Raw genomic sequence first — 57,671 nt, 5'->3', positions numbered from 1 at the left:
CTCTTCCCTTTATGCAGGGAAGGGAGTTCGCCCATAGTTAACCATATGTCTTACAGCCTGCCCCCGTGAATCGGGCAAAAAAAAGACGCCCTGTGACACGGGCGCCTTTCCTACTCCCTCTTATCCATGTTCTTACCATAAAAGATCTCATCCATTTCCTTCTTCAGTTTGCTTGTGATTTCATTCGCCTCTCCTTCACCGAGGCGGTCTTCCGTGTAACCGAACAGATAGTTGTTCAGATCAAATTCCTTCAACTTACATTTTGTATGGAAGATGTTCTGCGGATAGACATTCACGTCAATCATATCGTATTCTTCTTTGATCGCCTCAGGTATATAATTTTGGATGGATTGAATATCATGATCGATAAAAAGCTTGCGCCCATTGATATCCCGGGTGAATCCCCTCACTCGGTAGTCCATCGTCATGATATCCGTATCAAAGGAGTGAATGAGGTAATTCAATGCCTTTAAGGGAGATATTTCTCCGCAGGTGGACACATCAATGTCCGCACGGAAGGTACTGATTCCTTCATGTGGATGATATTCAGGATATGTGTGGACAGTAATATGGCTCTTGTCCAAATGCATGGCGGCGCTTGCCGGGAGAGGACCGGGAGATTCATCAAAATGTTCAGTGGGGACCTCGACGATCGGTCCTTCAGATACAAGGATGGTGACGCTTGCCCCCTGTGGGACATAATCCTGCTTGGACACATTCAACACATGCGCCCCGATGATATCCGATACATGTGTCAGGATGCCCGTCAGACGTTCTGCATTGTATTGTTCATCAATATATTCGATATACGCTTCCCGCTCTTCCCGCGTCTTCGTATAGCATACGTCGTACATATTAAAACTTAATGATTTTGTCAGATTATTGAATTCATGGAGCTGAATGCGCTCTTGATGAGATAAATTCATGAAACACTTCCCCCTCATTACACGTATGTGTGTATCTTACCCGAACACCCCCGAGGTAAAACAAACTGGTAATAGCTTTTTCTTTTTACTTTGTACTGCATTTGGTTAAAATGGATGTAAGAATGGAGTTGTATATCGTGAAAAAACTACTACTGCTTATCGTACTTATAGCAGCTGCATATATCACCAAACCACTATGGATTGAACAGGTTGAGGCATCCAGTCTCGGCTCCATCATGGACAAATTCCAGGAGTTCAAGGAACGGGATGACGTCCAGGGTGCGATAGACGGACTTGATCAGGGGATGCAATCCCTTCTTTCAAAGCTGGATGACTTTAAAGGGGGCAAGGAGCAGGAACCTGAAGCACAACAGGCAGAGAAGCCGGCGCTGACGACCCCGAGCAGTGAAACCTTCTCTGTTCACAATATCGAACTTGGCGCTGACAAGAAAGAGGTGGAAGAACAAGCGGGTGATCCCCAAAGGCATTCCATGAATGAATATGGTGTAGAGTGGTTCGCCTATCATGACCACTACCAGAATTTCTTCCTGGCGTCTTATGATGACAATGGAAAAGTCAATGGTCTTTACACGAATCAGGATCTGATCTCTTCAACGACCGGCATCAAAATAGGCGCCTCCAAAGAGGATGTGCGGAATGAAATGGGCAAACCACTCGAACATATCAGAAAGGGGATGACCTTGTTTCAGCTCCAGACCGACGGGGAGCATGATGTTTTCGAAGTCGACGATTCCTATGTGACGATCTTTTATGATAAGCATGAGAACAACACGGTCACAGCCATCCAGGTGATCGATTCAGGGTTGGAGAACGAGAAAAAGGATTATTACACCGAAGCCTCCGCTTCCATGAAAGAAGGATTTGAATACCAGCTTTTCGACCTCACGAATGCCATCCGGGTCCGGATGGGGGAATCCGTCCTGACTTGGGATGATCATGTGAGGGAAACCGCAAGGAAACATAGTGATGACATGGCCGAAAACAACTACTTCAGCCACACAAATCTTGAAGGGGAATCGCCGTTCGACCGGATGGCCGATGATCAGGTCGCCTTCAGGACGGCAGGGGAAAATCTTGCCTATGGACAGCTCAGCTCGATCTTTGCCCATGAGGGGCTCATGAACTCGATGGGCCATCGTGAAAACATCCTTCAGTCCCATTATGAGTTCCTCGGTGTAGGGGTTTCGTTCAACGAAAAGGCCCAGCCCTATTATACAGAGAACTTCTATAGTGAATAAACCTCATCTAGACAGCAAAAAATCCATCCTATCTGAAGGATGGATTTTTTGATTTGTCACCTACGACCGGCTCATGAAAACTCGCTCTCGATTGCAGGGTGGGAACTCTAACTTACTGCCCGGCGGTTCAATTACTTATCACCGGGTATGTCGCATCCATTTTCATCACATGTCATCCCTTGGTTCGTATTCAGGGACGTCAAAGGAGAACGGGATTCTTCTTGCCATACTTTTTGCAGGGCATCACGGAAGACCTCAGGTGGTTGAGCGCCGGAAATGGCATATTTTCTGTTAATCACAAAGAATGGTACCCCCTGTACTCCGATCTCCCTGGCTTCCGCTTCGTCCATTCGGACTTCCTGCGCATAGGCTTCGCCCTTAAGGACTTCGGCGGCCTCGTTCCTGTCCAATCCGACTGACTCACCAAGGTCGAGAAGGGTCGCTTCATCTCCGACATGCTTGGAATCGGTAAAGTGCGCTTTTAACAGCAGCTCCGTCAATTCGCTCTCTTTTCCTTTGGACTGTGCGAATTTAGTAAGACGATGAGCATCGAATGTATTCGTCGGCACACTTGTATCAAAACGGAAATCAAGGCCAACGGCAGCCGCCTGTTGGGTGAGGCTTACGGAATTATTCCTTGCCTGTTCTTCGGTGATCCCGTATTTGGACGCGATCAGCTGATGGATGTTCTTATCCGTATCCTTAGGGAAGTTGGGATCAAGTTCAAAGCTCTTGAACTCGACTTCCACCTCATCTGCATGATCAAACTGCTCAAGTGCCTGCTCCAGGCGCCGTTTTCCTATATAACAAAATGGACAAACATAATCAGACCATACTTCTATTTTCATCCCTTGCACCTCTTTACTGTTTATTCTAGAGGCATCGTACCATATTTTGAGTCATAATACCCATCATCAGCTCAGCCTTCTCCTTTTTCGTTTCGACCTGTTGCCATGGCAGCGGTCACAGATGGAAAACCCGAACTCAGGCGGCAGCTTTTTCCCGCAGCTCCTGCACGTGCGGCTGTAGGATTGAACTTCGTCTGAAAGGGTATCATGCACGCCATCTGCTATCTCTTCCCTGACCCGCTCCCAATAGGCAGCTTCTGTCTGGCGGCCTAGCCGATAGAGAAAGAGAAGATGTAAGCCCACGGATTTATACGATAGTTCCTGTTGTTCCAAATTTCGTGTCCTGATGACCGGTTCCGGGAGCTCCTCACCATCGATGATGGCATGCATGCATTGGAGCCACTGTGTAGTCAGGCGATCCTCCTTTTTGCTGAAAGGAAGGTGAAGAAAGCCGTAAAGGTCGTCCAGGGAAAGCCTGGCTTCGATGTCTGATCCCTCGATCCGTTCATACAGCTCTTTTTCCTCAATCAACGAAGCCTTCTCGGTTCCTTCAGGAGACTCGAATCGATCCCAAAGCTCGAAGAAGGTCCCCAAGTGATTACTGTAGCGCTGGAACCGTTCAAAGACCGAAGAGGTGGGTGCAACGGCAAAACGATTGAGGGGGCGGTCTTCCTGATGCAGGAGTTTTTCCATCGCTTTGACGTGCCTGCTGAATGAAACCTTACCTACTTCATAAAGCCCCTTCCGTCCAGCACGACCGGCAATCTGTTTAACTTCCTGTGAAGAAAGCCGCCTTCTCCTTGTCCCATCGAATTTCTCCGTTTCAAGGAATACGATCCTCCGGATGGGAAGATTGAGACCCATTCCGATGGCATCCGTGGAAACGATGAGGTTCGTCTTCCCTTCTATGAATTGCATCATCTGCTTTTTCCGGGTTTCAGGCGGCATGCTTCCATAGATCATACTCACCTTATGCCCGCCCGACTGAAGCCTCGAGGCTGTCTCCAGAACCTTTTTCCTTGAAAAACAGACGATCGCATCTCCATTCTTGGCGCTCCGAAGCTTGAATTCCTTTGCTTCCACCTGCAGGGGAATCTCGCGTTTATAGTGATGGACCGTAACATCTTCCTCACTGAGCAAACGGAATAAAAGCTCTTCCACATTGCTGCTGCCAATGATATGGACTTCCTTCGCCCTGGATTTGGTAATGGCCCGATACCATGCGTAGCCCCTGTCCTGATCGGAAATCATCTGGGCTTCATCGATCACAACCACGTCATATTGATCCTTCTCATGGAACATTTCCACGGTACTGGCACTATGAAGTGCACCAACAGTCACTTTCTCTTCTTCACCGGTTTTCAGATTACATGGGATTCCCTCACGATTTAGTTTATCGTAAACCTCCAGGGCAAGAAGGCGCAAAGGTGCAAGATACATGCCACTTCGGGCTTTTTTCATGCTTTCCAGTGCGGTATGGGTTTTGCCTGTATTCGTTTCACCGAGATGCAGGATATAGCGGATATTGCTCTTACCAGGGGCACTGTACTCCCGTCCAAAAATGGACTCCAGCATAGCCTCCTCTTCCCGCTGTTTCCTCTCCTGTTCTTCCCGTTCTTCCCGTTCGCGCTTTTCTCTCTCTTCCATATCTGCTGCCAAGCTGGTCAGCTGGACTTCGGGATCCCACGGTTCTTCCGCAATCTCAAGGAGGCGTTCTACCTTTTCTTCACCGAGCCAATTAAACCAGGTGTTCATCATCGACAAGAATAGCGGGTGATTCATCCTGCTCAGCCTTTCCATATTCAAGGGCTGACCGAAGGCTTCCAGATAGCGTTCGAGGTGGTCTTCCGGTAGGGCTTCAAGCAGGGAATTCATGATCAGCTGATCGGCATGATAGGAACTGAATCGCTCGTAAGGGGCCAGATACGTTTCATACTCCCAGGCATCCCGGTCCCAATTCTCACTTTTTTTATTCAGGGATCCCGTGAATTCTCCCATGAAATCATCCAGTAAAGGATAGTGTAAAGAATGGAATGCACCCTCTTCTCTTAGCTGGTCTTCCTCAAGGATGAATTTTTTCTTACTCCCGATGTCGGCTGCAACTTTCTGGGCCATGAGATAGCGAAGCTCTGCGTACCATGTAAGCTCCTTTTTCCCAACCTGGTCTTCCACCCACTGAAGGATGTCCCTTCTGATTTCCTTTTGGAGCGTGGAACGCTTTATACGAGCATGATCTTCCTTCTGTTGATCTTTGACTGCATCGAAACGGTCCTTCCACTCCTGACCGGCCTTGACTGTCTCTTTTAACCAAGCTTCTCCATCGAATGGGTCTATCTCCCTTATCTCGTTCCGGAAAAGCTGATTGACCCATTTTTTCTCCATTCCGTTCAGTTCGATTCCCCGGCTGCGGAGAAAGGCCTTTTTATGGCTGAGCATGAGGTCATTGGTTACCCTATTCAACCACGTATTGATCCACACCTGATGAAAGAAAGACCTTCTATCTGTTACATAGTCATCGAACGTCGGGCAGCTTTTTCTCTCCTGCATGTAGCGCATGATATCTTCATCTATTTTTTGTTTCGTTTCATTTATGGCTTCTTCCCTTACGTCCTGAAGCTTTTGCATGCTGTATTCCCCAATCATATTATTCTAAGAATCTTTAGTTTATCATAGTTGGATGCAGCACAAAAAGCCCGCAATCCAGCGGGCTTAGTTTTGTTCCAACCTGATTTTGATGGCATGTGACAACGACACGATCATTTCTTCCATGATTCCTTCGAATATCCTGTCCGGAACCCACTTTCGAGAGCCTTTCGGATTCATGGACAGCCATCCGTTCATGATGGTCCCCTCCGCGTCTGCTTTTGCCGTGAATTCACCACATCCTACGAAAGATCCTTTGGCATCTTCCAGAGCGAAGCTGATTTTCTCCGGCGGGATCCATTCCTTCACCCTGACCTCCGCCGTGACCGTTTTTTTTATGATGCCATAAGGGATCTTCATCTTCCATTCTACGTGATCGCGAGCAAAACGCCTGTGACCTATATACCCTGAGACGAGGGGAGCCCACTCTTCCAACTCGGATATGAAATCCCATACGGCTTCGATGGGCGCATGAACATTTAGGGAACAGCTACTTTTGACCAAAACGCTACCTCCTTGCAGTGTCTAATCAAAGACGATCGAGCAGTGGAATGAGACCGGCCAAACGATCAATCTCAAAAGTCGGAGTAACCAATTCAGGCTTCTTTTGATGATGATTGATCCAAACGGTCCTAATCCCGCATTGATTGGCACCTTTTATATCTGTATTCAGATTATCGCCTACCATGATGGCTTCTTCCTTTGCTATCCCGACTTTCTCGAGTGCAATCTCAAACATCTCGGGCTCCGGCTTTCCTTTCCCGACTGCCCCTGAAACGATGATTTCCTTGAAGTATGGGACCAATTCAGGCGTCAGTTCAAGCTTGGTATGCTGCAGATGGGGTGATCCGTTTGTCAAAAGGATCAGTTCATACGAATCTTTCACCTTCTCGAGTACATCGAATGTTTCATCGTATACAAAAGGATGCTTCTTGCGTTCTTCCCTAAAGCGTTCGGCAAGTTCTTCTCCTAGACCCTCCACCCTCACACCTTCTCGTTCTAGTCCGTTTTTCCAGGCTTCTTCACGATAGCCCGGGGCAATCCGGCTAAGCTTGGTGAAATTTTCGTCATGATCGTCGAAAAAATCCCCCCAAAGACCTTCGAATGGGTTGATCCCGATCATTTGTGTGAATTCATATGTATCATACGAGGCATAAAGCTCTCTAGCAGAAGCCCTCACAGAAGATTCCAGCTCATCAGCATCCACTTTCACCTGAGTTGCTGCATACCGGCATGTGGCACCAAATGCTTCGGAAATGCTTTTAGCATCCCATAATAACGTGTCATCCAAATCGAAAAAAATTGCTTTTAACAAAACGCATCCCTTCTCTCCACTTTGTTTTATACTCTTAAGATTACAAGGAGACGCCACATTCGTCTATAATAATCACGAGCATGCGTTTTTTTAAAGTGAAAAAGGGAACATAGTAAGTATACATATCCGTAAGAAGGAGGAATCGACATGTGGATTGTTTATATCAGCATCGCCATCGTGGTGATTGCCATCATCATGCTCGGCGTATCCATTGTCCGAACGTTAAAAACGACTAAACCGGTCATCAATCGTATGAATGAACAGGTGGAAAGCATCCAGGGAAGAATGAATAAATTGACAGACGAATCGTCCCAGCTTCAGGCCACCCAACAGGAAATCCAGAAGGATATCGAGTTCAAGAAGGATAGCATCACGATGACAGTTGAAGAAGCAAAGGATCTTCCACGCTCCATCAAATCGTTGTTTAAAAATATGAAGGCTTGAATCCCTCCTTTTGTGAGGGATTTCGTTTTGATTTATTTTGTTTACATAATATTATTATGATGTATTTGAACGATCGGTTTGCCTCTGGTATAGTTGAGGTGCCCCTCCTGGACATTCGCTTGTTGCGGGACACTTAACCATGTACGGACAGGAGGGGCACCTTTACTTGAGTAACCCCTTGGGAATCCACCCCACCCTGCCCTCTTTTTTCACCAAATCAAATCCTGTACATCCTCCATCCACCAACTGCACCCTTTCACCGCTTGTTACAGGAAGCAAGGTGCATGACACATCGTCCTTCACGTTATGACCATCATCCTCTATGTATTCATTTTTAACCCAGAACATTCTTTCCGTCTTTTTATGCATGCATCGGCTGAAATCCTCTGCCACTTCCAACCGTTCGATCTCATAATCCGGGAACGTGATGCCGGCCGCCTCTTGATTGTGCGGCATATAATCGCCTTTAACCTCGAAATCAGGAAGATGATCGACATACATGAAGGAGTATGCTCCTGATTCGATGATCAGTGCATTCAATTGTCCGGACGATTTCACGGCACAACCGCCATCGATGGAGATCATTTTCTTGTCGTGGTTGATTAATGGTGCATGGGAGAAGCCATTTTCAATGTAATTGACCACAGGCCAATGTCCAACGATGACCTGTTTACCTGCACAGTGATACCCTTCCATGAACGCCCTCTTCGTCAATGCCTCCATCCGGCTCGTTTCCTGCCACTCTTCCCCTGGGTCAATCCCTGCATGTACAAATAGATACCGTTCGCTTTCGATGGCGGTGGGAAGTCCTGAAAGCCACTCGATCTGCTTACTGAAGCTATTCACCAGGACATTCTTCATTTCTTCTATCCCCGTACCCTCTGAAAACGTCATGTCTTCTTTTATCATCCACTCATGAAAGAGGGATTTTTCTCGACGATTCAAGTACCCTATCAAATCTGGATTCAATTCCATCAAATCGTCCACCAATGTATCACAATTCCCCTCTAACACGTGTACGTTCGGGCTCTTAACTGAAAGTTCCATGATGTAATCCACCACGCCGCTGCTGTCGGGTCCCTTTTCGCATAGATCTCCGATGAACAACAACCGATCGTCTCGATGAACATGTACTTTTTGCACTAATTCCTTTAAAAGATCGAGTTCCCCGTGGATATCACCAATGACGATCACTCTGGACTTATCAGGGATACTGATTTTCTTAATTTTTTCCATACGGGACATCCTCCATAGCATTATTGGTAGCGTTCCGACCGTATATGGCCATTATCGACTTTTCTATGTATGTCTGAAGAACGGAGATGATGGATTGCTTTTAAAAGTCCAATACGCACATACATAAAAAGCCAGCCTCCTGAGAGACTGGCTTCCATGTGTGTGTTAAGAGCCACAGTTGCCGTAACGGATTATAAGAAAGTTTTAAACCACCACTCCTCAAAGTGGGTGTTTGCAGAAGGTTTCCTGCCGTCCTCTATCGTGGAGGCATGGCATTCCGACTTCGATATAAAACTCCCTATTACAGCTTAAAGGTTAAAACTTCGTTATGGTTACGTACAACGCAGCCTGTAGATAGTATAATACAACAACGCCGGATTTATTTCAACCCTTGTGCCTGATTACGCGTCGAAGACTTCTACTTTCTCCATTACGTCACCATTTCTCATCGCTTTTGCGATTTCGAGTCCAGACGTTACTTTACCGAATACAGTGTGAACACCGTTCAGATGCGGCTGAGGCTCATGGACGATGAAGAATTGGCTTCCGCCTGTGTCTTTTCCAGCATGAGCCATGGAAAGAGATCCGGCCTCATGCTTATGAGGGTTGCCTTCTGTTTCACATTTGATGGTATATCCAGGACCACCGGTACCTGTACCGTTCGGGCAGCCTCCTTGACTTACGAAGCCGGGAATCACACGGTGGAAAGTCAAACCGTCATAAAATCCTTCTTTTGCAAGCTTTTCGAAGTTCTCCACTGTTCCTGGTGCTTCATTCGGGAAAAGATCGAATTCGATTTTTTCACCCGTTTGGAATAGTATGTATCCTTTTTTCGCCATTATTAACAGCTCCTTTTTTCAAGTGATCAAGCTATATCATACCATTCCCGGGAAGGCATGTCACTCCAAGTGTCGGTGAGATTCCAAGAAACGTTCAAATAGCGGTCATGAATCTCCGTAGTCGGTGAATATCCTAGTAAAAGGACAACTCTGGTTGAGGGAGAGATGCGTGATGATGGAAGAATTATTAAGGGGGATTTCAATTGATCCCCAGCTCACGATATTGGTGCCTGCCCTATGGGTTCTCGGGTTTGCATTAAAAAAGACCCCGCATGTGGAGGACTGGTTGATCATCTGGATCCTCCTCTTATGCGGGGTGCTCGCCAGCGGCTGGAAGCTTGGTTTTGACTTCAACGGCATTGCCAACGGATTCATTGCAACTGGTGCTGCCATCACGACACATCAGTCATTCAAACAAACTTTTTTCTCCAGGGTCTCGGATCGCGGAAGGAGAGAAAAGAAGTGATTATCAGAGTTCATCGCGCTCTATTTTTTTTGAAGGACCCCGATGAACTCCCTCATATAGTCGGGAAGATCCGGTGGTCGTCTACTTGAGATGATGTGCCCATCAACGACAACGGGCTCATCGAACCACTTAGCACCAGCATTCTCCATATCATCCTTGATTCCCGGAGTACTGGTGACGTTTACACCGTCCAAGATCTTAGCGGAGATGAGAACCCAGCCAGCGTGACAGATCTGTCCGATCGGTTTCTTTGCTTTGTCCATTTCTTTAATCAGCGAAAGAATGGAGTCGTATCTTCTCAGCTTATCAGGAGACCAGCCTCCCGGGACAAGGATGGCGTCGTACTCATCAGCATCCGCTTCATGGAAACTGTGGTCGGATGTGATGGGAACTCCGTACTTACCCTTATACGTTTTGTTTTTTTCCTCTCCGGCAATATGGACGACTGCCCCTTCTTCCCTCAAACGAAGGACAGGATACCATAATTCCAGATCTTCAAAATCGTCGCTTACGAGCTGCAGCACGCGCTTACCTGTCAAACTCATCGTAACACCTCACTAAAAATAGTTTCATGTTCATTGTCGATCATTCCGTTCATTGTTGCAACTTCAGCGCTCAAGGACTTTGATCAAGGCCTGTGTCCCGCTCTCACCCTCACCAAGAGCGTCCAGTTCCTCATATAGGCTTAGAGCGAGCTCCAGACCGGGCGTCCGCATGCCCATTTCTGAGGCAGAATCGAGGGCAATCTTTAAATCCTTTATGAAATGCTTTACATAGAAGCCTGGGGCAAAGTCTCCCTTGATCATCCGGGGAACGAGGTTGCTGAGAGACCAACTTCCCGCTGCTCCGCTCGTGATGCTCCGCAGGACCTTATCCGGGTCAAGTCCAGATTTTTTCGCGTACATCAAGGCTTCGCTGACTCCGATCATGTTCGAGGCGATGGTGATCTGGTTGCACATTTTCGTGTGCTGACCCGCACCTGCACTCCCTTGTAGAACCACGTTCGATCCTACGATCTCCAGGATGGGCCGGACGGCTTCAAACGTGTCCTCCTCTCCCCCCACCATGATGGACAAGCTCCCATTTTTGGCACCGATATCACCACCGGACACGGGTGCGTCCAAACTATGTATACCACGTGTTTTCGCTTCCATGAAAATGGTCTCAGCAAGCTTTGGTGAAGAGGTGGTGAAATCAATGGCAATGGTTCCTTCCTTCATGTTTTCAAGGATGGCTCCTTTCCCGAGATAAAGCTCCTCCACATCGGAGGGATACCCTACCATCGTCATCACAATGTCGGCTTCCTTGGCGACCACTGCTGGGTTTTCCACCCAAACTGCACCTTCCTCGAGGAGATCGTCTGCCTTGGAATGCGTTCTTGTATAGATCAGCACCTCATAGCCTGCATTCAGAAGATGGCGTGCCATGCTTTTTCCCATAACGCCTGTCCCGATGAACCCGATCTTTTGATTTTTCATCTCCATCCTTCTATCTCTCCCTTCACTGTTCCTGCTAATATTTTCTTTCAAAACCATGCTTTTGTCCATGGCTGACGTTTAACTTTATGAGTCAGGGGAAAAGATACCCCAAACAAGATAAAATCAAGGAGGAGATCGATGATGAAAATCAATAAAACATTTCTTGTAGGAGCAACCGTGACGGCCGGGTCCATCGGATGGCTGCTTTCATCTAAGGAAAAACGGAATCAACTTCATAATCTCAGACACGGGATCGTCACGAAAATCAAAAAGAAGAGCCGCGACATCGTCGACAAGGGCGGGGTCCCTCACCCTCAGAATGTCGAAGACAACAAGATGGTGAGTGAGGGCGCGATGACGTCCGTACAGTATTTTAACGAAACTAAACAACATTGATGCATCCCCGGGGCATACCCCGGGGATTTTTTCATCTTTCCGTCCGATACACATAAAAGTTTCACCAATTTGTCTTATAATGGGTAAGAAGGAATGTGCAATAAGGAGAGATGGTTGATGAAACGATGGAAGATCCTTATCGTGGACGATGAGGCACCTATGAGAAAATTGATTAAACTTTATTTACATAAAGAACACTATGATTGCTTTGAAGCAGAAAATGGAATCGAGGCGCTATCGCTTTTGAAGGAGAATCCCATCGATATGATGATCGTCGACATCATGATGCCTTTTATGGATGGATATGAGCTCCTTTCAGAGGTACGTAAGACGAGCGAGGTCCCTTTTATCTTCCTTTCTGCCAAAGGGGACGATATGGATAAAGTAAAGGGACTGAAACTCGGCGGAGACGACTATATGGTAAAGCCCTTCCATGCAGAAGAACTTCTGGCAAGAGTTGAAGGGATCCTCAGGCGGTCCTATGGTCTGAAGGTGAACAATCATGCCATGTCGGAAACCTATGGTCCCGTCTCCTTCAATCTGGCATCCAGAACCGTCACCGTGGAAGAACTATCCCCCCGTCTCACCCTCAAGGAATATGAGCTCTTCTTATACCTCGCCCGCAATGAAGGCCGGGTGTACAAACGGGATCAGCTTCTAGACAAAATCTGGGGAAGCGATTATGAGGGAAGCGACAGGACCGTGGACACCCATATCAAGACACTGAGATTAAAGCTGAAGGACCATGGAATGCTGATCAAAACCGTTTGGGGACTGGGTTATAAATTCGAGGCAAGACCTTGAAAAAGCGATCCTGGACACTGAATAAGAAGGTTTCCATGCTTCTTCTTCTTAGTCTTCTTTTCACCATTTTGTTTTCCTTCCTTTTCATGCATTTCCTTTATAAGGATCTGTATATCGGGACGATGAAGGAATCGATCCTCTATCAGGGAGAGCGGACGACGGCTCATTACCACTACGGTGAAGTAAGCGGGGATATCAAAGATAAGATCCTCTGGTACAACGTCATCTCCCCCTATAAGGTCGATGTGGTGGACAGCCTCCATGAATTGAAGGAGAACTTCCCATACAAGGTGGATGGTGAGCCGCTTCTATCCAAGGAAGATACCGCTCTTCTTGATAAAGGACAACATGTGTTGAAAGAAGGGTACGTAAAGGAATTTGACCGGAATATCGTCGGGGCCGTATTCCCCCTCATGAATGAAGAACGTCATATGGGCTATATCTACATCTACATCCCTTTGGCCGAGATGACTGAAGTGTTCCAAAAAGGGATCCCGATCCTTGTATTGGCAGGAACGATGTTCTATTTCCTCTTGTTCGTCATCATCCAGTCGACACTTGGGTCGCTCTTCAAACCAGTCAAAGAGATGAAGGCATTCTCGAACAGGGTAGCAAACGGGGATTTCTCCAAAAGGCTCGATGTGTCGAGGAATGATGAAATGAGCGAACTCGGGCGGACCTTCAATCACATGGTCGACTCCCTTGAAAATCAGGAAGAGCGGAAAAGACAGTTCTTATCAAATGTTGCCCACGAGCTACGGACCCCTCTCACCTATATCGGAGGGTACACGGCTGTTCTCATGGATAAAGTCCATACGGACCCGGACGATGCGGAGGAAAGCTTAAAACTGATCCAGAAAGAAAGCATCCGGATGCAGAAGCTGATCAATGAGCTTCTCGAACTCAATAAATTGGAGGATTCGTCCTCTCATTTGGAATTCGAACCGATTGTCCTCTCAGAGCTGCTATCCGATACACTTTCTCTCGTACAGCCCCATGCACTTGAGAAAGATCTTGTACTGGAGAAGTCCTTGGACGAAGAAACGATCATCAACGGAGATCCCGATCGGATCCGCCAGGTTGTCTATAATGTATTGGATAATGCCATCAAGTACTCAAAGCCTCAAGGGAAAATCATCCTGCGGTCGTCAAGGCAGGGAGATGAAGCCCTTATCTCCATACGGGATCACGGAATCGGCATCCCTTCTTCCTCGATTCCGAGGATCGGGGAGCGATTCTATCGTTCCGACCTGTCACGCACACGAAACTCCGGAGGCTATGGTCTCGGCCTCTCGATTGCCAAAGAGATCCTCCACCGTCACGGCGGCTCCATGCAAATAGAGAGTGAGGAAGGTGCGGGGACAACGGTGACGGTGAAGATTCCTTTATTGAAACTTTGATTTCACTATCTTGCGAATGAACGAACAGTTTGATCTTCTTGCGAAATAGATACACTGATAAAAATGCTTGGATTTGCAAATACACCCTTAATGTTTCTTTAAAAGCCAACAAGCTGCCGGTAGCCGGCAGCTTGTTTTTTCACGGTGCGGAAAAAAATAAGGCTGTTCTGTATGTGAGACGTTTTCAAAGCGAATGGTCGATTTGGGAATCGTTTTTCTTTAAACGTGTGTAAAGGGCACAGGACCGTTCCTTTTCGCTACAGGCGCTTTCCGCTTCAATCCACTCTGTGGTTTTAACCAAGGTGATATTCGATCTGACTATAGAGTCATTCATTTGAATTTTAGCCTGATCTGATAAACAGTATCGCTACCTCTACTTACCATCATAATGAAATGATCTTTCCCATTAACATTAGCTACCACGTCTTAAAAAGCACACAGTGCAGTGCAGCGGAGGCCGACCGACTCCCGCGGGAATAGTGGGCAGGTGAGACCCTGCAAGCGGCGCAGCTGAAGCGGCTCACCGTCCACCCCGCAGGAAAGCGGTCGGCCGCAGCGGAACGGAACGCCCCATCTTCCATCCATATCTAATAAAAAGGTGGATGGCCAGATAGCGTTCACTCATCCAGTTCCACACAGTGCAGTGCAGCAGAGGCCACCCGACTCCTATGGGAAAAGCGTGCAGGGTGAGAGCACGCTTGCCGAAGCGGCTCACCGCACGCCCCATCGAAAGCGGGTGGCTACAGGGTACACCTTCTCCTTTCCTGCATGGGGATCATGCAGGAAACCTCTATCAAGGACAAATGAAAAAAACATGGCCAAATCGAAAATCGATTTGGCCATGTTCTTCATTCTTCTACAGGTGAGAAAAGGCTCAGCTGAACCACCCTTTAATAGACTTGAAGAAGTTCCCGATGGCTTCAATCAGTCCGGTGAAGAAGTCGGATATCTTCTGCCCGAGTCCTTCATCCTGCACAATATCCTTGATCTTGGACTGGATGTCCTTTGTCAGATCCTCAAGCTGCTGCTGCACATTATCAAAATCGATATCAAGGGAACGCATCTTTTCAAACAGATCAATGAGAAGCTGGCGATCCTCAGGTGATAACTCGATTTTCAATGTTTTTAGCTTTTCCTCGACAATCTGCTCCACCTCTTCTTTTGTCGCAGGGTTCTGTTCCGCGATTTCTTTTTTGATTTCGGTCAGGAGCTGGCTGATTTCTTCTTTATCCACACCAGAATCCTTTGCGATTTCAGTTGCGACATTCAGTTCTTCGTTGGCTACTTCCATGCGGACGGTGTCGAGCTCTTCCCCGCTCTCATCGTAGGCCTTATAAATACCTACCAGGGCAGAATGACCACTTACTTTCACTGGAGATGCGACTTCCACGACAGCATTCTCTACCCCGGCGGTTAACAGGGCATTGGCATACATCGTATCCGTCACCTCGGTGATGTTGGATGGGGTTACAATTTCCACATTCAGGCCTTCACCTTTTTCAACTCGGGTGATCTTTGCAGAAGAAAACATACGGGCATTGCGGTTCTCCCCTTCGATGTACTTGACAAGATCGTCTCCATTGGCGACGAACTCTTCCACATCTGTGTCAGCATCGATTCCCAATTCGCGCTGAACCTCTTTCTTCTGATCGGCTGTCAGTGTTTCCCCGTACACAACGATCGGCACACCGAATTTCTCGTTTATACTATCTTTGTCTTTGGAATTATCGGAAGCAAATGCACTCGTCTGAACCGTTGTCATCATCAGGGCAGCTGTTACAAACATTATGAATCTCTTTTTCATACTCATTCTCCTCTTATCATTTCGCTCCGTCACTTCATGCTTCCCCCTTCTGCATGGGTGACTCTTACTATAAGACGTGTTCCCCCTCGATGAGGTTACAGGAACTTTCAACATTATAGCATATCTGCTCCGGGAGAATGGTGGCAATCAGATTAAATAAAACCCGGTTTGACGCTTCGCCATATATTCTGCCTTCCCTCCGATGACGGCAACGGGTTCCTCTAGGTAGATCGGCACCTCCTGCCCCCACTCTGGGATATAGTCCCTGCAGTTGAATTCCAGTGCGTACAGCGTCTGGTCGGTGACAGGGAGCTCTCCTTTGATTGGAACAGGTCCTTGGAGATCGTACAATCCAATCAATGCACCGACTTCGTGGCAGTGGACCCCGACTGGGTGGGTGTAGATCATCCCCTTCAGTTCCTCTTCAGCCATCCTTGCTGTGGATCTGAGGAAGACGTCATTACCTGATACCCCGGGTTTTAATTCATCCATGATGATGTCTTCCATTCTCAGGGCCTTTTTGAATGCAGTGATCAGTCCCTGCGGCGGCTTTTCTTCCCCTGGCGATAAAACATACGCCAGCTGCTGCGTATCGGTGGCAATACCGAGATACTCGATCCCGAAGTCGAGGTGGACGATATCCCCAGGCCTGATGATTTCACCTTCGATCCGGTCCATGGCAGCTCCCTTCCGCTGTAGATCCACCGTTGGGTAAAAGGATGTCTTCAATCCGAGATCCAGCACCTTCTGACGGATCCATTCCACTACATCATCAGTCGTTGTGATGCCAGGATGGATGACATTCCTCGAAAGGGCGGTTGCGGCGATTTCCCTCGCAGCTTCCGCTATGAAAGGATACGCAGTCAGTTCCTTCCGGGTCCGCAATGAAAACCATTCGACCAACAGAGGCTCAGCAGAGATGAATCGATCGGTGTAACGAGGGACCAGCTCTGTCAATTTGGAGTAGATGGAATGAGTAAGGCCATCACATGCTGCAAATACATTGGAAGTATTAAGCGCAATGGTTTTCGGGTCCTTCTCCTTGATCATCCTGACCAGGCACTCCCACTGATCTTCGGTTGCAGGATTCCACACCCGCTCATAAAAAGGCTCAAAATCAGGATTGGTATGAATGACTGAACGTTTCAGAATTCCGCCCTCCATGGTGAAGACCAGGATCGTCAACCTCCGGGAGCTATCGATGGCAGAGGGATATAGCGTAGCAAGGGACGGATCTTCATGGTACTCCCTCCCAATTGTGACCCACATCCCGACACCATGTTTTTTCATCAACATGGGAAGCAACGTATTCAAACGGTGGAAAAGCCATCTATTCATGATCTCTTCCCTCTTCTTCAGCGGGAGTATATGTGAAGCCATTTCTTTCATTTATATCGCCCCTTTAACGTGTGTTTAAGTCTACATCGCATAGGATTCTACACATTTCGCCAAATTCCTCCTTTATGACGTTCCAATCTCCCATATATCAAAGCGTCAATACTAATCTGCCTTCGGTGGCGGATCGAAATACCCAAAAAAAAATATAATTATAGGAATATTCAAAACGTTTGTTCTCTATTTATGATACCATTCTAGTACATCATCAGAACCTGCATCATTGCGGGAAAGAGGAGCTGATCATATGACCATCGGTTCTAAAATCCGCTTTCACCGACAGAAGCGTCAACTGACCCAGGAGGAACTATCTAAGGGGATTTTATCCGTTTCCTATCTTTCGAAAATCGAGAACAACTCCATTTCCCCTTCACAGGAAATCATCGAACTCCTTTGTGAACGACTGGGGATTTCCAATCTGATGGATGACCATCGCAGCGTCCTGAAAAAACTGGAGAAATGGAATCGCCTGCTCTTATGGAATTCATTGGAGGAAGCAGACGAAATGGAGACTTCCATCAAATTACGTTTGGATAAGGTAGACGAACTCACACCCCATCTCTACTATCAGATCCTTTGTTTCCGATCCGAGCTGATTCATCTCGACCTTAAAGCAGCGCGTGTCCGATTGAATGAAATTCATAAAAGCTATCCGGACATGACGGATCTATTGAAATTCTACTTCCATAAGTATCGGGGAAACTACTATTATCTAATGAATGAATACACTAAGGCGGAGAATGAGCTGAAAGAAGCCGAGACCTTTTATGTGACGGGAAACGTCGTGAACGAAGAAGAACGGGCAGATTTATATTACCTGTCAAGCCTTGTCAAGACCCGTTTGAATCATTTTCGGCTCGCTTTATATTATGGAGAAAAAGCGTTGAACATCTTTCAAAGCGTCTACTTCCAGAAACGATGTGCAGAGGTCCATCTGCTCCTCGGCATCTGCTACAGAAGGATCGGATCTTTGGATGAAGCCAATAAACATTATGAATGGGCGGGGTATATTTCTGAAACCATCCACTATACCCTGCTCCGCTCGAAGGTGGAACAAAATCTTGGCTATATGAAGTCCCTATCCGGTGAAAGCCATGAGGCCATCCGTCACTTTTTGAGGAGCATCGACCTGAAAGTAGCGGATACGGAAGGTCAGCTTTATTCCATCCTCTCCCTTGTTAAGGAATATCATAAATTGAATCATCGTCGGGAGATGACCGAATGGCTGGATCGTGGTCTGACCCTCTGCAGCCCGGAAAATCACCCTGCGAAATACTACGAGCTATGCTATTACCGGTATGCGTCGGAAGAGTTCAAGGACGGGTTCGAACCATTTATGAAGGACCAAGCCCTCCCATTTTTCTATCGTCACGATATGAAGATCTTATATGCGACGTATTCTACACTCCTTGGCCAATATTACCAAGGGATGAGAAAATACAAAAATGCCGCCTTTTATTTCAAAGAAGCCAATGACATCTATGAACAGATGGTATCTTTTTAGGAGGTGAGAATATGAAAAAAGTGACATCTACCATCATCGCGATCTGTCTGACATCCATGGCTTTGACTGCCGTGGTCATCAACCAGGTGAACGAAGAGGAATTCCCACCATTCAGTGTCAAACAATAAAAGAACATGAAGTCCGTACCGGTCGATGTCGGTGCGGATTTTCATTTTTGGTGAAATTTTCTGAAGAAAAAGATATAGTAAGAAGGAAACATACATAAGGGGGAATCAACGTGATTCAAGAATTTCAACAAAAGCTGGAAAACTATGCAGAGCTGCTCATCAAAGTGGGACTTAACCTGCAGAAAGGCCAACACCTGAGCATACAAGCACCGCTGTCCACCGCTTCTTTCGTGAAGATTGTCGCTCGGAAAGCCTACGAAGCAGGAGCCGCCATCGTCCTTCCCGAGTTTTATGATGAAGAATTCAAAAAAATCCGTATTGAACATTCCAACGAGGAATTTCTTGAAGTATATCCAGAATGGAAAGCAAAAGGGATGATCGAGTTTGCTGAACAAAACGGGGCACTACTCAACCTGATTGCACCGAACCCTTCGATCTTAAAAAACAGTGACCCGGCCAAGGTGGCAGCATTGAATAAAGCGGCGGCCATCGCCACAAAGGATTTCTCGGCTTACATAGGAGGAGGAAAAATCAACTGGCTCATCGCGGCCCATCCGTCCGATGAATGGGCAGAAAGTGTTTTCCCAGAGCTCGACAAAGAAAAGGCACTCGATGAATTGTGGAAGAATATCTTCTACACGACACGGGCCGATCAGGATGACACCGTCGGCCTTTGGAAGGATCATATCGCCTCTCTGAATACACATGCCGACCGCTTGAACAGTCAAGACCTCAGACTCCTCCATTACAAGGGACCCGGAACGGATCTGACAATCGAACTCCATCCTGAAACCCAGTGGCTCAGCGCAGAGTTCACAAGCGACACAGGAACCAAGTTTGTGCCGAACCTTCCGACTGAAGAAGTCTTTACCATTCCAGTGAAGGACGGCGTCAATGGCATCGTCTCGAGTACAAAGCCCTTGAACTACGGTGGAACGATCATCAAAGACTTCTCCCTTACGTTCAAGGATGGAAAAGTGGTGGACTTCTCAGCTGAAGAAGGGTATGAGACGCTGAAGAACCTCCTTGACCTGGATGAAGGGGCCAGACACCTCGGAGAAGTCGCCTTGGTTCCACATGACTCCCCGATTTCGAATACGAATGTGGTTTTCAATAATACTCTCTTTGATGAAAATGCTTCCTGTCATCTTGCACTCGGCAGGGCCCTTCAGGTATGCGTGAAAGACGGAAACGGCCGCTCGCAAGATGAGCTCGCGGACATCGGCTTCAATCAGAGCGGCACACACGTCGACTTTATGATCGGTTCAGGCGAACTGTCCATTGAAGGCACCAAGGCTGACGGCACCAAAGTCAGCATTTTCGAAAAAGGGGATTGGGCAGAATAAGTTCTGTCTACCACCGATGACACAACAAATACAAAAGACCCGCCTGGATGCGGGTCTTTTCATGTCAAGATGTACACTTGCACTTGTAATCCTCGATCTCATTCACCGGCAAATGGTTTGATCACCTTCCACCCACTCCCCTCGAATAAGGATTTCAGCATCCATACATGGTCCCCTCCAACCAGAAGCAGCAGTCGGTCCCCATCACCGCACACATCGACCACATTCTTGAAGATCATCAGTTCCCTTTCAACCCACTTTCGTAAGAAATCAAAGCCGATCTGGTTTTCACCCTCAGACACCACGATGAATGATAAGTACATGTTCTCAATTTCCTTGACGATCTTTGGATCATTCAGATCTTTGTAGGATGTCATCAACGGAATATCCGGACTGATTTCCGGGGAGTGTTCTCCTATATTCTGCATGTTATGGACAATATCCGGATAGGTACGTTGAATGGTCGTGTTGAGTGTCAGCATATCTTCTTCCGTGATCCCGCCTCCCCAGTTCACCGCATAGACTTTGTCATGTCCGACATGCCTTGCCAGCCTGAAACCGATCTGCTGAATTTCATCCGGGGAATAACCCCCATGACGATCTGAATATTGCTCATTCAGTTCCTGGTCCTTTGAGGCTTCCCATTCCAACGCAATTTTTGTCGGTTTGAAACGAGCCAAGTGTTTTACCAGTTCGTTGATTTCCGTTTCTTTATGAGCGATTGTTTCCGTATCTTGTTCAAAATGGAATGTCCCCACAAGGACGATTTCTTTTTTCACTGCTACTCCCCCTTCTTCATATGCCCCCACTATTCAAGGCGACTCTAATTAAATTTTTCTCTCTCCATTCCAAACAGGAAAACGGATTCATGCCAATACTCCTCTATATTACCAATAATTACATACAATATGACAAATTAATTTCTTTTATAACATATTCAAGACTTCTCATATGGCTTACAATAAGGATATACCTTTTTAAGGGAGAGAAATGATATGTCTTTTAAATCCAAGCGGGTCTACATATGGAGTATTGCCCTCTGTTTTGTTTTCCTTATCGCATATATCCTTTTTGAATCACAGGACGTTGAGTCCAGCGAGCAGCCTCTCACGGCCGAGCAACAATATCCCACAGTGTTTGTCCATGGCTATAAAGGCACATATAATTCGTTTAAAACCATGCTTGAACGCTTCCAGGACGATCATGGATGGGGACAGAAAGTGCTTGAGATCTATGTGAGGCAGGATGGCAGCGTTGAACACGACGGAGATATCCCCAGTGACCCAAGTTCCACACCATTCGTTCAGGTCATCTTCGAAGATAACCGTGCCTCTTTGGAAAAGCAGGCCATTTGGCTTGAGAATGCCATGAAGTTCCTGCATCACGAATACGGTGTGGAGAACATCAACATCGTCAGTCATTCAATGGGGGGACTCGCTTCCACCGTATATCTTGAACAGACGAGCGAAAACCCCTTTGTTCCTAAGACAGAAAGGTTCATTACGATTGCCACTCCATTTCAGGGGGTTACAAAATCTTCTTATGACCAAATCAACACCGGTGCGGCTGTGATCGATCTTAAACCGGAATCAGGTGCCCTGCAAAAAATGTACCAGGATGCGCACCAGCTTCCTGAGGGGCTAAAGATGCTGTCCATCGGGGGAAGTGGGGACGGAGTCGTCAACACCCAAAGTGCCACGTTCAGTAAAGAAATCTTCGCAAATCAAGATGTTCAAACGACCATCGTGTACGATAACCGCATCACCCACAGCGGCATGCATGAAACGTTGAAAGTCGATAAACTCGTCGGGGAATTCCTTTGGGATCAGTGACATCCATCCATCGATGGATGTCTTTTTTTATTCTCCTTCCCCTTCCCAATCCCTTGCACCACAAGAGATTAACCTCTATACTACACATGACAGAAATCATAGATTAGGATGAAGCATATGACGAACGAGATTACGATCCAGGCAAATCCCAAACATGTAAAATCATTCAAGAAGGGGTTCCCTCTTCTCCAAAAAGAACATCTCAATACCCGAATGAGTGATATAGAGGAAGGAACCATCATCAAATTGACGGACCATGCACATTCCTTCATAGCCCGTGGATATTTCGGGAAACAAAATAAAGGGCTGGGCTGGCTTTTGAGCTGGAAGGAAACCGAAGCGATCAATGAGGACTTCATCAAGAGGAAAATTGAGCTGGCAGTCAATCAGCGCCTTCACTTTTACTTTAACGAGGACACTACCGCGTTCCGTGTTTTCAATGGGGAAGGCGATGGCTTTGGGGGATTCACCATCGATCATTTCAACGGATATTACTTGATTCAATGGTACTCCCTGGGAGCTTATTCATTCCGTGAAGAAGTCTACCGTGCCGTGAAAGACATCAAGGGATGGAAAGGGACTTACGAGAAGAAACGCTTCGCCCATGATGGGCAATACGTGGAGGATGATGACTTTGTAGAAGGCGACAAAGCGACGTTTCCGCTGCTTGTCAAAGAAAATGGCATCCAGTTCGCCGTTTATTTGAACGATGGGGCCATGGTAGGTGTCTTCCTTGATCAGCGGGAAGTCAGAAAGCGGATCATGGATGCTTATTCCGAAGGAAAAACCGTGTTGAATATGTTCTCATACACTGGTGCCTTCTCTGTTGCAGCTTCTCTTGGAGGCGCCTCGGTCACCACGAGTGTCGACCTTGCCAACCGCAGCTTGAGTAAAACGATTGAGCAATTCAGCATCAACGGGATCGATTACGAAAGCCAGAACATCATCGTGGAAGATGTGTTCAACTTCTTTAAGTATGCAGTAAAGAAAGAACGGTCCTATGACCTGGTGATTCTTGATCCACCAAGCTTTGCACGCTCGAAAAAGCACACATTCAGTGCACAAAAAGACTACCCCTCCCTTTTGAAGGATGCCATTTCAATCACATCTGATGGGGGCGTCATAGTGGCTTCGACCAATTGCAGTACATTCGATATGAAGAGATTCCACGAGTTCATTGATCGTGCATTCAGTGAAATGGGCGAAAAGTACACCATACTTGAGCAGTACTCCCTACCTGAAGACTTCAAAACAATGAGTCAGTACAAGCAGGGTGATTATCTGAAAGTGGCATTCATCAAAAAAGGGAAATGACGGCCATTTGGCAACAGCTTAAAAGCATACCTTGATACGAATGTCGCCATTGTGAGGGACAGGGGCCTAATGATTTCCGCCCCTGTCCTACCTGCCATGGCACAAGAATGCACAAGCCTAAAATACTGAATGTTCAGTTATTTCCCCGGAAAGCGCATGATATGACATGATTATGTTGAATAGTAGCGAAAATGGAGGGTTATTGTTGAAAAAAGCGATATTTCTGGACCGGGATGGGGTCATCAATGAAGTGAAATCGAAGCGAGTGAAATTTGTGAATCGCCGTGATCAATTTTTCTTCTTACCGAGGGTCAAAGAAGCCATAAAGCACTTGAGTAATGGAGGATATGAGCTGTTTATCGTGACGAATCAGGGAGGCGTCGGCCTAGGGTTTCTAGACCCTGGACAATTAGAGGACATTCATGCATTTATGCTGGAAGAACTCTCTTCCTTCGGTGGGATCATCAAAGAAGTGGCAGCCTGTGTACATGCGCCCCATGCAGCATGTACATGCCGCAAACCTGAAGCGGGCATGCTCCTGGATTTGGCCGAGCGTCACGGAATCAATCTGACTTCATCCTATATGGTCGGTGACCGGGAGCCGGATATCCTGGCAGGACAAAACGCCGGCTGTAAAACCATCTTGATCTCCGATGCACCGCTTCCGGGGGTGGAGGCAGATTTCGTATTCCCTGACCTGTGGGAAGCTTCCCTTTTTCTGGTCGATGATGCATCCAGCACCCTTATTCAAACGTGATTAGTGCCACGGCTTAATGCATGTAAAAGAGGCAGTCAACGACTGCCTCTTTGGGTTGATCATTTACCGGATCTGGCCATCACCATGCATTAGATACTTGATGGTCGTGAGCGCCGGCAGCCCCATCGGGCCTCTGGCATGGAGTTTTTGAGTGGAAATCCCGATCTCTGCACCGAACCCCAGTGCACTTCCATCCGTGAATCTGGTTGAAGCATTGTGATAAAGGGCGGCTGCGTCCACAAGCATCATGAAGCGTTTCGCCGTTTTCCCGTTTTCTGTCACAATCGCTTCTGAGTGCTTCGTCCCATAGCGATCGATATGTGCTGCTGCATCATCCACATTCCCTACTACCTTGACGGCAATGTCGAGACTTAGATATTCGTTGGCCCAGTCGGATTCGTCTGCTGGAATGGCATCTGACTTATGATTGACCACTGTCTCATCTCCGTGAACCGTTACACCATGTTGCTCAAGGGTATCGAAGAGAACCTTATGATTCATGCTGAACCATTTTTCGTGGATCAATAGTGTTTCTGCTGCATTACAGACAGCAGGACGATCGGTTTTGGCATTAATGATGATGTTCAGAGCCTTTTGCACATCAGCATCTTCATCAATATAAATATGACAATTTCCCACGCCTGTTTCCAGTACCGGTACCGTTGCATTGTCAACCACTGCCTGAATCAAAGCCCCTCCCCCACGTGGAATAAGGACATCGATATGCTCTTTCATCGTGAAAAGGGCATTGGTGGCTTCACGGTCGGTTGAATTAATGAACTGCACGGCTTCACTCGGCACCGCTGAATTCTTTAGGGCGTCATGCATGACATCAACAATGGCTTTATTGGACTGAATGGCATTGGAGCCGCCTTTCAGGACGATGGCATTTCCGGATTTAAGGGCCAATCCCGTCGCATCTACCGTTACATTCGGGCGGGCTTCATAAATCATGCCGATGACCCCGAGGGGGACGGTCACTTTTTCAACGAGAAGGTCGTTTTCCAGCGTCCAATCTGTTATCGTTTTCCCTGTTGGATCTTCAAGCTCTGCTACTTCCCGAAGCCCTTCGGCAAAGTCCCTGATCCTTTGTTCATCAAGGGATAGACGGTCCATGAGGGCCTCATCGAAGCCTTTTTCTTTACCGGCTTCCAGATCTTTGGCATTTGCTGCCAAGATAGGTTCCATATGATTTTCAAGATGGTCGGCAAGTTCATGGAGCACTTTGTTCTTTTCTTCGGTAGAAAGCATAGCCAGTTTCTTGGATGCATCCTGTGCCAGCTTCGCCTGCTTCTTCACATCAGTCTTTTCAATTGTTAAAGTCATCCAATACCTCCTAAAGAATTTCAATGGCTTGAGTGTCAAGACAATAGGGTCGAATTACTATTTTCATACTCCAATCGGAAGCGGTACTTCGATATGACAAACCAGTGCATCGGTTTCTACAACGATTTCATTCTCGTCAATGTCGATCGGATCTTTAAGTTTACCTGAACGATAATTGACAACACCAAGGGCAACCTGTTCATTACGCTGATCCAGGATCCTCACGACGGCCCCTTTCCTGAAGTGGCCCTTCACCGTGTATACGTCTTCGATGGTCAGACTGCCTTGTTTTCCAATCAGTCTATCTTTTGCTGCTGCGTCGATGGTGATTTCTCCCTCTGGTCCGGAGTTGAATGCAATCCATTGTTTCTTGGAATTCAAGTTGATCGAGTTGTCATCGGCTTCGAAATAGGTTCCTTTTGCCGTATGTTGGACGGCATCATAGATGATGTTATTGACACCGGACTTTCCTAGGAATGCCGGTATCCCTGAAGCCATCGTAATCTTGAAGGCATCGATTTTCGAACGCATTCCCCCAGTACCGACGGAACTACCCGGTTCTCCTGCCATTTCTTCAATGTCATCCGTGATTTCCGTTACAGAATCCAACAGGGTGGCATCCGGATTTTTGCGTGGATCCGAATCATAAAGCCCATCGATGTCCGATAGGATGATAAGCTGATCGGCACCCGATAGGGCCGCCACTTTAGCAGAAAGGGTGTCATTATCCCCAAATTTGAGCCTGTCGACAGTGACCGTATCATTTTCATTCACGATCGGGATGATGCCCCTTTCCAGTAGGACATTGATCGTATTGCGGACATTGTCATACCGGTTCTCATGTGAAAAATCACTGCGTGTGATCAAGATCTGTGATGCCACATAACCATGGGAAATGAACAGATCAGAATAGGCTTCGATCAACAGGCCCTGACCGATGGATGCCGCCGCCTGTTTTTCAGGAAGTGAACTTGGACGCGTCAGGCATCCCAGTTTACGGTAGCCAGCTGCCACCGCTCCCGAGGATACAAGGACGACCTCATGGCCGTCGTCTTTCAACCTGACAACCTCATCGACAAGACGCTCCAGTTTCTTTCTGCTCATTTCACCGTGAAGGCTTGTGAGGGAACTGCTTCCGATTTTGATGACGACTCGTTTCTTATTAATGGACATTCAATCACTCCTAGCTGATATTTCCTTATTGACTGACCAGATGTTTTTGCTTTAAAGATGAACTGATTTCTGCAGAGCGCTTTTGCGCCCCTTTTACGGCAGCTGCTATCGCTTTTCCTCCACCATTTTCATCAAGGGCACGCAGCCCCGCTGCCGTCGTTCCATTTGGTGAAGTGACGTTTTCTCTAAGTTCTGTCGGTGACTCATTTCTTTCAAGCATCATTTTAGCTGCACCATAAATGGTCTGGGCACCGATCTCCCTCGCTACTTCTGGAGACAACCCAGATTCTGTAGCCGTTTTTTCGATGTGCTCCATCAAATAATAGAAGTAAGCAGGGCCACTACCCGCTACACCTGTAAAGATATCCATTTGCTCCTCTTGAATGACGAAGACTTGACCGATTGTACTTAACAGCTCTTGCGCTTCCTCCATCTCGATTTCAGTGGTGAATCGTCCTGCTGAAATCGCCGTAGCTGATTCTTTCAGCATGCTCGATGTATTCGGCATCACGCGGATCACCGATTGACCGGCAGGGAGATTCTGCTCCATGTGGCTCGTGGTGATTCCAGCAAGGACAGACATGATGACGGTCTTATTATTGACCTTGTACTTGATGGAATCGAGGACCGTGTCGATATCCTTCGGTTTCATAGCGAGTATCAGAACATCGATTTCATCGAATGGAAGCTTCTCGCTCCCCATCGTTCTCACACCATAAAGCCTATTGATTTGATCACGCTTTTTTTGATCGCTTCGATTCGATACGATGATTTGGTCACGTGAAAGCTTTCCGCTTTGCACGGTTCCTGATATCATGGCTTCCGCCATATTACCTGCTCCCATGAATGCAACTGTTTTATTCTTTAACAAAAAATCATCTCCAATCGATTGATTCGTGGATACTGTATGTGAATGTAAGTTGATTATAAGTTGATTACCGTTTTCCGTGTTTGTATCACAACGCCAACTATCGTAACATGCTGACGGATGATATCAAGTGTAAAGCGGGAAGTAGTTAGGTATTGACCGAATGAGTAAGTGTAAGCGTTATCATTTGTGGATATATGTTCCTGAAGGAGTCTCACGCCATTAGATTCACTCTGATACCTCCTCATCCTGATCGCGTATAGGATGACTGGATCAAATGGATATCCATTCAAGATAAAATAACCTGGAATCATTAAATCAATCATTCCATCAAAAAAGACCGAGGCAGTTACTTGCTTCGGTCTTGGTCGTACGATGGAACGCTATGCGTATTTCACAACTCCACCGGGATTGCGCCTGATCATGGTCTTGAACTGGACATGGGGAATCTCCCGTCAAAGCCCATCGAAAGTGAAGGCAGTCTTTTCACCAGAGGCAGGTTAATGAGGAATACATTGCGGTTCCGGTTTTTACAATAAATATGGATTCAATCAAACTTCTTTTCTTTTTCATAATTATACGTATTAAAGTTAGAGATCTTCACATTCACATCGGTTCCTTGTAAGGACTTGGAATCCAGGAAGAACGCGTAGTGGTTTTTCAATTCTTTATATCGCTTGGGGTGACGACGGTAATATCCGTCTCCTACATGAAGAAGATCCGTCTCCTCCCTGATCCCAAACTCATAAAGGTCCCTTATATCTTTTTCGATGGATGTTCCGAGTGCTTCCTTCAAGCGATCATAAGAGGTGCTCTTTATGATTTCCACAAGCTCAGCCTGTACGTTCAGTTTAAGATCGAATTCAGGATCTTTCTCCTCTCCGTGGAAGGATTTCTTCAAGCTGCCTGCCGTCATGTAAAACACGGCCACAAGATCTCCATCAATGTACAGATCGTAATTGATCTTACTTTTACTGCTGTTCAGCCAGTTCGTGAAGATGGCCTTTTCCCCTGAAACCTTGCCTTGATATGCACCGTGTTGGAAAAGATCCAACCCACTGATCATCAGAGAAGCATTCGTATCGTCACCTTTCCAGGTGTGCCGATCGATGCTGATGATCGGAAGCATCGCAGCTCCCATCGGTTCATTATACTCCCTCCGGAATCTCATCAGACTGGTTCCCCCGATTTCCTCCCTCAGGCTCTCGTGGTTCTCTTCCGTCAGGAGAACAGTATAAATCGGGGGATAATCATACAGACCCTTGGCTGCAAACACTTCATCGAGCTTTTCATTCGTTGAGAAAATCAACAGGTTGGGTCGCAATGAACGATTACGCCCAAACACTTCCAGCACATCATCGAATGTATGTTGAAGAACATTCTCTGTGACCACCACGGACTTGATATGTCCATAAAATAGCGTAGGTTTCGACTTTTTATACAGCTTCCCGACAGCAAGATTGATGGTCTTCCCTTTGGAGACCCCGATCAGATTCGGGATCGGTTCAGAAGAACGGGTTCCTTCCTGCTTGGCCACGTTTGAGAAGTTCAACCCTTGAAGATAGATGGTAAACTCCTCTTCTGCTTCGTCATAGTCCACTCCAATGGCCACGATATAGCTGAGATCCTGGATGTTCTTAAGGCCGGAACACCCTGTCAGTACCAAGATGACGGCAGTAAGTAAAACAACCCTCTTCATTGGTTGTCCCCTCCTTCCCTCGTCTTGTCCCTTGGACTCGTGGACTTCGTTCTTGTTTTGTAAAACTGGATCGGGAGCCGGAGGAAAGATTTGAGGGCTTCTGTCCCGCTGATCGGTGCAACCGATCCGAGATACAAAGACCCAAACGAGGATTTGGACGCCAAGTAGAGGATGGTCAGGATATAGGAGAGCAGGATGCCGAGAACCCCGAACAGCGTACTCATCAATAAGACGATGAAACGGAGGGTTGTCAGTCCGCTCTTTAACGATTGATTCACCACGGTGAAGGATGAGATATAGGTGATGGCACCGACCACGAGCATCGTTGGCGAGGTGAGGCCGGCGCGGATGGCAGCATCCCCTACGATCAACCCTCCCAGTACCGATACCGTTTGCCCGATGGCGCGGGGCAGGCGTATGCCTGCTTCGTTGAAGAATTCGAAAAGGAAAAGCACAATAAACATTTCTAGAGGTGCCGAGAGCGGCAGACCGAATCGGGACGTGGAGATCGTCGCCACTAGCGGGTAGGGGATCTGCTCGATATTATACGCAGAAAAGGCGACCCACACACCGGGGAGAAAGGCAGATATCATGACTGCCACTCCCCGCAATAGACGCTCCAGTGAAACGAAGAAGTAATTGATGTTCATATCTTCTGGTGATTTCACCTGAAGCAATAGATTGACCGGCGCAATCGATACGGTCGGGCTTCCATCCACCATGAGGGCAAACCTGCCCTGGTTGAGGCTCTCTACGATATAGTCCGGTCTCCCCGTATAATCCAGGGTTGGAAAAATGGAGTAAGGATGATCCTCAATGAGTGACTCAAGTTCGTGACTGCTTGCCAGTATATCGATATCGATCCTGTCCAGGCGTTCATGAAGCTCGTCCAAGATCCGCTGATCGAGCACATCCTTCAGGTAGAGGATGGCAATATTCGTCTTGCTCCTCTTCCCGATAGTCCGTTTTTCTATGGAAAGTGCCGGGGAAGAGAGCCTTCTTCTCACAAGTGAGATATTTGTATTCAAATCTTCGACAAAGCCGTCCTTCGGTCCCCGAATGGACGTCTCCAAGGCGGATTCCTCAGGCGCACGCTTCGGTAGATCCGCTGCTTCAAGAGATGTGATCCCTTCTGGGAACAAGAATAGTGCTTTCCCTTCCAACAACAGATCGGCCAGTTGTTCACTGCTCCTATCCGTGACGTCCTCCCCTTGGAACGCCTTTTTCAGATGGTCGACAGGGAAGCTTGCTACCGCCAGTTCAGGGAGGATATATTGATCAAGATACTGACGCTTCACCAGGCTGTCAATATAGATCAGCTCACACTCGCCCTCCTCAAAGAGATGATCATTGGCTTGGAAATCATCACTGGAACTGAATAGTTCCTTCAGTTCCACCCGTTTGGACTCAATGGGGCTGTACCGTTCCTTCATCATGAGCTCACTCCTCTCTTTCTGTGCGCAAGAATCCTTGCATAGCAGGCAGTAGCCAGGATGTATATGCTGAAGAGTGCGACCGTGGCGGGGAAAAACCAGTGATACAATGCATAGTAAAAATGATAGGTATCTACGTTGATCCACATGATCATGAAGAATATCAAGTAGATTGGCACCACAACCTTCCAGGATACCCTTGTGCTCCTTAAATTGCGGTTCAAGATGCTACCAAGAAGGAACAAAAAAAGACCAATGCGGATCAGGGCGCCACACAGCCACTGATAGAGGGCAAAAAAATCCATGTGTGTAATGAACTCTCCAATCCCCATGATCCGCCATTGATCATAAGCCGGATACCGCATACTCGCTGCCTCCGATGGCCCGAATTCCATGATGGCGGCCGATAAGGGTCCCATGATGAGAATGAAAAGGATCAGTCCAAGAACAAGCAGATGGTGCAGTTTGAACTCTCCTTCACTGAAAGGATGCAACAGCAGGATCAGATACAATTCCATGAAACCGCTCAACACGTATAAACTTCCTTTGAGCACTGGTGACCACCCTTCAGAGAGGATCGGGAATAGCAGCGAGGGATCCTTCATATCTGTATTCGTGATGGCAATGAAGATCCCGAGAAGCATGACGATCGGCAGCAGCAGTCCTGCAGCTACCGCCATATATTTTACCCCCGCCCAGGTGAAGATGAAGCAGGAAACTCCCATGAGGAGCATGATGAGCTCTCTCGATACATCAGCCAAAAAATATGCCTGGAGCCAAATGACGAGATCAATGAATGTGATGTAGGCGCTGATGAACAGGAACAGGCAGATCGGCGTGAAAAACAAGATCCGGACAACGGGTCTGCCTTCAGTCAGAATATGGCGCATCATCCCTCCTTTGGGGGAATTCTTAATCGTATACTTTATGACAAGGATAATGAGGAATAAGAATGGGACAGCTGTGAGGACACTCACCCATCCATCGCGTCCTGCAGCCTGAAGGATATCGGGTATGAGCATCACATGACTCAGCAAGCCGGTCGAAAGGATGATCAATAAGCTTAATTGTCTGGGAATTAGTACGGGCTGAAGTTTGATCATGTCTGCCTCCGGAATCTTGGTTGTTTTTTCAAGTTTCCCCAGTAGGTGAAAAACGATTCCTTAAAACGATGAAACCGGATGAAGTGATTCAGCTTTTTCTTGTTATAACGACGTGGATCCACAGTCATAAACCACAAAAAGGACCAGCCCTCAGGCTGGTCCTTCGTCATTATTGTTCTTTCACTTCGTCAGAACTTTTCCCATTAAGGAAGTCCTGAAGCGCTTTTGAATTCGTTTCGAAATTGACCTCCATCACATTGCCGACGCCGCTATAGTCTGCGAACGTATACGTCCCTTCGAGAGGAAGCGTGAGTTTGTCGATTTCTTTATCGCTGCCCATCACCACATCTTTGACAATCGAAATTTGATCCATCTTGGACATATTCGTTTGGATATATGGCTGTACAGAACCCGCCAGCTTCGGAAGCTTGGTCACTCCCCCGATGGAGAGGACTTCATCCTTCAGTGCAGAAATGACTTCTTGCTGACGTTCCACCCGTCCGAAATCCGATTTGGCATCATAGCGGAACCTGGCATAGCCCAACAGTTCCTTTCCATTCAGCTTCTGGACGCCCGGCTCGAGTGACACACCGATGTTTTTGGACATGGCATGCTCGACAGTCATCTCGATGCCGTCCGGTGCAAGGATATCCACCGATTTCTCGAATCCTTTGAAGTCAGCAATCATATAATATTGAACATCGATGCCGAAGTTTTCTTTTATGGTCTGGCGGAGAAGTTCAGGTCCACCAAGGTAAAACGCTGTATTCAACTTGTACCCTTGATATCCAGGTATCTGTACGTACATATCCCTCATGAGGGACACGATTTTTGTTTCATTGGTCTTTGGATCGACTTGAGCGATCATCATGGAATCAGTACGGGATTTTTCCTCCCCCCTGCTGTCCACCCCGAGAAGCAGGATATTGATCCGACCATTTTCGTCTTTCACACCATTAAACTCGTAATTCTCGTCTATTTGATCTCCGCCGGCCGCTTTATACCCACTGTAAAACTGAACAGCCGAATATCCAACGACAGCTAGGATGATGATCAGTAACAATAATATGATCTTTCTACCGCGTTTTTTCTTCTTCGTTTTGCGATTGATTCGCGAATCCATTTCCTCACCTACTTTTGTGACTTTCAATTACAGATGCTGGATGTCTGAATGATAATATAGGAGGTTCAAATCTACAATCCTTAGTTAATGGATAGTCTAGCAGATTTCCCCACTAAAATGTTCAGTCGAAATCCTATTCTATCATAAAGAATTGGAAAAGTAAGTATGATATTAGTACTTTTTCTTCAGGAATTCATACCCCCACATCGGATGTGTACAACTTGTGACAGAGGGAAGAAAGCTCATGATTTTCCTTTGAAGAAACCATACACAAAATGGGCGATGGTCAGACTCAGGATGGCGGATAGGCAAAACGTCACAAAATGAGGACTGTATCCAATGATCTGAATGATCAATGGACAGAGTAAGCCGTAAACGAAGAAGAAGACAATCGCCGCCGCTTCAGCTCTCCATCTGCTGAAAATGACCCCGAATAGCCATACGGCTATCAATAGAAAGGCGATCTCAGTTAATGATGACGTTCCATGGCCATCCATAATCAGAAGGCTCACAGCTCCGACTGCGGCGACCAGGATTCCTCTGTATGTACCGAGGAAGGAGGCTGCAAGGAGTGGCGGCAGGCTGATCATCGTCAACTGAACACCAAGGATCGGGATATCCATGAGCCCTGCGGGAATAGCCAGCAGCAGGAAGAAAATAAAGACAGCATGCTTATTCATACGAAGTCCCTCCATTCACTCCCCCCTCTTTTATGATTCTTATAGTTCTGGATTGCTTTCCTTGTCACCTCATGGACCCCCCGGCCGATGAGTTTTCCGATGGTCGTGACAGGACCTGCGAAATGATCCTTATCCCCGGTTTGGGTTGAAGCGACGAGGATGCTGTCCGTAGGTGTACCCGTCGCACTTCCACCAGTACGTGGATCGGTTACTCCTTCATCTATGAGCGCTTTGACTTTTGCTTCCGTGGATGTAACGAGCGCTTCAATAAACGCTTCATCCGTCAAATTCCCTTCGATGTAAACCCACAGGTTAATGGTGCCGGGGGCCGGGGCGGACGGGTGGAGATAACTTGTCGAAACATCAATGGCATTGCCGGTCCCTGCCGTGACGACGATGAATACTGCCTTATCCCCATCCTGGTATCTCCCATGGGCTACCAGTGAGAGGTCGAGCGCCGTCATCATGCCGACCGTCCGTGAGGGTTCGAGATCATGTTCTTGGATGAAGCGGCGCATGTCCCCTTCATAATCAACATGTTCATACGTCGGTGGCACCCTCCGATTGATGAAATCGGCATGCCACCCGATACCGGCCCCACATATCCCAGAAGACATGCATTTCAAAGGGGTCGGGGATGCATAATGAATCACGCTTTCCCCTATGGAAAGATGTTGAGGACCCATCTTGACACGAGATGATGTTTCCGATTGGGGGATAATCATCATTTGAGGTTTGGCAACGCTAGGGTGGGCTTGCTTTTGTACCTTCGTACGGTATACTGACTCGATGTTTTCTTCTTTGAGCACCTCTTCAGGCAGATGGATGGTTTTCGTTTTACCATCCTCCAGTAACAGGAGGCGATCGCAGTAGAGACTCGCCAAATTAAGATCGTGGAAGATGGAAATCACCGTAAGGCCATCTTCGAGGGTTTGCTTTTTAATGAGGTCGAGCAGGGATTTCTGATAGGATAGATCAAGATGGTTGGTGGGCTCATCAAGCAGCAATAGTTTCGGCTCCTGGGCAAGGGCTTGTGCAAGGAAGACCCGTTGCCGTTCCCCTCCAGAGAGCTCATGAAGGTATTTGTCCTTGAACACCCCAACCCCTGTCTGATCCATGACGCGTCCCACCACTTCTTCGTCATATTCGGAAACCGTCTTGAGGAAGCCTTTTTGATGGGCGTACCGGCCAAGCATGACGGTTTCCTTCACCTGGTAGGAAAAAGTGTCTCCCGAAAGCTGTGGAAGGACGGCTACCATGCGGGCAAGCTCCTTGGCGTTGTAAGCATCGATGGATTTTCCGGCAATCTCGATTGTCCCGTCCAGCAACGGTAAAAGACCCGTCATGGCTTTCAATAGCGTCGTCTTACCGCTTCCGTTCGGACCGAGTATGCCAAAGAATTCCGATTCCCCGATGGAGAAACTGATTCCGTCGACGACCTTCCTTCCTTCGTACCCGACCGATACGCGGTCTGCCTTCATCATATGGATGCCCTCCTTTTCTTCAGAAGTATATATGCAAAAATCGGGGCACCCACCAGAGAAGTGATGACTCCGATAGGCAGCTCAGTCGGTGCAATGATGGTCCGCGATACAAGATCGGCCAGCACGAGGAATCCTCCACCTGTCAGTACGGATAGCGGCAGGAGATGGACATGGTCATGACCGACGATCCTGCGAAGGAAGTGGGGCACCACCAAGCCGACAAACCCGATTGTACCCGAAACGGCTACAGCCGCGCCCGTGAGTATACTTCCGGAGATAAGGATCAGCAGCTTCCTTTTCTGGACTGATATCCCGATGTAGCGAGCCTGATCCTCCCCGAAGCTCATCCCGTTCAACTCTTTGGCATTGAGCAGCAGCAAGAGGACGCCGACCACGAAGAATGGCAGGACGATCCCCACATACTCCCATCCTCTCATGGACACGCTCCCGAGCAACCATCCGATGATCTGCCTCAATTCCTCCCCTGTTAGTGCGATCATGAGGGAAATGAAGGACCCCAGAAACGAACTGAAGATGATGCCGGTCAGGATGATCGTTTCCACCTTCATCGTCCTTTCGACCTTTTGGGCAAACCATAGGACGATAAAAATGGTCACGACGGAAAACAGGATACTCAAAAATGGAAGCGTGAACGGACCGATGAACGGGATCGTCAAATGGAAGAAGAGCGTGACCACCGCCCCCACTGATGCCCCCGAGGAAACACCCAACGTGTATGGATCGGCAAGGGGATTCCGCAAGAGACCTTGAAAAGAAGCTCCCGCAACAGCAAGGGAGCTTCCTACGATCAGGGCCAACAGGACTCTTGGAAGCCTGATGGAATAAACGATATTAATGAACATCTGATCTACCTCGGGCGGTACAGCTCTTCCAGTCATTTTTGCCCCGATGATCTGGAGGATATCCATGAACGGGACCCGGATCGTACCGACAGAGATGGCTACCAGGATAGAGATGATAAGGAAAGCAAGGGACGCAGCGTAACTGATCCAAATTTTATTCTTTGAATAGCTCCGGATAGACCGCTTTGGCAATTTCCTCTACTCCTTCTACGATCCTTGGACCTGAACGCGTCACAAGATCGGTGTTCACATCATGCACTTCTTCGTCCTTGATGGCTTGTACATCCTTCCACGCGCTGCGATCAAGGACTTGTTGAACGGCTTGCTCACCATATGTCGTGATGATGACGTCAGGATTTTTTGCGAGGACGTCTTCTTCACTTACATTGATCCATCCTTCCTGATCTCCCATCACATTGTCGGCATTGATGGTTGCAAGCATTTCATCGACGAAGGTATTCTTGCCGGTGGAATAGATCTCAGGTTCCCCGGAAACCTCCACATATACGCTTTTCTTATCTTTTACAGAAGCGGTTTTTTCTTTGATGGACTCAATTCCATCCTTCATGTCTGAAACGACTTTTTCCGCCTTTTCATTTTCCCCAACAAGTTTTCCGATATTCTCGATTGTCGTATAGACTTTATCAAAGCTGGATGCATCACGTACGACATAAACAGGAATACCGGAATCCCTGATCTGGTCCAGACCGGCTTTTGCTGATACAGCCGTGGATTCATGGGCAAGGACGAGATCGGGTTTCATCCCTACGATCTTCTCGACATTGAATTCCATTCCGCCGATCTTCTCAATATCTGCAGCTTCTTTCGGATAGTTATCAAAATCGGTCACCCCGACGACGTTTTCACCGAGTCCCAGTTCAAAAAGGATTTCCGTATTACTTGGGATAAGGGTGACAATCTTTTCAGGTGCTTTCTCCAGGGTGATATCATCCCCGAGTGCGTCCTCTACCGTGACCGGTTCGGATACGGATTCACTGCTTTTTTCAGAGGATTTTTCCTCTGCTTTGTTGTCTGTCGTTCCACATGCTGTCAATAATCCAAGCGCTAGGAACAGGGCTAATACGATCTTGATTGAATGTTTCAATCGTTTCTCCTCCTTGTTCGTTCCAGGCGAAAGAAAAACATCCCTTCAACAGGGATGTTAGTGTAAAATGCATCAAGCACCGTACACCCTTCTATCCGCGTAGATCGGTGTGATCAGAACATGGGCAGGTCTCCTGGCTCATGAGTATGCGCTCCTCCGCCTTCCCATTTCATCGAAACAGTGGCGTTGAAGGAGCAAACCCATTTACAGTGGCGGGACCGCGCCGGAATTGAACCGGCTTCCCTATTATGAGGCGTCAAGCGCTTCACCCATGATCTTTATGTAAGATTATCCACTGAGAATTATACACAAGTTTACAAGGATAGTGAATCTTTTTTCACATCCTGCAGCTCGAGCGCCGTCTTGGAAGGGCTTTGAGAGCCCATTCATGATATAATGGACCTTATTACGAGATTCAATGGCCCAGCGCGTCAACATGATAAGGAGTTTTTTTATGTCTATTCGATATGCATTGCTCGGTTTATTGGCCAAGCAACCTCAGACGGGCTACGACCTGTTCCATACATTCAAAACCCAGCAAATCTACTATTGGAGCTCGACCCACTCCCAGGTATACAAGGAACTCGGGAAGATGGAGGAAGAGCACCTTACCACTCATGACATCGTTTATCAGGAAGGCAGCCCGAATAAGAAGGTATATACCATCACCCCTGACGGAGAACGCCACCTGATAGAATGGATGATTCATACAAAGAGCAAACCAGCCAAGATCAAGGATGAATTCCTGATCAAGACATCTGCCTTTCACGTCATTTCAAAAGAAGAAGCCATCTCTCTCCTTCAACGGATGAAGGCGCATAACGAAATGGTGGTCACCGGGACCGGGCAGTGGAAGGAACAAATGTTTCAGGGCAATAAGCCCGGTTATGGGCAGGTTGGAGAGTATTTGACGGCAGAGTATGGGATCAGGTACGCGCAGATGTATGTCGACTGGTGTGATTGGGCAATCAAGGAGATTCATTCCCTTCCTGAGGATACGGAATCTTGACTACTACTATGATTTGGAGGAAGAACTGATGAGTGCACATACACATTTGGCAACATTCGCGGGAGGATGCTTCTGGTGCATGGTGAAGCCTTTCGATGAGCTCCCAGGTATACACGGAATCGTTTCCGGCTACACAGGGGGTCACATCAAGGACCCGACATACAAAGAAGTCAAAGAAGGAAACAGCGGTCATTATGAAGCGGTTCAGATTACATTTGATCCTGAGCTTTTCCCATACGAACGGCTTCTGGAGCTGTACTGGCCACAAATCGATCCAACGGATGATGGCGGGCAATTCCAGGACCGCGGTGATCAATACCGTACGGCCATCTTTTATCATGATGAAGAACAGCGGAATGCAGCAGAAGAAACAAAAAGACAGATTGAAGAAAGCGGTCGGTTCAAACAGCCGGTCGTGACTCAGATTCTTCCAGCATCCACTTTTTATCCTGCTGAAGACTACCATCAGGACTTCTACAAAACGAATCCTGATGAGTACAAGGAAGACCGCGCGAAGTCCGGAAGGGACGAATTCATCGAAGAAAACTGGAAAAAATGAAACAAAAAGGCAGCACGGGTGTTTTCACCCGTGCTGCCTTTTTGTTTACCCGGTGGCCCTGCCGTCTTTCGCTTGTTCGTCGAGGATCAGCTCTGCCGTCAGCTGTCCGGACAAAGAAACCATCGGCACCCCTCCACCTGGATGGGTCGATCCCCCCACAAAATATACATTGGACAAGATCCGGCTTTTATTCGGAACCTTGAAGCCTCCGTTCAGCTTCCGATCCGTCACCGTTCCATAGATTGAACCGCCATTTGACCCATAAAGCTTCTGGATATCATTCGGCGTGAAGGTGTATTCGAATTCGATATGGTCCCTGAGCCCTTTCACACCCATGCGCTCCAGCTTATTCAGGATCACTTCCCTGTATGCCTCTTCATGCCGACTCCAGTCTTCACCTTTTTTCAATGGAGGAACATGGGTGAGGACGAAGAGATTCTCTTTTCCTGCCGGGGCCTGTGACGGATCCGTTTTGGAGGAGATTCCGATATAGACCGTGGGATCATCCGCCATCTTCTTTTCTTCAAAAATTTGATGAAATTCCTTCTTAGGATCTTCACTGAAGAAGAAGTTATGATGGGAAAGATGGTCATACGTCTTGTCGACGCCGAGGAGCATCACCAAGCCAGATACGGACGGTGCATACTTGGCGAGTTCCTCCACTTCCCTTTTGGCTTCTGGCATCTCACCGAGAAGTGATTGATAGGCAGGGATCGCCTCGAGATTGGATATGACAAGATCTGCCGGAACCACCTCACCTAGTTTGGTTCGTACGCCTTCTGCCCGGCTTCCCGTCGTCACGATATCCTCCACTTCACAGCGAAGCCTTACCTCGACACCAAGCTCGCCGAGAAGTTTCTCCATCGCTTCTGCGATTTTATACATTCCGCCTTTAACGTAGTGGACTCCGATACCCAATTGAACATGAGTCAACTGGGACATGATGGCAGGGGATTGATAAGGAGATGATCCCACATACATGATCAAGAAATTGAACAGTTGCCGCAGGTGCTTATCCTTGATGAACTTGCGTGTGGCGGCATCCATCGACTTCATTGGATCCATCTGGATAAGCTCCTTCACCCCATGCATCATCCTCAAATCCTGGAGACCGCTGATGCTTTTTTTATAGAAGCTTTTCATTGTCAGCTCGTACATCTTACTGCCGTAGGATAGGTATTGAAACAGTTGTTCCGCATCTTCAGGAGATTGCTTTTTGACTTCAGCAAGGAGGGTGGGAAGATCTGCTGACAGATCGATGACCTTCCCATCTTCGAAAAATGTCCTCCAGCCCGGGTCGACCCTGACGATTTCAATATAATCATGAATATCACGATCCGCATGGGCGAACACTTTTTCCAACACCCACGGCATGGTGAGAATGGAAGGACCCGTATCAAAGGTGAATCCTTTTCCGCTTCGCTGGTTGAGTTTCCCTCCGAGACGCTCCCCTTTCTCCAGTATGGTCACCGCATGACCTTCTGCCGCCAGCCTAATGGCAGCCGACATCCCTGCAATGCCTCCTCCTACTATGACTACTTTTCTCTTCATACTTCTTCCTCCTTCAATATCAGGTTTATCCGCTACCCATTCTTGCCATTTTTCACAGAATCTAATCGAAGAAACGTATGGGGAGACGTGTTCATGACTAAAATGAGCTATAAATACGATTGATTGAGGTGTATGATATGACGCTTTGGATCACGGCCATCATTCTGACATTTGTCTTATTTCCGAAGGTTCATCGTTTGAAGAAGGACATACATGTACAAAAAGCATTTCTGGTCAAAAAATGTTCCGTCATCATTCCGGCGCGGAATGAGGAAGGCACCATAGGCAGGCTTCTTGAAAGCCTCTCCAAGCAATTGGCGTCACCATTAGAGGTGATTGTCGTCAATGATGGGTCGACCGATAGGACGAAAGATGTTGCTGGTTCTTATGGTGTACACATCGTGGATACACCCCCTCTGCCTGAAGGATGGGCAGGGAAAACGTGGGCGTGTTGGCACGGGGCCAATGCAGCGAAGGGAGATATCCTGATATTTTTGGATAGTGATACATGGCTCGATAGCTCGGGACTCCTCAAGCTTTGTGAGGCCTATGAAGAGCAGCATTCTGACGGGATCCTGACAATCCAGCCTTACCATGTGATGAAGCATGGCCATGAGCCCTTCTCCCTTTTCTTCCAACTGATTATCATGGCCTCTGTACATTTCCTCGGCAGGACCCGTGGCGGCTACGGTCAGTGCATGATAAGTTCAAAGGAAAGCTATGAACGACTTGGTGGACATGAGGACATGAGAACGCAGGTGGTCGAGCATTTTTCATTCGCCAAGAAGGCTTCGGGACGCGGCGAAAAAGTGCGCGCGCTCAACGGTAAAGGAGCGGTCAACATGAGGATGTACGAAGTCGGGATCGAAGAACTGTTTTCGGGGTGGTCCAAAAGCTTCGCTTCCGGAGCGAAATCGGGGCATCCCTTTGCGACGATTCTAACCTGTGTATGGATCGGCACCCTGGTGTCACTTCTTGCTCAGGGTGTCGATCGAATGGTGGAGGCCCCTTATGTTTATATGACAGGGTATGGAGTCCTTGCATTGCAACTGTATCTGATTTCCAGGGTGATCGGGAACTTCACATTTTTGGACACCCTTCTCTTCCCCATCCATCTCCTATTCTTCCTCCTTGCTTTTACCCGGTCCTTCCTGCAGACGTTTCTTACAAAGAAGGTCAAGTGGAAAGGACGGTACATTGTTCTTGATAAAGGAAAGGACGAAAAAATGAAATGATCATCCTGTTCAACATCTTGGCTTGGTTGAGCATTCATCTCTTGACGGCTTATGGCTGTTCACTCTTGAAGGAAGGCACCCTGCTCCGCCTTACAAGTGTGTTCAAACCGAGGGGGTTCGAAGGGGACGGTTGGTTCCGGATCATGGTGGTTAGGAAGTGGAAAAGCGTCTTCCCCGATGCCGGAGCATGGTTCCGTAACGGGATCTCAAAGAAGGACATCGGCCTCAAAAGGACAAGTGGCAGGAGACGATTCCTCGCGGAGTTGAACCGGGCCGAGCTGTGCCACTGGCTCCAGCTCATCCCCTCTCCGTTTTTCATCCTCTTCGGCGGAGGAACGATCGGCTGGTGGATGGGGGCATACGGGATTGCGTTCAACCTGCCCCTGATCCTCATTCAGCGGTATAATCGCATGAGGCTATTGGGGATCATGCGAAGCGATGAACCGGTCATGCATAGTTCCCTTGGAGTTGTGCACCTTAAGCATAAGGACCGGGGAAGTCCTCCACCATGAAACGCCATCAATCGCTCGACCTCCCCGGTTCTTTCTCCCTTTCCATGAAGTGAAATATTTCCGTCGTCGGAAATCTTCCGACGATTTTTTTTATGTGTAGCCTCTCCCCCTTCAGCCATTTCGAAAAATCGATGGTCACACCCCGGGATCCGCTCCCAAGGCCCACGACGGCCGAGAGGCTTCTGCAGTCGAAGGCTACCGTATGGATTGTTCCGTTCCACTGCTCATAGTCTTTTTTGAAGATCCTGCTCTCTTCGTGATGAAAGCTTTGGAATCCCTCGATCAGTGTAATGGGACTTTCCATCATTTCATTCAAATGGACCAACCGCTCCTTGGACTCCTTGATGTGGAAACGGTTTTCCCCCAGAAGATCAGGGGATTGAAAATGATTGGCACATACGAGGCTTCCCTCTGATTCATATGATTGCACACCTCTCGGGCTTGCTTCCACCACAGCTGACTTCCCCTTGCGATCATGAATGGAATAATTGAAGCTTTGCCGGTGTGGAAGTTCACTGAGGAGGGCCACCGCTTCTTCCGTTGTGGAACAAGTATCCAGGACCATCCTCGCTAACGTCGTGCATATCAATCCTTTTCCAGGATTCATACGATTCACGAAATGGAAGCCAAGGGCCAGCCCTTTTTCATTCAGACCGTCGATCCGGCCGATACCCCTGCCCGAAAACCCGATGCTCGAATAGGCTCCTTCTGTTTGGGTCAAAAGCAGTCTTCCTTCATAGGTTTTCGGATGAAAATCATAGTTACGGACATAGATCCCGTCTTTTGCCAGTGCCGAACAGCCTGACACCGGCCAATCCGCCTGATATCCTGAATACTCATGGACGGTTTCTTCCAGAGTCCAACCGATCCCTTCGGCAAACCCGTTGATTTCCTCCCACAAAGAAGGATCATACTGCATGAAGAGATCCCTCACCTCAGACATTACTGTCGCATAGGAATTCCGGGACTTCTTTCTTCTCTCCAGATGAAAACCGTAAAGGGGGGACCCTTTTAATTGATTTCCTAGGTCCACTCCCACTTCATAGGGCGTCCCTCTTGAACCAATGACACTTGCTTTGACCAATTGCATACAGGTCGCCTTCCTTTCATATGTGGTTCACCAGTCTCAGGAAATACAGGATCCATTTTTCGTTGAACCCCCTACGGACGGCAATGTAAAAAAAGGAGCGCGAATTAGCCACTCCTTTTTCCATCAATCTTTTTTCAAATATGTCCAGCCATCTTCCTGATAAATCTTGCCTTCTTTCATCATCATGCCCAGAGCCCGTTTAAATGATGCCTTGCTCATGTTGAAACGGTCCTTGATTTCTTCAGGAAGGCTTTTGTCCCAATAGGGCATAGAGCCGTTACGCTCAAGGAGGTATTCGAAAATGATCTCGGCATCATCGGACATCTTATCCTGCTTTAATGGAAGGAATGATACATTAAGGGAACCGTCTTCCTTCACGTCGATGACTCTCCCTTCGACCATTTGACCGAGACGCGGTTCTTCACGACGCTCGTTTTCGTGGACGAAGCAGCGATAGCCCTGCTCAGACAGGAAGAAGGTGCCTACCCGAAGGAGGCGGTAAACCCTTCCTTGGATGCTTGCCCTGTTCATTTCGGAAGAAGCTCTCCTTGCTACCTGTTCGATGATGTTCTCCGTTGCCAGACGGCCATACAGCCTGTCCTGCTTATCGCGGTTCAAGGTCATGAACAGCTGATCTCCCGGTTCCGGCCACAGTGAAAAGAATTTTGGAAGGTCGTCACCAGAAACGAGGATATCCTTCGGAAGACCGATGTTGACGAATACTCCGAGGTCTTCATGCTTATCCACTACTTCTGCCCAACCGTAATATCCTACCTGGATCTTCGGGATACGCATCGTCGCAGCCAGCCTTACTTCTTTATCATGATAAAGGAACACGGTCACCGTATCCCCTTCTTGAAGTTCTTCGGTCATTTCAGAGTGGTGGAGCAGCACGCGATTTTCACCATCGGTTAAAAAGAATCCGTATGGCATTTCCTGGTCGGCCGTCAGTTCCGCCACCACGCCCGGTTTTAATGAAGACATTGTATTTCCTCCTGCCGTTAACAAGTATTAAATAATCGTATTCCCTAAATATAGCCTGTTTCCTACCTTATGTATAGGGCGTCCGGCCATTTAGGAATAAAGAATCAATTTAGAAAAGAGTGAAAAAAGGAACATTTACCTCATATATTGACCCGTTTCGATGGATTTTGATATGATTCATCTATTCTGATTATAATAAAATACATGAACCCTTGTATAAGTTCAAGAATATGGCTTGAACGTTTCTACCAGCTACCCTAAATGGCTTGTCTACAAGAAGATGAATGTTTTCATATACATTCCTTTTGTAGAGTGAACTCTGGTCTGGGGCCGGGGTTTTTTTTATTGTTCTCATCCTAGGAGGGTTATTATGAAAGCATTCTTCAAATTTGAAGAACGTGGTACAAATTACCGTAAAGAAACATTGGCAGGGATTACAACCTTCCTATCCATGGCGTATATACTGGTTGTCAATCCCATCATACTAAGTCAGACCGGTATGGATAAAGGTGCCCTTTTCACCGCTACTGCGCTCTCTGCCATCGTCGGATCGCTGCTGATCGGGCTGCTGGCGAACTTCCCTGTCGGAATCGCGCCGAGCATGGGGCTCAACTCTTTCTTCACGTTTTCCGTCTGTATCGGGATGGGCGTCCCTTGGGAAACGGCCCTGACCGGTGTCTTCATTGCCGGCATCATTTTCATGATCCTGAGCTTGATGAAAATACGTGAAAAGATCATCAACGTCATCCCGTCCGATCTGAAATTCGCTATTGCCGGGGGTATCGGCTTCTTCGTTGCCTTCATCGGTTTTAAAAATGCCGGGCTGATCCAGGCGAATGCAGATACCATTGTGTCCATTGGAAATCTCGGGTCACCGGGGGCACTGCTTGCTGTCTTCGGTTTCATCGTCACTCTGATGCTCCTTGTGAAGGGCATTAAAGGAGGGATTTTCTACGGGATGGTGATCACGACCATCCTTGGCATGATTGTCGGACAAATAGATGTGCCCCATTCCGTGGTCGGGGCGGTACCAAGTCTTTCTCCTACGTTCGGAGTCGTGTTCAGCCATCTCGGCGACATCTTCTCACTGAAGATCTTCGCCGTCATCTTCACCTTCCTCTTCGTGGCGTTCTTCGACACCGCAGGTGCTTTAATTGCCGTCGCAAGTCAAGCAGGTTTGATGAAAGACAACCAGATCCCGAATGCCGGACGCGCCCTGCTGGCCGATTCCGCCTCTGGAGTGGCAGGATCCATCTTTGGTACTTCCACGACGGCATCTTTCGTTGAATCATCTGCAGGAGTTGCCGTAGGGGGACGCACAGGCTTCACCTCAGTAATCATCGCACTCGGTTTCGCTATTGCTCTGTTCTTTTCGCCGATCCTGTCCGTCATCACCCCCGAAGTGACGGCGCCGGCACTGATCATTGTCGGTGCCTTGATGGCAACAGAGGTAAGGCATATCGACTGGGGCAAGCTGGAAGTATTCATTCCTTCCTTCCTTACCATCATCATGATGCCCCTTACCTCTAGTGTCGCGACCGGTATTGCTGCAGGGTTCGTCCTGTATCCCTTCGCCATGATCGCGTCGAAAAAGGCCAGGGAAGTTCATCCGATCATGTATGTACTAGCGGCACTGTTCATCTTATTCTTCGCCGTCTCATGAATAAAGAAAGAGGACCGGAATCTCATCCGGTCCTCTTTGTTTTATTGGTTGCGATTCGGGAATACGCTGCGGATCATGCCGCTGATTTCTTCTCCGAGGCCTTCGATCGGCTGACCGTTCTTCACCTTACCGGAATAATCCTTCATGCGGTCAACGAATGCAGGGTTGGTTGAAATGTAGACGTTATGGATGCTTCCATTTGTTTCCTTTACTTGCTTCGTGATCTTGTCTTCGAGGTCCTTGCTCAATTTCCCATTATCAAGGACTGCCGCTACATAGGCATTATGGTCGGTCGCCATGACATAGGAGCTCTTTACGTTATCAAGGTTGGCAACCTTATTGGCAGCCTCCTCTGAGATGGAGTAGTTCCCATCATTCATCATTCCATCATTCATTTGATTGTTGTTATAGTCACGTTCGGCCTGGTTGTCATAGTTCACGTTTTGAAGGTTGTCATTCATTCCTTCTTTATCTGTGCCGTTTTTTGAAGCACATCCAGCTGCTGCTGCGGAGATCATCAAGATCGATGCTCCCGTAAGGATCAATTTTTTCATTTTTCTTTCCTCCTAGTTCGTATTCCTCCTTACTATCCCCGACCTTGAACTTTCTATTCATGCAAAAAAACGATCCGGACCTGATGGGCCCGGATCGTTTTTATTTCAGCTGTGTGACCGTTTATATTGATACCTCTTCCATTGAAAACGGATGAAGCATCCGATGCAGAAGCCAAGCAATGCAACGGCCGCTGATATGAACACCATGGCCGTGAATACGACCGACGCAATCGACCAGCCTGCAAGGGATGAGAGATAACCAGCAGCAAGACAAATCACCGCGATCGTACTATTGAATTTTTGTTGTTCGGCATCCTCCTGAATGTAGGTGGAGGCGTCGTTCCTTAAAAATGCCCGGCCAGCTTTCACGATCGGATTGAAGCCTAAAAAGGCACCACATGCATTGGCTGCCAATGGGATGAGCAGGTAATGTTCAACGTGAAAAATCCAGAAGCAGAGTACAAAAAATAAGATGCTCCACTGATTCAATTGGACAAGAGGCTTGGGAATCGTTTTAGGCTCCATACAAATCCGACCTTTCCGATTGGTTTTGTTACTTATCATACAGCGTTGCATCAAAATTTGCAAAACTTTTTTATCCGCTTGCATCTCTTCCTCATCTCTTGGCAGGATGCTTCTGCGTTATCCTTCATGTAAGGCTAAAAGAGCCGACTTCCCTATCTTTTTGAGCCTCTTGCATGGTATAATCTTTTAGATTGAGTATTAGGAGGGTTTCATACATGATCCAAGTATCAGATGTAAGTTTGCGTTTCGGCGACCGAAAATTATTCGAGGACGTCAATATAAAATTCACACCGGGGAACTGTTACGGCTTGATCGGGGCAAACGGTGCCGGCAAGTCCACATTCTTAAAAATATTATCAGGAGAGATCGAATCACAAACCGGCCATGTTTCCATGGGGTCAGGTGAGCGACTCGCTGTCTTGAAACAGAACCACTTTGAATATGAAGAACATGAAGTCCTGAAAGTAGTCATCATGGGACATAGCCGCCTTTATGAAGTAATGCAGGAAAAAGACGCCATTTATATGAAAGAGGACTTCTCTGATGAAGATGGCATGAAAGCAGCGGAACTTGAAGGTGAGTTTGCAGAATTGAATGGGTGGGAAGCCGAGTCAGAAGCTGCGATCCTTTTAAAGGGTCTTGGAATCGGTGAAAACCTCCATACAAAGCTGATGTCGGAGCTTACCGGTGGAGAAAAAGTAAAAGTACTCCTTGCACAGGCACTATTCGGCAAACCCGATGTCCTGCTTCTTGATGAGCCGACGAATAACCTTGACCTTCAGGCAATCCAGTGGCTCGAAGACTTCTTGATCAATTTCGAGAACACCGTCATCGTCGTATCCCATGACCGTCACTTCCTGAATAAAGTATGTACGCATATTGCGGACCTCGATTTCAGCAAGATCCAGATTTATGTCGGGAACTATGACTTCTGGTATGAGTCCAGCCAGCTCGCTCTAAAGATGGCACAGGACCAAAATAAGAAAAAAGAAGAGAAAATCAAAGAGCTCCAAGCATTCGTAGCGCGTTTCAGTGCGAACGCATCCAAATCGAAGCAGGCGACATCCCGTAAGAAATCCCTTGAGAAAATTAGCCTTGATGATATCAAGCCAAGTTCAAGGCGCTACCCTTACGTCCATTTCCAACCAGGACGCGAAATCGGAAATGACGTCCTGCGCGTAGAAAACCTCAGCAAAACGATTGATGGCGTGAAGGTACTGAACAATGTCAGCTTCATCATGAACAAGGAAGATAAGATTGCCCTTGTCGGTAAAAATGAAATTGCCAAAACGACCCTTTTCAAAATCCTCTCTGGAGAGATGGAGCCGGACAGCGGTTCATTCAAATGGGGCGTCACGACAAGTCAGGCATATTTCCCGAATGATAACTCGAAATACTTCGAAGGCAGCGAGCAGACCCTTGTCGACTGGCTCCGTCAATATTCTCCTGACGATGAGAGCGAAACGTTCCTGCGCGGATTCCTTGGCCGCATGCTGTTCTCCGGAGAAGAAGTATTGAAGAAACCGGGAGTGCTTTCAGGTGGAGAGAAAGTTCGTTGTATGCTGTCGAAGATGATGCTCAGCTCATCGAATGTGCTTATGCTCGATGAGCCGACGAATCACTTGGACCTTGAATCCATTACTGCCCTCAATAATGGATTGATCAACTTCAAAGGTGCCATGATCTTCGCCTCCCATGACCATCAGTTCGTTCAAACGATTGCCAACCGCATCATTGAGCTTACCGATGAAGGACTTATTGACAAAGAATCATCTTATGATGAATTCCTTGAAATGAGAGCGGCGCAAAAAGCTTGATAAAAGAAGAAAGCCTCGCCGGAAGCATCATGTTTCCCGCGAGGCTTTTTTTATTTGTGTTTTGCAAGGAATGCTTTGATCTGGAAATAACTGATTTCATCCGGTAAGAGCTCTTTGATAGGCTTGAGTTTATCTGAACCTGCCTCTTCCACGGCCTCCCTGATGAGCCCTTCCTCCTTTTCTGAAAACAAACGCGTCCAATCCTTACCTATCCCTTCTTCGTAGGCGCGGGCAATATGATTCTCGATCGTCGTCGAACTCATGCCTCTCCGTGAAGCAATCTGCTTTGGCTCGTACCCTTCCATGAATAGCTGATAGCTCACGATATGTGAAGGCCCATCTTCTACAATTAGTTCTCCGGACTCTTCTTCATTCACTTCCCTCTCTTCAAAGTCTGCGATTCCTTTCAGGAACGCATCTCCGTATTTAACGAGCTTATTCTGCCCCACTCCGCTCACATCGAGGAACTCATCCCGTGATTTGGGACGCTTTTCGCACATGTCATGAAGCGTCTTGTCCGAGAAGATGACAAATGGCGGAACACCTGCTCCTTCTGCCAACTCTTTTCGGATCTGGCGAAGTGATTCGAAAAGGGGATCTTCTTTCTTGATGACCCGGACCGCCGTCTTTTGGATCTTCCTTGAAACCGATCTCTGCCCCAACAGCACCTCTTTTCCCTTTGCAGACACTTTGAGGATGGGGTAGCTCCCCCCTTCCACCGCAATCACTCCTTCTGCGATCAAATACTCAATAAAAAGGGAGACATCCTTTTGCGATTGATCTTTCATGAGTCTGTATGTGGAGAGCTCATCAAATCGCCAATCCATGATTTTTTTATTTTTTGATCCGGTCAGGACCCCGGCAATCAGGGAGGTCCCGAATCGCTCATTCATCCTCAGCATACAGGATAGGACCATCTGTGCTCTGACCGTCACATCTTCCTGTTCACGGTCATCCAGGCAGTTGCTGCATTTTCCGCATCTTGTATCCCCTTCCTCTCCGAAGTAGGTGAGGATATATTGTTGCAGGCATGATTCCGTATGGGCAAAGTCAATCATATCCCTGAGCTTTTGCATTTCATTCATCTGCATATCAGGCGATAGATTCTGCTCGATGATATATCGCTGAGTCTGGATATCCTGCGGAGCGAAAAGGAGGATGCACTCACTGTCGAGTCCATCACGTCCTGCCCTTCCGGCTTCCTGATAATAGCCTTCCATATTCTTCGGCAGTTGATAGTGGATGACATACCGCACATTCGATTTATTGATACCCATACCGAAGGCATTCGTGGCCACCATGATGGATATCGAGTCGTTCAGGAAAGCATCCTGCTGTTCTTCACGGAGACGATCGGACAAACCACCGTGGTACTTACCGACTGAGATTCCCTTCCGTTCGAGAAGCTGATGCAGAGCTTCGACTTCCTTTCTTGTGGCACAGTAAATGATCCCAGAGTGATCCCGGTTCTTCTTTACGTAATCCTCCACCCATTTTTTTCGGTTTTCCCCTTTGACGACTTGGAAGAACAGATTGTCCCGTTCGAACCCTGTCAGTACCATATTCTCATCACGGATGTGAAGATGCTGGAGGATATCCTGTTGAACTTGAGGGGTCGCCGTAGCCGTCAAAGCGAGGATGACGGGGTTGGTCGGAAGTTGGCCCACGGCCGAGGAAATGTTCATGTAGCTGGGTCTGAAATCGTGTCCCCATTGGGAGAGACAGTGGGCTTCATCAACCGCTACAAGGGGGATGGGAAGGGTTTGAAGGAATCTCAGGAAACTTCTAGATTCCAATCGCTCCGGTGCGATATAGAGGAGCTTATACTCACCTGCTGACAGGCCGGTCATCGTTTCATCCGTTTCTCTTGCCGTTAGCGTACTGTTTATGTAAGTGGCTGGTATCCCTTGTTGGATGAGGGCATCGACCTGATCCTTCATCAAGGAAATCAGAGGTGAAATGACGACGGTCACTCCATCTAGGAGCAGAGACGGAACCTGGTAACAAAGGGACTTCCCTCCTCCGGTAGGCATGATCCCGACAGTATCCCGTCCGGCTAGAACATGTTGCACAATCTCATCCTGCCCGGTTCTGAATGAATCATATCCGAAATACTCTTTTAATACATTTATGGCTTGCTGCAAACCTTCGACCTCCTATCATGATTGTGGTCCCCTAATTGTAAAACAGATTTTCCTATCTGCCAATAAAGAGTCCACACTAAAAATGAACAAGGCGGTCACGGACTTCCGTGATACCGCCTCTCTTTCAAAACCACTTGATTTCTTTGGATTCCTTTTTATCTTCGTTTGGCGCCGTCCCTTTCCAGAATTGCTCCCATACGGTACGACGCGTTTCTTCTGGCTTTTTTGTGTCAGTCTCTTTTTTCACAGCCACCATGCTCCCTCCCTTGAAGTCAGAATACAATACAGTGTATTCATCAAACCGGAAAAGCGTTTAGCATTTGGGCGGGCAAAAGAAAAAAGAACCGACGATTGTCGGTCCCGATCAGGAAGTCTTCAAGGTAGGATGGGGGTTATCCACAACCTGCAGAACCTTTGTCGACTGTACCATATCTTCTTTACACAACGGACACTTAGGAGTGTCTTCGCTTTTGAAATTATCTCTCATCCAGCCTTTACAATCTTCAGCGGAACAAGCCCAAATTTTTGTTTCTTCTGTTTTAATTTCTTCCTCAACTTGATTTCTACGACCAAAAGCCATTGAATGTCCTCCTTTAAGATAAGTAGGATTTTCCCGCTAAGCTTTCTAACATGGAAAAAATAAAACTGCTGTAGATGGTAAGGGTTGATGGATATATGCTATATGTTCACTTCTATTGTACCATACTTTTACTTTTAAATATAGTGAACATCCTTCTCCTCCCTAGTATGGATGGAATCCAGGGAAAATATGCAAGATCATCTCCCTCATTTTATGATGATACACGGGGTAATATGCTCATCTCCGGGCAGGCTAAAAGGTAAATGAGTCATGTCAGGGTGATGAACATCGTGATCAAGAGTAAACAACAGAGACCTTTCGGCAGCGTTCTTTTAGACGCTCTGAATGGAAGAGTACAAACCAGCAGTGATCTCGTGATGAGGCAGTTGGAGAAGGGATCTCAAGCTTACACCATCGCTTATCTTGAAGACCTTATCGATTCACAGGCTCTGCACAGTCATATCCTTCGACCGCTCGAAGACTGGCCTGACCCCTTGTCAGACGAAGAGGTCCATGGTGTGATTTCCATCGGGGGACTTTCGACCACCGACTCCGTTGAAGACACCATCAGTCAGCTCCTCAATGGGGCTGCCATCGTCTTTCATGAAGAATCAAAGTACGCAACAATAGCGGACATCAGTGATCCCGGAACGAGGAGCCTGGAAAAGGCTGAGACCGAATCACTCGTCTTCGGTCCGAAGGTTTCTTTTACCGAGTCGATATCAAAAAACCTAAATCTGGTTCGTGCCAATGTGAACGACCCCAACTTATGCGTGGAAACCTTCGAAGTCGGAGATCGGCTGAAACGCAAAGTGCAGATGGTCTATATCAGGGACCTTGCCGACGAAGAAAATGTGAATACCTTCCGTCAGCGCATCCAGGATATTGAAGTGGACAGCATTTTGGACTCAACGGTCCTGACCCAGATGATTGAGGATAATTCCTATACGTTTTTCCCACAGTTCCTTACAACGGAGCTGCCTGACCGGGTAAGCGTATCCCTCCTTCATGGTAAGGTGGGGATCCTGGTGGACAGAAGCCCAACGGTCATCATCGGTCCCTCGACTTTCCTGAGTTTTTTTGAATCGACGGAAGATATTTATCTGCGATGGAACATGGGGACATTCCTACGCCTTGTTCGTTTCATTGCCATCTTCTTCTCGATCCTGCTTACACCCGCCTATGTGGCCGTCATTACGTATCATTACGAGGTGATTCCGTCGGCCCTTCTCGTTTCGCTCGGCCAATCCCGGTCGAATGTACCCTTCCCCCCCGTCTTCGAAGCACTCCTGCTGGAATTCATCATCGAGTTATTAAGGGAAGCAGGGGCGAGACTGCCGACCAAAGTGGGTCAGACGATGGGTATCGTCGGAGGGATCGTGATCGGACAGGCTTCCGTAGAAGCGGGATTTACAAGTAATATCCTGATTATCATCATCGCCATTAGTGCCCTGGGCTCCTTTACCGCCCCTAGCTATGCCATCGGTACAGCCGTAAGGGTTCTACGCTTCCCTCTGATTATCATGGCAGGCTTATACGGTGGCTTGGGGATGATGTTTTGTTTCTGTTTCCTTCTCATCCACTTATTAAGGCTGACCACCCTTGGAAGACCATACCTGTCACCAGCTTACCCGTTCAGGTATCAGGATTTGAAGTATAGTCTCTTCCGACTCCCCTATCAGTTCCTTTCTAAGCGACCGGTCACGAACCACCCCAGTGATGCTGGCAGGATTCCGGAAGAGAAAATCAAACATAAAAAATGATTATACGACCCGTGACGATGGAAAGGAGGGTCTCCATGAAAGTAAACCTGGATCCCCAGCCAAAATTCATGATCAACGCATTTCTAGTCATGTTCATCATTCATACATCACAGACCGGCGTCGGGATTGCCGGTCTGCCGCGTATCGTCTTCATGGAGGCAGGCAGGGATGCGTGGATCAGTGTACTCTTGACCGGTCTCTCCATCAGCCTTGTGCTTTTCATCATGGTCGCCATCCTGAAGTCATATGAGTCGGCGGATCTTTATGGCATACACAGGGATGTCTATGGAAAGTGGCTGAGTGTATTCTTCAATTGCGTGTATGTCGTCTATCTTCTGTGTGTAACGTTCATCATCATGATGAATTACATTGAGATGGTACAGGCGTGGATTTTCCCTAAGATCCAGCCGTGGCTTGTGATGGGCCTCCTCCTCATCCTGTTGGCCTATGGAGTGAGCGGAGGCTTCAGGGTTGTAGCGGGGATCTGCTTCCTCGGATTCATTTTCGCCTTTTGGCTCGTGTTCATGATCTACACCCCGGTCAAATTCATGAGCTTCAATCATTTGCTCCCCGTCATGACGGCTTCACCGGATGAACTCATGAAGGGCATCTACAAAAGCAGCTTTTCCATGGTGGGATTTGAACTTTTATTTGTATATTACCCTTATATCAAAGAAAAGAAGAAAGTCTTGAAATTCGCCTTGATCGGTTCAGGTTACACAACGATCCTATTCACGGTCCTGACTGTCGTCTCGATCGGTTTTTTCTCCCAAGAGACATTGATGAAAACGATTTGGCCCATCCTATCCATGTTCAAAATCCTCAGAATCCCGAACTTGGAACGGTTTGAATTCATCGCAGTCTCCTTTTGGATGCTTATTATTCTACCCAATATCTGCACCTACTTCTGGAGTGCCATCAGGGGGATGAAAAGGACGTTCAATGTGTCCCATAAGAAATCGATCATCATTTTCTGCCTTGCGATCTGGCTTATCTCCATCTTTTTGGAGAACAGGGTCCTCATCAATACCATTACGGACCGGATCGCCACGGGCAGTTTTGTCCTCGCTTTCATTTACCCCTTCATCCTCTTCGCCCTGGTCAAGATCAGGATGCGATTGACAAAAAGGAGGAGTCGCTCGTGAAAATGCTCTGTATCCTTTGCTCCTGTCTCCTCTTTCTTACAGGATGTCTGGAGACCAAGTACCTTGAGAAATTGGGGCTGATTACGGCTGTCGGTTACGACAAGGAAGACGATAATAAAATTAAAGGCACCACCGTTCTTTATCAATTCAACCCATCGATGGATGAAGTAGAGAAAACGCTGACCACGACTGCCCGGACAACCAAGGGAGTCAGGCTCTCCCAAAACCTTGAAACCGATCATAAACTCGTATCCGGTCAGCTCAGGGTCGCGGTCTACGGAAGGGATATCGCGGAAGAAGGGATCGCTCACCTTGTGGATACACTTGAAAGGGATTCCTCCATTGGCAATATGGTATATCTGGCAGTGGCCGATTCTTCTGCTGAGGAGATTTTGACTTTTCCATTAAAGGAAGAACCATCCAATACGGGGACGTATCTTTATAATCTCATCCAGCAGAACGTAGATGGGGAAACGATCATCGCACCGACACTGCAGGAATTCGTTACAGATTATGGTAGTGTCGGGAAGGATGCCATCCTCCCTATGTTGTCGATCACGGATGGGGACTTGGGGGTCGAGGGATTTGCACTATTTGATGAAGATCGTTTCGTACAAAGTGTCGGGAAGGAGAAATTTTTCTATATACGATCTCTTATAGAAAAATATGAAGTAGGCAGTGTAGAATTGGGGGTCCCGTTAGACCCTTTCAAGAATCATCTATCCAAATGGGACCGTGAAGATCGTACTGAGGAAAATCTGTTCATCACACTGGACAGCATACGCTCTTCCTTCAAGATCCGCATGCCCGACAGGAATCAGCCGGATTTCCACATCACACTGAAGGTCAAGTCACGCTTACTGGAAATGTCGGAGGAACTTCGTCTTGGAAATCCGAAAGTCATTGGACTGCTTGAAAGTAAAATTGATCAAAAGATGGAGGAGTCCATTAAAGATGTCCTCACTTTTCTACAGGAGAATCATACGGACCCTGTCGGATTCGGGATGAAGTATATGAGCGTGAGGGGTCATCAGGATCTGACACGTAAAGAATGGACCGATCTTTACCAAAAAGCGACGTTTCATGTGACGGTTGAAAATGAAATCGTCCGCACCGGAGTCATCAATTAAAAGGGCCGACACTGGGCGGCCCTTATCGATTGGTCATATAGTCATGGAGTTCCTTTGATAGTTCGTTGGATGGCAAATGTTCCGCCGGCTTCCCGTCTTTGAACAGGATCAGGCCGATGAATAGCTGTAAATCATCGTCACATGCCTCACAGAATTCAATTTCTTCCGGATTCCAAAAGGCAATGGAATGAACATGTTTTGCTTTCATATTTGGATAGAGGGATCGGTGATGGAGAATTTGTTCCTTATATTTTTCCATGGCTTCAACTTCATTGTCAAAGGACCATTCTTCCACGATATCCTGTTCCCAATTTTCGAAGAACCACCATGGTTCAGCATCGCTCTTCGTTTTGATCACTTTCCATTTTGATTCCATATTCCCACTCCTTCTCCCCAAATTGTACAAAAAAATAAGGAAAATGCAAAACATTTCAATTCTATCCTCTGGACGGAGACAAGTTCTTGTGCTGCGGTGCATAGTTATAGGACAAGAACGATACAGGGGTGAACCTATGAAATTTTATTCCATATCTAAAAGAAGGTTCCTGATCACAGGTATGCTGATCGTGATGATTGCTACAGGCACTCTCTGGTACCTGTCGAACCGGGATGACTATCCGACCGTTTCCCTCCCAGGCGGGAAAGCACAGGTGTTTCAGTTGGTGACGGGGGAATTCTCATCAGAACTGCCTGGTGGTAAAAAGATCGAATCCTATCGATGGGACCCGGGAACGATTGTTGTTGAAAGCGGAAAAGAGGTCGAACTCAGGATCCTCGGAGTGAATGGACATGAGCATCCCTTCCACATTGAGGGGACAAACGTGACCGGAGTGGTGAAAAAAGGGGAAGAAACGGTGGTGCACTATACCTTTGCCGACCCCGGAACGTATAAACTCGTGTGCGACCTGCATGAAACAATGGAGCAAAACGGCCCCATGATCGCCTACATTGTCGTCCAATGAGCCGGATTTTTGGTCGGGGTATCTCCCTTTCCCGCAAGACGTCTGTGCAGAGGCTCAAAATGGCCAGGTGGCGGTCCTTTGTGGGAAAATGACCAACATGGTCCAATAGATTATCATGGATTTTTCCCTGCAGAAGAAGTATACTCTAACTTGTATGACCTTTAAATAAAGGAGCCAACCTCCATTGTCTATTCTTTTTATGCAGGAGTTCATCGATTTTTATCTGAGCCCGATCCACTTCAGCATCCTGCTGTTATTCATCCTGATCCTGTTACTGAATCAATTTCCTTTCCCGTTCAAGCTTTATTCCCACTCGCCCTATAAACGGATTGATGGGATTCAACGGGTCGCGGAAGTTCAGGCAGACCAGAATGAAACCGCCGGTACCAGATTGATCAAAATGATGAAATTCCTCTTTTATCATGCAGAAAGTGATGAACCGTCCTCCTTGGATTGTCAATTCATTTAACAATCCAAACACTCAAGGAGGAACACATCATTGAAGAAATTAACCATATCACTACTTATACTCATATCCGCTATCACACTCGGGGGATGTCAGAGTGCTACGACTGACGGAGCATTCTTCCACGATTATTTCGTCAATCCATTTGCCTACCTGATCCACGAGATCGGAACATTCCTAGGTGGGAACTTTGGACTTGCTCTCATCGTGATCACGATCCTGATCCGTTTGATCCTGCTTCCTTTCATGCTGCGCACCTATAAAAATCAGCAGGAAATGAAAGTGAAGATGGACGTGATGAAGCCTGAAATGTCGGCTATACAGAAAAAGATCAAAGAAACGAAGAATAAAGAAGAGCAGCAGAAACTTCAGCAGGAAATGATGCAGCTATACCAAAAGCACGGCGTCAATCCATTGAATATGGGCTGCCTCCCTTTAATCATCCAGACACCGATCCTTATCGGCCTGTATTATGCCATCCGCTCTTCAACAGAAATTGCCGACCACTCGTTCCTATGGTTCAATCTTGGAGAGCCGAATATCGCCATGGCGGTCATCGCCGGGATTGTCTACCTCGTCCAGTCGAGGGTGACCCTGATCGGTATGACTCCTGAGCAGCAGAAGCAGATGAAGATCCTTGGACTTCTCTCACCTGTCATGATCTTCATCTTCTCATTGAATGCGCCATCTGCCCTTCCCCTCTACTGGGCAGCGGGTGGGGCCTTCCTGATCATCCAAACGCTCATCGGCAAAAAGCTGTACGCACCAAAAGCCGTTGAGAAAGAAACGAAACCAGCAAAATAAAAAAACGAGGCTGAGACAAAAGTGTCTTAGTTATAGTAAAACCCGACATCATTTTTCTAATATAAGGAAAATGATGCCGGGTTTTTCATTTGTTTCATGAGCATTTAAATTGTTTCTAGCGGTTGATTGGAGTGCAAGACGAGGACTCCTGCGGGAAGAGTAACTGATGTGAAACCCCGCAGGCTTG

56 protein-coding genes, 1 other RNA gene and 2 riboswitches are annotated in these 57,671 nt (G+C 47.4%); of the genes, 23 read left to right on the top strand and 34 right to left on the bottom strand.

What is annotated here, in order from left to right; genetic code table 11:
* Positions 1–110: 110 nt before the first annotated feature.
* The gene (gene speD, locus ACNA6I_RS05125) at positions 111–926 is read right to left on the bottom strand and encodes an adenosylmethionine decarboxylase (RefSeq protein ID WP_048003737.1); all 816 of its coding nucleotides are present in this window, start codon (positions 924–926) and stop codon (positions 111–113) included.
* Positions 927–1,063: 137 nt separating this feature from the next.
* Between speD and ACNA6I_RS05120 the strand changes: the two genes are divergently transcribed.
* A complete protein-coding gene (locus ACNA6I_RS05120) occupies positions 1,064–2,185 on the top strand; it encodes a CAP domain-containing protein (RefSeq protein ID WP_231578766.1) in 1,122 nt (373 codons plus the stop codon).
* Between the two features lie 131 nt (positions 2,186–2,316).
* On the opposite strand, the gene ACNA6I_RS05115 is transcribed toward ACNA6I_RS05120, so the two are convergent.
* The 4 genes from ACNA6I_RS05115 to ACNA6I_RS05100 all read right to left on the bottom strand — a co-directional run bounded on the left by ACNA6I_RS05115 (position 2,317) and on the right by ACNA6I_RS05100 (position 6,991).
* The gene (locus ACNA6I_RS05115; RefSeq protein WP_416313016.1) at positions 2,317–3,033 is read right to left on the bottom strand and encodes a DsbA family oxidoreductase; all 717 of its coding nucleotides are present in this window, start codon (positions 3,031–3,033) and stop codon (positions 2,317–2,319) included.
* Positions 3,034–3,099: 66 nt separating this feature from the next.
* Positions 3,100–5,658, bottom strand: a complete 2,559-nt coding sequence (locus ACNA6I_RS05110) for a helicase-related protein (RefSeq protein WP_416313015.1) — start codon at positions 5,656–5,658, stop codon at positions 3,100–3,102.
* Between the two features lie 84 nt (positions 5,659–5,742).
* Positions 5,743–6,180, bottom strand: a complete 438-nt coding sequence (locus ACNA6I_RS05105) for a CoxG family protein (protein WP_053072379.1) — start codon at positions 6,178–6,180, stop codon at positions 5,743–5,745.
* Between the two features lie 25 nt (positions 6,181–6,205).
* Complete coding sequence (locus ACNA6I_RS05100; protein ID WP_048014450.1) at positions 6,206–6,991, bottom strand: HAD family hydrolase; 786 nt, start codon at positions 6,989–6,991, stop codon at positions 6,206–6,208.
* A 147-nt stretch (positions 6,992–7,138) separates the two neighbouring features.
* On the opposite strand from ACNA6I_RS05100, the gene ACNA6I_RS05095 reads away from it, so the two are divergent.
* Positions 7,139–7,435 (top strand): DUF948 domain-containing protein, encoded by a 297-nt coding sequence (locus tag ACNA6I_RS05095; protein WP_048003742.1) that lies wholly within the window; start codon positions 7,139–7,141, stop codon positions 7,433–7,435.
* A 162-nt stretch (positions 7,436–7,597) separates the two neighbouring features.
* On the opposite strand, the gene ACNA6I_RS05090 is transcribed toward ACNA6I_RS05095, so the two are convergent.
* The 3 genes from ACNA6I_RS05090 to ACNA6I_RS05080 all read right to left on the bottom strand — a co-directional run bounded on the left by ACNA6I_RS05090 (position 7,598) and on the right by ACNA6I_RS05080 (position 9,510).
* Positions 7,598–8,671 (bottom strand): metallophosphoesterase family protein, encoded by a 1,074-nt coding sequence (locus tag ACNA6I_RS05090; RefSeq protein WP_252264757.1) that lies wholly within the window; start codon positions 8,669–8,671, stop codon positions 7,598–7,600.
* 165 nt (positions 8,672–8,836) lie between these two features.
* Positions 8,837–9,024: non-coding RNA, 6S RNA (gene ssrS, locus ACNA6I_RS05085), on the bottom strand.
* Between the two features lie 48 nt (positions 9,025–9,072).
* Positions 9,073–9,510 (bottom strand): peptidylprolyl isomerase, encoded by a 438-nt coding sequence (locus ACNA6I_RS05080; protein WP_252264758.1) that lies wholly within the window; start codon positions 9,508–9,510, stop codon positions 9,073–9,075.
* 172 nt (positions 9,511–9,682) lie between these two features.
* On the opposite strand from ACNA6I_RS05080, the gene ACNA6I_RS05075 reads away from it, so the two are divergent.
* Entirely contained in the window at positions 9,683–9,976 is a 294-nt protein-coding gene (locus ACNA6I_RS05075; protein WP_231578769.1) for a phage holin family protein, read from the top strand.
* A gap of 20 nt (positions 9,977–9,996) precedes the next feature.
* Here the strand turns inward: ACNA6I_RS05075 and ACNA6I_RS05070 are convergent, their stop codons facing one another.
* Entirely contained in the window at positions 9,997–10,521 is a 525-nt protein-coding gene (locus ACNA6I_RS05070; RefSeq protein ID WP_048003745.1) for a type 1 glutamine amidotransferase domain-containing protein, read from the bottom strand.
* 63 nt (positions 10,522–10,584) lie between these two features.
* Positions 10,585–11,511, bottom strand: coding sequence for an NAD(P)-dependent oxidoreductase (locus ACNA6I_RS05065; protein ID WP_082140713.1), 927 nt, complete (start codon positions 11,509–11,511; stop codon positions 10,585–10,587).
* Positions 11,512–11,592: 81 nt separating this feature from the next.
* On the opposite strand from ACNA6I_RS05065, the gene ACNA6I_RS05060 reads away from it, so the two are divergent.
* The 3 genes from ACNA6I_RS05060 (at position 11,593) to ACNA6I_RS05050 (ending at position 14,054) form a co-directional block, all read left to right on the top strand.
* Positions 11,593–11,850, top strand: coding sequence for a hypothetical protein (locus tag ACNA6I_RS05060; RefSeq protein ID WP_053071899.1), 258 nt, complete (start codon positions 11,593–11,595; stop codon positions 11,848–11,850).
* Positions 11,851–11,967: 117 nt separating this feature from the next.
* Complete coding sequence (locus ACNA6I_RS05055; RefSeq protein ID WP_048003747.1) at positions 11,968–12,654, top strand: response regulator transcription factor; 687 nt, start codon at positions 11,968–11,970, stop codon at positions 12,652–12,654.
* Complete coding sequence (locus tag ACNA6I_RS05050; RefSeq protein ID WP_048003748.1) at positions 12,651–14,054, top strand: sensor histidine kinase; 1,404 nt, start codon at positions 12,651–12,653, stop codon at positions 14,052–14,054. Before ACNA6I_RS05055 ends, ACNA6I_RS05050 begins: the two co-directional genes overlap by 4 nt.
* Before the next feature lie 711 nt (positions 14,055–14,765).
* Here the strand turns inward: ACNA6I_RS05050 and ACNA6I_RS05045 are convergent.
* The 3 genes from ACNA6I_RS05045 to ACNA6I_RS05035 all read right to left on the bottom strand — a co-directional run bounded on the left by ACNA6I_RS05045 (position 14,766) and on the right by ACNA6I_RS05035 (position 17,196).
* The gene (locus ACNA6I_RS05045) at positions 14,766–14,897 is read right to left on the bottom strand and encodes a hypothetical protein (RefSeq protein WP_269454532.1); all 132 of its coding nucleotides are present in this window, start codon (positions 14,895–14,897) and stop codon (positions 14,766–14,768) included.
* A 31-nt stretch (positions 14,898–14,928) separates the two neighbouring features.
* Entirely contained in the window at positions 14,929–15,858 is a 930-nt protein-coding gene (locus tag ACNA6I_RS05040) for a DUF1002 domain-containing protein (protein ID WP_048003749.1), read from the bottom strand.
* A gap of 147 nt (positions 15,859–16,005) precedes the next feature.
* Positions 16,006–17,196 carry a M24 family metallopeptidase gene (locus ACNA6I_RS05035; RefSeq protein WP_416313014.1) on the bottom strand — a complete coding sequence of 397 codons (1,191 nt, stop codon included), beginning with the start codon at positions 17,194–17,196 and terminating at the stop codon, positions 16,006–16,008.
* A 304-nt stretch (positions 17,197–17,500) separates the two neighbouring features.
* Between ACNA6I_RS05035 and ACNA6I_RS05030 the strand changes: the two genes are divergently transcribed.
* The gene (locus ACNA6I_RS05030; protein ID WP_048012833.1) at positions 17,501–18,757 is read left to right on the top strand and encodes a helix-turn-helix transcriptional regulator; all 1,257 of its coding nucleotides are present in this window, start codon (positions 17,501–17,503) and stop codon (positions 18,755–18,757) included.
* A gap of 238 nt (positions 18,758–18,995) precedes the next feature.
* Positions 18,996–20,231, top strand: a complete 1,236-nt coding sequence (locus ACNA6I_RS05025; RefSeq protein ID WP_053073008.1) for an aminopeptidase — start codon at positions 18,996–18,998, stop codon at positions 20,229–20,231.
* A 98-nt stretch (positions 20,232–20,329) separates the two neighbouring features.
* Here the strand turns inward: ACNA6I_RS05025 and ACNA6I_RS05020 are convergent, their stop codons facing one another.
* On the bottom strand, positions 20,330–21,010 hold the full coding sequence (locus ACNA6I_RS05020) for a DUF5694 domain-containing protein (protein ID WP_048012834.1): 681 nt from the start codon (positions 21,008–21,010) through the stop codon (positions 20,330–20,332).
* Positions 21,011–21,226: 216 nt separating this feature from the next.
* On the opposite strand from ACNA6I_RS05020, the gene ACNA6I_RS05015 reads away from it, so the two are divergent.
* The 3 genes from ACNA6I_RS05015 (at position 21,227) to ACNA6I_RS05005 (ending at position 24,134) form a co-directional block, all read left to right on the top strand.
* Positions 21,227–22,063, top strand: coding sequence for an alpha/beta hydrolase (locus ACNA6I_RS05015; RefSeq protein WP_048003752.1), 837 nt, complete (start codon positions 21,227–21,229; stop codon positions 22,061–22,063).
* Between the two features lie 117 nt (positions 22,064–22,180).
* On the top strand, positions 22,181–23,377 hold the full coding sequence (locus ACNA6I_RS05010; RefSeq protein WP_416313013.1) for a class I SAM-dependent rRNA methyltransferase: 1,197 nt from the start codon (positions 22,181–22,183) through the stop codon (positions 23,375–23,377).
* A 205-nt stretch (positions 23,378–23,582) separates the two neighbouring features.
* Positions 23,583–24,134 carry a D-glycero-alpha-D-manno-heptose-1,7-bisphosphate 7-phosphatase gene (locus ACNA6I_RS05005; protein WP_416313012.1) on the top strand — a complete coding sequence of 184 codons (552 nt, stop codon included), beginning with the start codon at positions 23,583–23,585 and terminating at the stop codon, positions 24,132–24,134.
* Between the two features lie 63 nt (positions 24,135–24,197).
* On the opposite strand, the gene ACNA6I_RS05000 is transcribed toward ACNA6I_RS05005, so the two are convergent.
* From ACNA6I_RS05000 to ACNA6I_RS04950, 11 genes are all read right to left on the bottom strand, one after another.
* Positions 24,198–25,460, bottom strand: coding sequence for a glutamate-5-semialdehyde dehydrogenase (locus ACNA6I_RS05000; RefSeq protein ID WP_416313011.1), 1,263 nt, complete (start codon positions 25,458–25,460; stop codon positions 24,198–24,200).
* 63 nt (positions 25,461–25,523) lie between these two features.
* A complete protein-coding gene (gene proB / locus ACNA6I_RS04995; protein WP_048003756.1) occupies positions 25,524–26,633 on the bottom strand; it encodes a glutamate 5-kinase in 1,110 nt (369 codons plus the stop codon).
* Between the two features lie 25 nt (positions 26,634–26,658).
* The gene (proC, locus tag ACNA6I_RS04990) at positions 26,659–27,504 is read right to left on the bottom strand and encodes a pyrroline-5-carboxylate reductase (RefSeq protein WP_416313010.1); all 846 of its coding nucleotides are present in this window, start codon (positions 27,502–27,504) and stop codon (positions 26,659–26,661) included.
* A 544-nt stretch (positions 27,505–28,048) separates the two neighbouring features.
* Positions 28,049–29,200: a Ger(x)C family spore germination protein gene (locus ACNA6I_RS04985; RefSeq protein ID WP_416313009.1), complete on the bottom strand. Its 1,152-nt coding sequence runs from the start codon at positions 29,198–29,200 to the stop codon at positions 28,049–28,051.
* Positions 29,197–30,636 (bottom strand): spore germination protein, encoded by a 1,440-nt coding sequence (locus ACNA6I_RS04980; RefSeq protein ID WP_048003759.1) that lies wholly within the window; start codon positions 30,634–30,636, stop codon positions 29,197–29,199. The genes ACNA6I_RS04985 and ACNA6I_RS04980 overlap by 4 nt, the downstream gene beginning before the upstream one ends.
* Positions 30,633–31,736 carry an endospore germination permease gene (locus tag ACNA6I_RS04975; protein ID WP_416313008.1) on the bottom strand — a complete coding sequence of 368 codons (1,104 nt, stop codon included), beginning with the start codon at positions 31,734–31,736 and terminating at the stop codon, positions 30,633–30,635. The genes ACNA6I_RS04980 and ACNA6I_RS04975 overlap by 4 nt, the downstream gene beginning before the upstream one ends.
* Positions 31,737–31,905: 169 nt before the next feature.
* On the bottom strand, positions 31,906–32,859 hold the full coding sequence (locus tag ACNA6I_RS04970; RefSeq protein WP_416313007.1) for an LCP family protein: 954 nt from the start codon (positions 32,857–32,859) through the stop codon (positions 31,906–31,908).
* Between the two features lie 242 nt (positions 32,860–33,101).
* Complete coding sequence (locus tag ACNA6I_RS04965; RefSeq protein WP_148795226.1) at positions 33,102–33,539, bottom strand: hypothetical protein; 438 nt, start codon at positions 33,537–33,539, stop codon at positions 33,102–33,104.
* Positions 33,536–35,023, bottom strand: coding sequence for an adenosylcobinamide amidohydrolase (locus ACNA6I_RS04960; RefSeq protein WP_416313006.1), 1,488 nt, complete (start codon positions 35,021–35,023; stop codon positions 33,536–33,538). Before ACNA6I_RS04960 ends, ACNA6I_RS04965 begins: the two co-directional genes overlap by 4 nt.
* Entirely contained in the window at positions 35,020–36,078 is a 1,059-nt protein-coding gene (locus ACNA6I_RS04955; RefSeq protein WP_416313005.1) for a FecCD family ABC transporter permease, read from the bottom strand. The genes ACNA6I_RS04960 and ACNA6I_RS04955 overlap by 4 nt, the downstream gene beginning before the upstream one ends.
* A complete protein-coding gene (locus ACNA6I_RS04950; RefSeq protein WP_048003765.1) occupies positions 36,041–36,991 on the bottom strand; it encodes an ABC transporter substrate-binding protein in 951 nt (316 codons plus the stop codon). The genes ACNA6I_RS04955 and ACNA6I_RS04950 overlap by 38 nt, the downstream gene beginning before the upstream one ends.
* A gap of 105 nt (positions 36,992–37,096) precedes the next feature.
* Positions 37,097–37,279, bottom strand: a riboswitch (cobalamin riboswitch).
* 166 nt (positions 37,280–37,445) lie between these two features.
* Between ACNA6I_RS04950 and ACNA6I_RS04945 the strand changes: the two genes are divergently transcribed.
* Both ACNA6I_RS04945 and msrA read left to right on the top strand, forming a co-directional pair.
* Positions 37,446–38,000: a PadR family transcriptional regulator gene (locus tag ACNA6I_RS04945; RefSeq protein WP_048014436.1), complete on the top strand. Its 555-nt coding sequence runs from the start codon at positions 37,446–37,448 to the stop codon at positions 37,998–38,000.
* Between the two features lie 28 nt (positions 38,001–38,028).
* Complete coding sequence (msrA, locus tag ACNA6I_RS04940) at positions 38,029–38,559, top strand: peptide-methionine (S)-S-oxide reductase MsrA (protein ID WP_251526658.1); 531 nt, start codon at positions 38,029–38,031, stop codon at positions 38,557–38,559.
* Positions 38,560–38,604: 45 nt separating this feature from the next.
* Here msrA and ACNA6I_RS04935 read toward each other — a convergent pair whose 3' ends face one another.
* A complete protein-coding gene (locus ACNA6I_RS04935; RefSeq protein ID WP_048003768.1) occupies positions 38,605–40,110 on the bottom strand; it encodes a phytoene desaturase family protein in 1,506 nt (501 codons plus the stop codon).
* 128 nt (positions 40,111–40,238) lie between these two features.
* Between ACNA6I_RS04935 and ACNA6I_RS04930 the strand changes: the two genes are divergently transcribed.
* Together ACNA6I_RS04930 and ACNA6I_RS04925 are read left to right on the top strand one after the other, a co-directional pair.
* Complete coding sequence (locus ACNA6I_RS04930) at positions 40,239–41,345, top strand: glycosyltransferase (RefSeq protein WP_231578780.1); 1,107 nt, start codon at positions 40,239–40,241, stop codon at positions 41,343–41,345.
* 17 nt (positions 41,346–41,362) lie between these two features.
* On the top strand, positions 41,363–41,857 hold the full coding sequence (locus ACNA6I_RS04925) for a glycosyl-4,4'-diaponeurosporenoate acyltransferase (protein WP_156489344.1): 495 nt from the start codon (positions 41,363–41,365) through the stop codon (positions 41,855–41,857).
* Positions 41,858–41,864: 7 nt separating this feature from the next.
* Here ACNA6I_RS04925 and ACNA6I_RS04920 read toward each other — a convergent pair whose 3' ends face one another.
* Together ACNA6I_RS04920 and ACNA6I_RS04915 are read right to left on the bottom strand one after the other, a co-directional pair.
* A complete protein-coding gene (locus ACNA6I_RS04920; RefSeq protein ID WP_082824360.1) occupies positions 41,865–42,947 on the bottom strand; it encodes a C45 family autoproteolytic acyltransferase/hydolase in 1,083 nt (360 codons plus the stop codon).
* A gap of 123 nt (positions 42,948–43,070) precedes the next feature.
* Positions 43,071–43,931, bottom strand: coding sequence for a S1 RNA-binding domain-containing protein (locus ACNA6I_RS04915; protein ID WP_048003770.1), 861 nt, complete (start codon positions 43,929–43,931; stop codon positions 43,071–43,073).
* A gap of 192 nt (positions 43,932–44,123) precedes the next feature.
* A riboswitch (purine riboswitch) is annotated at positions 44,124–44,224 on the top strand.
* A gap of 77 nt (positions 44,225–44,301) precedes the next feature.
* Between ACNA6I_RS04915 and ACNA6I_RS04910 the strand changes: the two genes are divergently transcribed.
* The gene (locus tag ACNA6I_RS04910; RefSeq protein WP_048012844.1) at positions 44,302–45,594 is read left to right on the top strand and encodes an NCS2 family permease; all 1,293 of its coding nucleotides are present in this window, start codon (positions 44,302–44,304) and stop codon (positions 45,592–45,594) included.
* 41 nt (positions 45,595–45,635) lie between these two features.
* On the opposite strand, the gene ACNA6I_RS04905 is transcribed toward ACNA6I_RS04910, so the two are convergent.
* A complete protein-coding gene (locus ACNA6I_RS04905) occupies positions 45,636–46,148 on the bottom strand; it encodes a YhcN/YlaJ family sporulation lipoprotein (RefSeq protein ID WP_048003772.1) in 513 nt (170 codons plus the stop codon).
* Between the two features lie 105 nt (positions 46,149–46,253).
* Positions 46,254–46,673: a DUF4395 domain-containing protein gene (locus ACNA6I_RS04900; protein ID WP_048012886.1), complete on the bottom strand. Its 420-nt coding sequence runs from the start codon at positions 46,671–46,673 to the stop codon at positions 46,254–46,256.
* 215 nt (positions 46,674–46,888) lie between these two features.
* On the opposite strand from ACNA6I_RS04900, the gene ACNA6I_RS04895 reads away from it, so the two are divergent.
* Positions 46,889–48,490: an ABC-F family ATP-binding cassette domain-containing protein gene (locus ACNA6I_RS04895; RefSeq protein WP_048003773.1), complete on the top strand. Its 1,602-nt coding sequence runs from the start codon at positions 46,889–46,891 to the stop codon at positions 48,488–48,490.
* 50 nt (positions 48,491–48,540) lie between these two features.
* On the opposite strand, the gene recQ is transcribed toward ACNA6I_RS04895, so the two are convergent.
* The 3 genes from recQ to ACNA6I_RS04880 all read right to left on the bottom strand — a co-directional run bounded on the left by recQ (position 48,541) and on the right by ACNA6I_RS04880 (position 51,214).
* A complete protein-coding gene (gene recQ, locus ACNA6I_RS04890; protein ID WP_416313004.1) occupies positions 48,541–50,634 on the bottom strand; it encodes a DNA helicase RecQ in 2,094 nt (697 codons plus the stop codon).
* A gap of 124 nt (positions 50,635–50,758) precedes the next feature.
* The gene (locus ACNA6I_RS04885) at positions 50,759–50,890 is read right to left on the bottom strand and encodes a hypothetical protein (protein ID WP_283957821.1); all 132 of its coding nucleotides are present in this window, start codon (positions 50,888–50,890) and stop codon (positions 50,759–50,761) included.
* Positions 50,891–50,998: 108 nt separating this feature from the next.
* On the bottom strand, positions 50,999–51,214 hold the full coding sequence (locus tag ACNA6I_RS04880) for a cold-inducible protein YdjO-related protein (RefSeq protein WP_048003775.1): 216 nt from the start codon (positions 51,212–51,214) through the stop codon (positions 50,999–51,001).
* Between the two features lie 281 nt (positions 51,215–51,495).
* On the opposite strand from ACNA6I_RS04880, the gene ACNA6I_RS04875 reads away from it, so the two are divergent.
* From ACNA6I_RS04875 to ACNA6I_RS04865, 3 genes are read left to right on the top strand one after another with little or no spacing between them, the layout of a single operon-like run.
* A complete protein-coding gene (locus tag ACNA6I_RS04875) occupies positions 51,496–52,977 on the top strand; it encodes a spore germination protein (RefSeq protein WP_048003890.1) in 1,482 nt (493 codons plus the stop codon).
* Positions 52,978–53,012: 35 nt separating this feature from the next.
* On the top strand, positions 53,013–54,122 hold the full coding sequence (locus ACNA6I_RS04870; RefSeq protein WP_416313003.1) for a GerAB/ArcD/ProY family transporter: 1,110 nt from the start codon (positions 53,013–53,015) through the stop codon (positions 54,120–54,122).
* Positions 54,123–54,124: 2 nt separating this feature from the next.
* Positions 54,125–55,252, top strand: coding sequence for a Ger(x)C family spore germination protein (locus tag ACNA6I_RS04865; protein WP_231578783.1), 1,128 nt, complete (start codon positions 54,125–54,127; stop codon positions 55,250–55,252).
* Between the two features lie 22 nt (positions 55,253–55,274).
* Here ACNA6I_RS04865 and ACNA6I_RS04860 read toward each other — a convergent pair whose 3' ends face one another.
* On the bottom strand, positions 55,275–55,628 hold the full coding sequence (locus ACNA6I_RS04860; protein WP_048003778.1) for a DUF1033 family protein: 354 nt from the start codon (positions 55,626–55,628) through the stop codon (positions 55,275–55,277).
* A gap of 136 nt (positions 55,629–55,764) precedes the next feature.
* Between ACNA6I_RS04860 and ACNA6I_RS04855 the strand changes: the two genes are divergently transcribed.
* The 3 genes from ACNA6I_RS04855 to yidC all read left to right on the top strand — a co-directional run bounded on the left by ACNA6I_RS04855 (position 55,765) and on the right by yidC (position 57,484).
* Positions 55,765–56,214: a cupredoxin domain-containing protein gene (locus tag ACNA6I_RS04855; protein WP_048003779.1), complete on the top strand. Its 450-nt coding sequence runs from the start codon at positions 55,765–55,767 to the stop codon at positions 56,212–56,214.
* 184 nt (positions 56,215–56,398) lie between these two features.
* Positions 56,399–56,683 (top strand): hypothetical protein, encoded by a 285-nt coding sequence (locus ACNA6I_RS04850; RefSeq protein WP_148795236.1) that lies wholly within the window; start codon positions 56,399–56,401, stop codon positions 56,681–56,683.
* Positions 56,684–56,713: 30 nt separating this feature from the next.
* A complete protein-coding gene (gene yidC, locus ACNA6I_RS04845; RefSeq protein ID WP_048003781.1) occupies positions 56,714–57,484 on the top strand; it encodes a membrane protein insertase YidC in 771 nt (256 codons plus the stop codon).
* The last annotated feature ends 187 nt before the right edge of the window (positions 57,485–57,671 follow it).

The organism is Rossellomorea sp. FS2 (assembly GCF_047915635.1).
GTDB lineage: Bacteria > Bacillota > Bacilli > Bacillales > Bacillaceae_B > Rossellomorea > Rossellomorea marisflavi_A.
This window is presented reverse-complemented; position numbering and strand designations above follow the sequence as displayed.

Bases quoted from the DNA above. Each gene is read 5' to 3' on its own strand.
- ACNA6I_RS05115 (WP_416313016.1), bottom strand. From the start codon at position 3,033: ATGAAAATAGAAGTATGGTCTGATTATGTTTGTCCATTTTGTTATATA.
- ACNA6I_RS04975 (WP_416313008.1), bottom strand. From the start codon at position 31,736: ATGATCAAACTTCAGCCCGTACTAATTCCCAGACAATTAAGCTTATTG.
- ACNA6I_RS04900 (WP_048012886.1), bottom strand. From the start codon at position 46,673: ATGGAGCCTAAAACGATTCCCAAGCCTCTTGTCCAATTGAATCAGTGG.
- ACNA6I_RS05110 (WP_416313015.1), bottom strand. From the start codon at position 5,658: ATGCAAAAGCTTCAGGACGTAAGGGAAGAAGCCATAAATGAAACGAAA.
- ACNA6I_RS04870 (WP_416313003.1), top strand. From the start codon at position 53,013: ATGAAAGTAAACCTGGATCCCCAGCCAAAATTCATGATCAACGCATTT.
- speD (WP_048003737.1), bottom strand. From the start codon at position 926: ATGAATTTATCTCATCAAGAGCGCATTCAGCTCCATGAATTCAATAAT.
- ACNA6I_RS04910 (WP_048012844.1), top strand. From the start codon at position 44,302: ATGAAAGCATTCTTCAAATTTGAAGAACGTGGTACAAATTACCGTAAA.
- ACNA6I_RS04980 (WP_048003759.1), bottom strand. From the start codon at position 30,636: ATGATGAAGGAACGGTACAGCCCCATTGAGTCCAAACGGGTGGAACTG.
- ACNA6I_RS05095 (WP_048003742.1), top strand. From the start codon at position 7,139: ATGTGGATTGTTTATATCAGCATCGCCATCGTGGTGATTGCCATCATC.
- ACNA6I_RS04965 (WP_148795226.1), bottom strand. From the start codon at position 33,539: ATGAATAAGCATGCTGTCTTTATTTTCTTCCTGCTGCTGGCTATTCCC.
- ACNA6I_RS05000 (WP_416313011.1), bottom strand. From the start codon at position 25,460: ATGACTTTAACAATTGAAAAGACTGATGTGAAGAAGCAGGCGAAGCTG.
- ACNA6I_RS04915 (WP_048003770.1), bottom strand. From the start codon at position 43,931: ATGTCTTCATTAAAACCGGGCGTGGTGGCGGAACTGACGGCCGACCAG.
- msrA (WP_251526658.1), top strand. From the start codon at position 38,029: ATGAGTGCACATACACATTTGGCAACATTCGCGGGAGGATGCTTCTGG.
- ACNA6I_RS05060 (WP_053071899.1), top strand. From the start codon at position 11,593: ATGATGAAAATCAATAAAACATTTCTTGTAGGAGCAACCGTGACGGCC.
- ACNA6I_RS05035 (WP_416313014.1), bottom strand. From the start codon at position 17,196: ATGAATAGATGGCTTTTCCACCGTTTGAATACGTTGCTTCCCATGTTG.
- ACNA6I_RS04960 (WP_416313006.1), bottom strand. From the start codon at position 35,023: ATGATGAAGGCAGACCGCGTATCGGTCGGGTACGAAGGAAGGAAGGTC.
- ACNA6I_RS04855 (WP_048003779.1), top strand. From the start codon at position 55,765: ATGAAATTTTATTCCATATCTAAAAGAAGGTTCCTGATCACAGGTATG.
- ACNA6I_RS05045 (WP_269454532.1), bottom strand. From the start codon at position 14,897: ATGGCCAAATCGATTTTCGATTTGGCCATGTTTTTTTCATTTGTCCTT.
- ACNA6I_RS05070 (WP_048003745.1), bottom strand. From the start codon at position 10,521: ATGAGTTTGACAGGTAAGCGCGTGCTGCAGCTCGTAAGCGACGATTTT.
- ACNA6I_RS05055 (WP_048003747.1), top strand. From the start codon at position 11,968: ATGAAACGATGGAAGATCCTTATCGTGGACGATGAGGCACCTATGAGA.
- ACNA6I_RS04885 (WP_283957821.1), bottom strand. From the start codon at position 50,890: ATGGTGGCTGTGAAAAAAGAGACTGACACAAAAAAGCCAGAAGAAACG.
- ACNA6I_RS04970 (WP_416313007.1), bottom strand. From the start codon at position 32,859: ATGGATTCGCGAATCAATCGCAAAACGAAGAAGAAAAAACGCGGTAGA.
- ACNA6I_RS04860 (WP_048003778.1), bottom strand. From the start codon at position 55,628: ATGGAATCAAAATGGAAAGTGATCAAAACGAAGAGCGATGCTGAACCA.
- ACNA6I_RS05010 (WP_416313013.1), top strand. From the start codon at position 22,181: ATGACGAACGAGATTACGATCCAGGCAAATCCCAAACATGTAAAATCA.
- ACNA6I_RS04895 (WP_048003773.1), top strand. From the start codon at position 46,889: ATGATCCAAGTATCAGATGTAAGTTTGCGTTTCGGCGACCGAAAATTA.
- ACNA6I_RS04945 (WP_048014436.1), top strand. From the start codon at position 37,446: ATGTCTATTCGATATGCATTGCTCGGTTTATTGGCCAAGCAACCTCAG.
- ACNA6I_RS05065 (WP_082140713.1), bottom strand. From the start codon at position 11,511: ATGGTTTTGAAAGAAAATATTAGCAGGAACAGTGAAGGGAGAGATAGA.
- ACNA6I_RS05090 (WP_252264757.1), bottom strand. From the start codon at position 8,671: ATGGAAAAAATTAAGAAAATCAGTATCCCTGATAAGTCCAGAGTGATC.
- ACNA6I_RS05015 (WP_048003752.1), top strand. From the start codon at position 21,227: ATGTCTTTTAAATCCAAGCGGGTCTACATATGGAGTATTGCCCTCTGT.
- ACNA6I_RS04905 (WP_048003772.1), bottom strand. From the start codon at position 46,148: ATGAAAAAATTGATCCTTACGGGAGCATCGATCTTGATGATCTCCGCA.
- ACNA6I_RS05080 (WP_252264758.1), bottom strand. From the start codon at position 9,510: ATGGCGAAAAAAGGATACATACTATTCCAAACGGGTGAAAAAATCGAA.
- ACNA6I_RS04865 (WP_231578783.1), top strand. From the start codon at position 54,125: ATGCTCTGTATCCTTTGCTCCTGTCTCCTCTTTCTTACAGGATGTCTG.
- ACNA6I_RS05040 (WP_048003749.1), bottom strand. From the start codon at position 15,858: ATGAAAAAGAGATTCATAATGTTTGTAACAGCTGCCCTGATGATGACA.
- ACNA6I_RS04875 (WP_048003890.1), top strand. From the start codon at position 51,496: ATGAACATCGTGATCAAGAGTAAACAACAGAGACCTTTCGGCAGCGTT.
- proB (WP_048003756.1), bottom strand. From the start codon at position 26,633: ATGTCCATTAATAAGAAACGAGTCGTCATCAAAATCGGAAGCAGTTCC.
- ACNA6I_RS04920 (WP_082824360.1), bottom strand. From the start codon at position 42,947: ATGCAATTGGTCAAAGCAAGTGTCATTGGTTCAAGAGGGACGCCCTAT.
- ACNA6I_RS05075 (WP_231578769.1), top strand. From the start codon at position 9,683: ATGATGGAAGAATTATTAAGGGGGATTTCAATTGATCCCCAGCTCACG.
- ACNA6I_RS04935 (WP_048003768.1), bottom strand. From the start codon at position 40,110: ATGAAGAGAAAAGTAGTCATAGTAGGAGGAGGCATTGCAGGGATGTCG.
- ACNA6I_RS05030 (WP_048012833.1), top strand. From the start codon at position 17,501: ATGACCATCGGTTCTAAAATCCGCTTTCACCGACAGAAGCGTCAACTG.
- ACNA6I_RS04985 (WP_416313009.1), bottom strand. From the start codon at position 29,200: ATGAAGAGGGTTGTTTTACTTACTGCCGTCATCTTGGTACTGACAGGG.
- ACNA6I_RS04880 (WP_048003775.1), bottom strand. From the start codon at position 51,214: ATGGCTTTTGGTCGTAGAAATCAAGTTGAGGAAGAAATTAAAACAGAA.